Origin of the sequence: Verrucomicrobium sp. BvORR106 (genome assembly GCF_000739655.1) — a bacterium.
Classification (GTDB): Bacteria; Verrucomicrobiota; Verrucomicrobiia; order Verrucomicrobiales; family Verrucomicrobiaceae; genus Verrucomicrobium.
Map to the genome: position 1 here is coordinate 1 of NZ_BATR01000181.1, position 57671 is coordinate 57671.

General features: G+C 59.9%; 41 protein-coding genes (1 of these 41 running past the window's edge). 16 read left to right on the forward strand and 25 right to left on the reverse strand.

Translation table 11 applies throughout. The annotated features are described in order from the left end of the window. Positions 1-334 precede the first annotated feature (334 nt). The 5 genes from BV106_RS31845 to BV106_RS31865 all read right to left on the reverse strand — a co-directional run bounded on the left by BV106_RS31845 (position 335) and on the right by BV106_RS31865 (position 5671). Entirely contained in the window at positions 335-1564 is a 1230-nt protein-coding gene (locus BV106_RS31845) for a porin (protein WP_038171694.1), read from the reverse strand. A gap of 180 nt (positions 1565-1744) precedes the next feature. After that, positions 1745-2227 carry a hypothetical protein gene (locus BV106_RS31850; protein ID WP_051946670.1) on the reverse strand — a complete coding sequence of 161 codons (483 nt, stop codon included), beginning with the start codon at positions 2225-2227 and terminating at the stop codon, positions 1745-1747. A 99-nt stretch (positions 2228-2326) separates the two neighbouring features. Next, on the reverse strand, positions 2327-2752 hold the full coding sequence (locus tag BV106_RS31855) for a hypothetical protein (RefSeq protein ID WP_038171697.1): 426 nt from the start codon (positions 2750-2752) through the stop codon (positions 2327-2329). Between the two features lie 52 nt (positions 2753-2804). Further along, positions 2805-4880, reverse strand: a complete 2076-nt coding sequence (gene mrdA / locus BV106_RS31860; protein WP_265596285.1) for a penicillin-binding protein 2 — start codon at positions 4878-4880, stop codon at positions 2805-2807. 98 nt (positions 4881-4978) lie between these two features. Then, positions 4979-5671, reverse strand: coding sequence for a PEP-CTERM sorting domain-containing protein (locus BV106_RS31865; RefSeq protein ID WP_038171702.1), 693 nt, complete (start codon positions 5669-5671; stop codon positions 4979-4981). Between the two features lie 321 nt (positions 5672-5992). Between BV106_RS31865 and BV106_RS31870 the strand changes: the two genes are divergently transcribed. From BV106_RS31870 to BV106_RS31895, 6 genes are all read left to right on the forward strand, one after another. Beyond that, positions 5993-6799, forward strand: a complete 807-nt coding sequence (locus tag BV106_RS31870) for a phosphate ABC transporter substrate-binding protein (protein WP_038171703.1) — start codon at positions 5993-5995, stop codon at positions 6797-6799. A 138-nt stretch (positions 6800-6937) separates the two neighbouring features. Further along, positions 6938-8869 carry a phosphate ABC transporter permease subunit PstC gene (gene pstC, locus BV106_RS36565; RefSeq protein ID WP_051946672.1) on the forward strand — a complete coding sequence of 644 codons (1932 nt, stop codon included), beginning with the start codon at positions 6938-6940 and terminating at the stop codon, positions 8867-8869. A gap of 60 nt (positions 8870-8929) precedes the next feature. Beyond that, a complete protein-coding gene (pstA, locus tag BV106_RS31880; protein WP_038171705.1) occupies positions 8930-10066 on the forward strand; it encodes a phosphate ABC transporter permease PstA in 1137 nt (378 codons plus the stop codon). 92 nt (positions 10067-10158) lie between these two features. Next, positions 10159-10908 (forward strand): phosphate ABC transporter ATP-binding protein PstB, encoded by a 750-nt coding sequence (gene pstB / locus BV106_RS31885; protein WP_265596335.1) that lies wholly within the window; start codon positions 10159-10161, stop codon positions 10906-10908. Between the two features lie 57 nt (positions 10909-10965). Then, positions 10966-11796: a phosphate ABC transporter ATP-binding protein PstB gene (gene pstB, locus BV106_RS31890; RefSeq protein ID WP_081892505.1), complete on the forward strand. Its 831-nt coding sequence runs from the start codon at positions 10966-10968 to the stop codon at positions 11794-11796. 183 nt (positions 11797-11979) lie between these two features. Further along, on the forward strand, positions 11980-13206 hold the full coding sequence (locus BV106_RS31895; RefSeq protein ID WP_051946674.1) for a DUF418 domain-containing protein: 1227 nt from the start codon (positions 11980-11982) through the stop codon (positions 13204-13206). Between the two features lie 622 nt (positions 13207-13828). Here BV106_RS31895 and BV106_RS31900 read toward each other — a convergent pair. The 10 genes from BV106_RS31900 to BV106_RS31945 all read right to left on the reverse strand — a co-directional run bounded on the left by BV106_RS31900 (position 13829) and on the right by BV106_RS31945 (position 26789). Next, positions 13829-14716 (reverse strand): alpha/beta hydrolase, encoded by an 888-nt coding sequence (locus BV106_RS31900; protein ID WP_081892506.1) that lies wholly within the window; start codon positions 14714-14716, stop codon positions 13829-13831. A gap of 30 nt (positions 14717-14746) precedes the next feature. Further along, complete coding sequence (locus tag BV106_RS31905; protein WP_038171711.1) at positions 14747-15865, reverse strand: iron-containing alcohol dehydrogenase; 1119 nt, start codon at positions 15863-15865, stop codon at positions 14747-14749. 117 nt (positions 15866-15982) lie between these two features. Beyond that, a complete protein-coding gene (locus BV106_RS31910; protein ID WP_038171713.1) occupies positions 15983-17413 on the reverse strand; it encodes an aldehyde dehydrogenase family protein in 1431 nt (476 codons plus the stop codon). A gap of 8 nt (positions 17414-17421) precedes the next feature. Further along, the gene (locus tag BV106_RS31915) at positions 17422-18471 is read right to left on the reverse strand and encodes a hypothetical protein (RefSeq protein ID WP_038171715.1); all 1050 of its coding nucleotides are present in this window, start codon (positions 18469-18471) and stop codon (positions 17422-17424) included. A gap of 104 nt (positions 18472-18575) precedes the next feature. Continuing rightward, positions 18576-20204 carry a PQQ-binding-like beta-propeller repeat protein gene (locus BV106_RS31920; RefSeq protein WP_038171717.1) on the reverse strand — a complete coding sequence of 543 codons (1629 nt, stop codon included), beginning with the start codon at positions 20202-20204 and terminating at the stop codon, positions 18576-18578. Positions 20205-20250: 46 nt separating this feature from the next. After that, on the reverse strand, positions 20251-22536 hold the full coding sequence (locus BV106_RS31925) for a PQQ-binding-like beta-propeller repeat protein (RefSeq protein WP_038171719.1): 2286 nt from the start codon (positions 22534-22536) through the stop codon (positions 20251-20253). Positions 22537-23160: 624 nt separating this feature from the next. After that, a complete protein-coding gene (locus BV106_RS31930) occupies positions 23161-24657 on the reverse strand; it encodes a DUF3482 domain-containing protein (RefSeq protein WP_051946677.1) in 1497 nt (498 codons plus the stop codon). Then, positions 24657-26030 carry a DUF2868 domain-containing protein gene (locus tag BV106_RS31935; protein WP_038171722.1) on the reverse strand — a complete coding sequence of 458 codons (1374 nt, stop codon included), beginning with the start codon at positions 26028-26030 and terminating at the stop codon, positions 24657-24659. Before BV106_RS31935 ends, BV106_RS31930 begins: the two co-directional genes overlap by 1 nt. A 37-nt stretch (positions 26031-26067) precedes the next feature. Then, positions 26068-26439 carry a DUF721 domain-containing protein gene (locus BV106_RS31940; RefSeq protein ID WP_038171724.1) on the reverse strand — a complete coding sequence of 124 codons (372 nt, stop codon included), beginning with the start codon at positions 26437-26439 and terminating at the stop codon, positions 26068-26070. 116 nt (positions 26440-26555) lie between these two features. Further along, complete coding sequence (locus BV106_RS31945) at positions 26556-26789, reverse strand: ferredoxin (RefSeq protein WP_038171726.1); 234 nt, start codon at positions 26787-26789, stop codon at positions 26556-26558. 138 nt (positions 26790-26927) lie between these two features. On the opposite strand from BV106_RS31945, the gene hemQ reads away from it, so the two are divergent. The 3 genes from hemQ to BV106_RS31960 all read left to right on the forward strand — a co-directional run bounded on the left by hemQ (position 26928) and on the right by BV106_RS31960 (position 30718). After that, positions 26928-27824, forward strand: coding sequence for a hydrogen peroxide-dependent heme synthase (gene hemQ / locus BV106_RS31950; RefSeq protein ID WP_038171728.1), 897 nt, complete (start codon positions 26928-26930; stop codon positions 27822-27824). A 59-nt stretch (positions 27825-27883) separates the two neighbouring features. Then, positions 27884-28681 (forward strand): thiazole synthase, encoded by a 798-nt coding sequence (locus BV106_RS31955; protein ID WP_038171731.1) that lies wholly within the window; start codon positions 27884-27886, stop codon positions 28679-28681. Positions 28682-29608: 927 nt separating this feature from the next. Next, positions 29609-30718 carry a hypothetical protein gene (locus BV106_RS31960; RefSeq protein ID WP_038171734.1) on the forward strand — a complete coding sequence of 370 codons (1110 nt, stop codon included), beginning with the start codon at positions 29609-29611 and terminating at the stop codon, positions 30716-30718. 667 nt (positions 30719-31385) lie between these two features. Here the strand turns inward: BV106_RS31960 and BV106_RS31970 are convergent. Beyond that, on the reverse strand, positions 31386-31814 hold the full coding sequence (locus BV106_RS31970; protein WP_051946680.1) for an SMI1/KNR4 family protein: 429 nt from the start codon (positions 31812-31814) through the stop codon (positions 31386-31388). A 168-nt stretch (positions 31815-31982) separates the two neighbouring features. Further along, positions 31983-32399 carry a hypothetical protein gene (locus BV106_RS31975; RefSeq protein WP_038171740.1) on the reverse strand — a complete coding sequence of 139 codons (417 nt, stop codon included), beginning with the start codon at positions 32397-32399 and terminating at the stop codon, positions 31983-31985. A 216-nt stretch (positions 32400-32615) separates the two neighbouring features. On the opposite strand from BV106_RS31975, the gene BV106_RS36570 reads away from it, so the two are divergent. Both BV106_RS36570 and BV106_RS36575 read left to right on the forward strand, forming a co-directional pair. Beyond that, positions 32616-34322 (forward strand): methyltransferase, TIGR04325 family, encoded by a 1707-nt coding sequence (locus BV106_RS36570; RefSeq protein WP_051946682.1) that lies wholly within the window; start codon positions 32616-32618, stop codon positions 34320-34322. 11 nt (positions 34323-34333) lie between these two features. Next, entirely contained in the window at positions 34334-35530 is a 1197-nt protein-coding gene (locus BV106_RS36575; protein WP_051946685.1) for a hypothetical protein, read from the forward strand. Positions 35531-35547: 17 nt separating this feature from the next. Here BV106_RS36575 and BV106_RS39090 read toward each other — a convergent pair whose 3' ends face one another. The 3 genes from BV106_RS39090 to BV106_RS31995 are packed head-to-tail and all read right to left on the reverse strand — an operon-like array spanning position 35548 to position 38137. Further along, positions 35548-35715, reverse strand: a complete 168-nt coding sequence (locus tag BV106_RS39090; RefSeq protein ID WP_265596286.1) for a FeoB-associated Cys-rich membrane protein — start codon at positions 35713-35715, stop codon at positions 35548-35550. A gap of 53 nt (positions 35716-35768) precedes the next feature. Continuing rightward, complete coding sequence (gene feoB, locus BV106_RS31990; protein ID WP_038171742.1) at positions 35769-37877, reverse strand: ferrous iron transport protein B; 2109 nt, start codon at positions 37875-37877, stop codon at positions 35769-35771. Positions 37878-37894: 17 nt separating this feature from the next. Further along, complete coding sequence (locus tag BV106_RS31995) at positions 37895-38137, reverse strand: FeoA family protein (protein ID WP_009959875.1); 243 nt, start codon at positions 38135-38137, stop codon at positions 37895-37897. 184 nt (positions 38138-38321) lie between these two features. Here BV106_RS31995 and BV106_RS32000 point away from each other — a divergent pair, with 184 nt between their 5' ends. From BV106_RS32000 to BV106_RS32020, 5 genes are all read left to right on the forward strand, one after another. Then, positions 38322-39356 (forward strand): imelysin family protein, encoded by a 1035-nt coding sequence (locus BV106_RS32000; RefSeq protein ID WP_038171744.1) that lies wholly within the window; start codon positions 38322-38324, stop codon positions 39354-39356. A 21-nt stretch (positions 39357-39377) separates the two neighbouring features. After that, the gene (locus BV106_RS36580) at positions 39378-41711 is read left to right on the forward strand and encodes an FTR1 family protein (RefSeq protein ID WP_051946688.1); all 2334 of its coding nucleotides are present in this window, start codon (positions 39378-39380) and stop codon (positions 41709-41711) included. An 88-nt stretch (positions 41712-41799) separates the two neighbouring features. Further along, entirely contained in the window at positions 41800-43464 is a 1665-nt protein-coding gene (locus tag BV106_RS32010) for an altronate dehydratase family protein (protein WP_051946692.1), read from the forward strand. A 27-nt stretch (positions 43465-43491) separates the two neighbouring features. Then, positions 43492-44088, forward strand: a complete 597-nt coding sequence (locus tag BV106_RS37845; RefSeq protein ID WP_081892509.1) for a DUF3592 domain-containing protein — start codon at positions 43492-43494, stop codon at positions 44086-44088. A gap of 28 nt (positions 44089-44116) precedes the next feature. Next, positions 44117-44629 carry a DUF3592 domain-containing protein gene (locus BV106_RS32020; protein WP_265596287.1) on the forward strand — a complete coding sequence of 171 codons (513 nt, stop codon included), beginning with the start codon at positions 44117-44119 and terminating at the stop codon, positions 44627-44629. A gap of 1022 nt (positions 44630-45651) precedes the next feature. Here BV106_RS32020 and BV106_RS32025 read toward each other — a convergent pair. The 5 genes from BV106_RS32025 to BV106_RS32045 all read right to left on the reverse strand — a co-directional run. Then, entirely contained in the window at positions 45652-48216 is a 2565-nt protein-coding gene (locus tag BV106_RS32025; RefSeq protein WP_038171748.1) for a phospholipase C, phosphocholine-specific, read from the reverse strand. 255 nt (positions 48217-48471) lie between these two features. Continuing rightward, positions 48472-48912: a hypothetical protein gene (locus BV106_RS32030; RefSeq protein ID WP_265596288.1), complete on the reverse strand. Its 441-nt coding sequence runs from the start codon at positions 48910-48912 to the stop codon at positions 48472-48474. Further along, the gene (locus tag BV106_RS39095; RefSeq protein WP_265596289.1) at positions 48899-49885 is read right to left on the reverse strand and encodes a hypothetical protein; all 987 of its coding nucleotides are present in this window, start codon (positions 49883-49885) and stop codon (positions 48899-48901) included. The genes BV106_RS32030 and BV106_RS39095 overlap by 14 nt, the downstream gene beginning before the upstream one ends. 79 nt (positions 49886-49964) lie before the next feature. Continuing rightward, positions 49965-55847, reverse strand: coding sequence for an RHS repeat protein (locus BV106_RS32040; RefSeq protein ID WP_038171751.1), 5883 nt, complete (start codon positions 55845-55847; stop codon positions 49965-49967). A gap of 131 nt (positions 55848-55978) precedes the next feature. Further along, positions 55979-57671, reverse strand: the 3' portion of a protein-coding gene (locus tag BV106_RS32045) for a hypothetical protein (protein WP_265596290.1). It continues 176 nt past the right edge of the window; the window shows 1693 of its 1869 coding nt (coding positions 177-1869); its start codon lies off the right edge, out of view — the gene reads right to left on this strand; its stop codon occupies positions 55979-55981.

Below are 57671 nucleotides of genomic sequence, written 5' to 3' on the forward strand. Positions count from 1 at the left end.
GCCAGCCTGTCTCCGGGGAGTAAACCAGGCGCTGGAACTTCAGGTCCGCCCCAGTTAGGTTCATGACATAACTGCCGGCCACCAGCACCAGGGCGGGCAGGGCCAGTTCCAGGGTCCAGGCGGGGATGGTGCGGGCCTGCCCCTCGCGGGGCCCTTCCAGGGTGGCGGATGAGGTCACAGCCCTGCGCTATCACCTCCCGCAGCCCCGTCCAAGCAACGCTTTCGTCAACGTCATAACCGGAAAATACGAAAGGCGTGGTGTTGCCACCACGCCTTTGTTTTTTAAGCCCAGTTGGAAACAACCAAACCCAACGTGACCCTAGAATTATACAGCTTAGAAGAACATGCGGAGGCCCACCAGGGTGGTCCAGCCGTCATAGTCGCCACCGTCGCCACCGCCGGTCATGGTGTTGTATTCAACACCGCCCATGAGCTTCAGCTTGTGGCCGTACAGGTAGTAGTTGAGGCCCATGTAAACGGCCTGGTATTCGTCGCCACGACCACCGTCGGTGAGGTCAGGAGCAAGGCGCTCATAACGGCTCTGAAGGCGAAGGCCATCATTGTCACCGTGGGCGTACTGGTAGCGAACCACCAACTGGAGGCTGTCAGCCACATACACGGAGGGAGTCACGATCACGCCCCAGACATCGCCGATTTCACCGAATCCGGTGGCGCCAAGCACATCGGTGTAGAGACCGAAGCGGCCCTGCTCGATGTTGGTGTTGAGGGAGAAGGCGTGCTCATAGCTGGCAGGACCTTCGGTGTTCGAGTTGTCCGAGCTCCACTGGTAGTCGAGCTTGGTGATGGCTTTCTCAAGACCAAGGGCAGGGCCCAGGTCATAACCAACGCTGGCCTGAACCACAGCACCTTCTTCAAGGCCACCGAACTCAGGATTGTACTGGCCACCAAACGCCGCGAGAGCGTAGATGAAGTTGTCGATCTTGCCGTTGACCCACACGCCGGTGAGCTCAGCAGGGCGGATCTGGTTCACGAGCAGGCTGCGCTCGAACACGATGATTTCCTTGGAGGAAGTGAAATACTCGTGGGAGAAGAACTTGGCCTTGGTCTTACCAACGCTGAGGTTGAACTTGTCGTTCGGAGCCCAGGTCAGGTAGAGGTCATAGATGTCACGGTAGAAACCGTCGCCCAACTCAGGATTGGCACCCTGTTCGAGTTCGAAGTTCGGGTTGACGTCGATCTGACCTTCGAGCTTGAATTGACGAAGGATCTTCGACTTGAAGCCAAGGCGCCAGCGGCGCACTTCGATGTCACCCCAGCGGGTTTCTTCGGGGCGGTCACCGGAGCTGAAGTCGCCCTGGTCGGAGTCACCATCAGCCCACTGAAGCTGGATACGGCCCTGAAGCGCGAACTCCTGGATGAAGTCGTTCTCGTCGTTCTTGTAGAGCGTGGCCAGTCCCCAGATCTTGTCGTAGATGGACTTTTCGGATCCGGCGGGTTGCACCGCGGGCTCAACGCCCTTTCCGGAGGCGACCATCACCTCACCAGCGTGGGCGCTGGAAAGGAGACCTGCCGTGAGCAGGAACAGAGATGTTTTCAATTTCATGCGTGTCTTGTCGGAGTTGTGTGTGTTGATCGCCGAGGGGGCTCGGCGCGCCAATACTGGCGTTGACACATAAAATCGTCGAGACAGGCTGTGTTACGATTGCGTCACGTGTTGAGCAATTCCCACTTACTGGAGACTCATAGAATAACGTGCACCAAATGCACCTCCACGAAGCCGTGACTAACGGCTGAGATCCCCCTGGGAGAGCACCACAAAACCGCTCTTGTTGAGCGATTCCGCCCCCACCTCCGGGTCATCCAGATACAAGGCGAGCAAAGGCTTGCCATGGGTTCTAGCCAACAACGGATAGGTGTGGTGAATGTTAATCTCCGCACCCAGCAGCGCGGCCAGGGCGTGCCCGAGGTCGTGCACCCCCTCCTTGAGCTCCACCACCACGATGGTCCGGGAGGTGCAGGAGTGCCCGTGCTGTGTAAGCGTGTTGTGCGCACCGTCAGGATCGGTGACCACCAGGCGGACCAACGTCAGTTCGACGGAGTCCTGCACCGAGAAGCCGAGCACCTCGATCTGGTGATCGTTGAGCAGTTTCACCAGTGAGAGCAGCGCCCCCACCTGGTTGTGCAGGAACACGGATATCTGGCGAACCGGCGACTGGGCCTGGGTGACGTCCAGAGTGAGGGGCGGAATCTCGATGGAAGAGGACATGATGGGAATCGTGACGCAGGAATCAGGCAAGGCTTTGGCGCATCCTGCAACAATTTTACGCGACAGAGCCCGGCTCAGGCCGTGAGAATCCCCACGACCTCAACCCGCCGGTCCGCTGGAGGCCCGCATTTCTTCAAAACGGGTCACACGGAACGGAAGATTGATGAGCAATTGTTCATCCAGGCGGATCACGAAACGGTACACGCCCGTCGTTTCAAAACGCAGCCGCTGAAGATTGAGGACGATGTTGCGCGTGACAAAGGGCACCGCACCGGGCGGGAAGGCCACGTCCACCGTGGGTGGATAGGGTGGCATCACTTCCGCCCCGCTTTCATCCTGCAAAACGATGACCATCTGGTGACGCCCCACGTCACGCGGCTCAAACAGAAGCCTGACAGCGAGGGAGCATTGAGGATGCACCACTGGAAACTCCGGGGCGCACAGGGTGTCAAACGCCCCCGTGATGCAGAGTTTGCCCTGATAGTCTGCGGCAAAGTCACAGAGGGTTGCGAGCAGGAGTTGCATGCGGTCTGGGTGAATCGTGACGGAACCCAGCTTGGGCCTGCCCTTTTCTCGACTAACGACCGAACAGCTTCCGCAAGAATCCACCGAAGCCTTTGCGCTCCTCCTGAGGCGGCGGCGGAGGCGGAGGCGCGCCACCAGCTGCAGGACCTGAACCGGAATCGTAGCTGCGCCCCCCTTCGACTTCCTCATCGTCGCTGGAAACAGGGATACCCTTGGCCGTGCCTTCCGCCTGGACCGCCAGCAGGAGCGGCTCCTCGGGATTGCCATCCTTCAGAATGCGCTCGAACACGTCATGCACGATGGGGGCCGCTTTGCGCCCACCGCTGACGTCTTCACCCGGCTGACCTTCATAGATCACTGCGTAGGCATACACAGGATTGTCAGCAGGAAGGAAGCCCGTGAACCAGGCGAGGTTGCGGTCTTCCGCCGGCTTCCACTGCGCGGTACCGGTCTTGCCAGCGATCTGGCACTGCTCAAGAGCTGCGGCACGCCCCGTGCCACCGGAACCATTGACCACGGCCACCATGCCTTTAACCACCGTCTCACGCACATCCTGACGGAGGTTCACGTGGCGGCGGGTGGCGGGAGAAAAAGCCTGTACGACCCGGTCGTTGGGGTCTTGGATCTGTTTCACCAGACGGGCCTGCGGCATATTCACCCCATCGGCAAGGGCGGCCATGGCCTGCACTGTCTGAAGAGGCGTCACCAGGGTGGCCCCCTGGCCAATGGAGAAGTTGGCGATGTCGCCACTCATCATCTTGGAACCGTAGCGCCCCATCCACCACGCGTCGGTGGGGACGAATCCAGCCGACTCCGCCGCGAGAGGGATGCCCGTGCGCTCGCCAAAGCCGAGGCGCATGGCTGTATCCGAAATGGCCGGGGCACCGATCGCCATGCCCGCCTGGTAGAACCACGTGTTGCAGGATCGCTTGATGGCGCTCACCACGTTCATGTAGCCTTCACCATCGCGGTTCCAGTTTTTGAAATAACGATCGCCAATCCAGAGGCTGGGGCTGCAGTCATAGCCTGTGCGGGCCGTCACTACGCCGCTGTCCAGGGCCGCCAGGGACACCACCACCTTGAAGGTGGATGCGGGAGGGTACTCACCGCGGAAGGCACGCGCCAACATCGGCAGACGCTTGTCTTCGTTCAAGCGCTGGAAGTTCTCCGAAGTGATCCCGGGGATGAAAAGATTGGGGTCAAACAGTGGATAGGAGGCCAGCGCCATCACGTCGCCCGACTTCACGTCCATAATGACCATGGCACCACCTTTGGTGTTCTGCGCCAGGGCTTCCTCCGCGTACTTCTGGAAGTTGTAGTCCAGCGTGGTGACGACATTGTTGCCAGGCACTGGACGGCGCACCGTTTCCTCAGTGGCCTTTGAACCGTCAGCATTGAAGAGGACGTTCACCACCCCGGGTTTGCCTTCCAGGTCCTTGTCGAAAGACTTTTCCAGGCCATCCCGGCCTTCCGTCTCTTCGAAAATGGGATCGCCATCCTGAGCAGGTGTGGTCGGCAGTGCCCGCTTGCGCCCCACAAAGCCGATGACGTGCGGCGCGCTCGCCCCCTTGGGATACACCCGCAAATAGGCCGCCTGTAGCAGGACCCCGCTGCCCGGTTTCAGTAGCGGAGTCAGTTTCCGCTGCTGATCAGCCGTCACTTCCTCGTTCAAGCCATCAAAGGCGGAAAAGACCAGCGGCAGCCAACGACGATTCTTATAGTGGGAGAGCAACTTGTCAGGTGCCAGATCCCAGCGCTTGCCCAGCAGGGAATTGGCCTGCATGATGCGAGACCGACCGTAGCCGACGATCTCCGCGTCCGTCGCATCCTTGCCTAGAAAAGGATAGTTCAGCGCCAGGTACATCACCACTCGCGACTGGGCCAGCGGAACGCCGTTGCGGTCCACAATCTGGCCTCGGGGTGCCGGAATGTTGAGGTTGAGGGCGCGGGCCTCGCGTTCCGTCTTCCAGCCAGCGGTGAGCTCCTTCTTCGCTGGCGCGTCCCCCGGATTCTCATTGACCGGCACGGCCTTCATGGCCACGGGTGACTGGGCTCCAAGCATGCCGGCTCCCAAAACTGGGGTGACCGTCAAAGCGAGCAGAGAAATGGGGTTCCGAAGTCGGGACATGAGCGGGCAGGAAGGCCGTGGGAGAGTCAAACCCAGCACGTTCGAGTCGAAGACGCGGCTCGTCAAGAACTCCCACGCAACTCGCCCGACCCCATCCCTCATGGAAGCTGACGCCTGCGACGCACGAGAAGGATCACCCCCACTGCGCCCAACAGGAGCGCTCCACCGGGCTCCGGCACCGCCTGTACGTTCACAAAACTGGCAGAAGTCCCCTGCGGCCCAATCTCCTGCACATGGAGGCCGATCCGGAGATCCCCACTATTGATTGCTCCCAGCAGGCTGGAGTAGGTTCCCAGGCTCTGAAAAGCAACCGTCAGCGATTCACCGGGATCCAGGCCGTTCTTGGAGGGCGGAGGATTGGTCTGGAAGAGGTAGTCCGAATCGAAACCCACGTTCTGCCCGGCGGGCAGATTTCCCCCGCTAGTCGCCGAGTAGGACACCGCATTGTCAGGCGCAACCGCCGTCCAGGTGATGATGGAAGGAGAGCTGAGCAGATCCAGCGAGTCCTCGAAGTAGATGTTTGTGATGGTGGGCTGGGTGCCACTGACCCACGACGACTGCGAATTGTTGGAGGTGTTCGCGATCGTGAAGTAGAACGTGTTGGCATTAGGTCCTTGGCTAAGCGTGTACTGGAATGACACGCTCTGGAGGAGACTCACGTCGAAGTTCGGCGTGATCAGGCTGAATGAGCCGGTGGATTGCGCCAGCGTCGACCGGGAGAATCCCAGGAGAGCAATGGCAAGAACCAGGACGGCTTTGGCTGCCGTTGTGAGCGATGATTGAGATTTCATAAATATGCGCCTCAAAATTGTGGAGCAAATCAACTGTGAGGATTGTTATACGCAAATGTTCTCAAAATTGCACGCATAACTTACGACAAATTCTCATTTTCATTCCTCTGTAGCGGTCAATTATCATAATTGCGACTACTTGAAGCTGAAAATGGGAAACTTTCGCAGCGATCAGCCGCCAGCGGAGGGCCCCAAGCCTACCTGCCTTGCTCCTGTGACGTTTTGTTCACCCACACCACCTTGCTGGAGGTGGGGCTGTTCCCGAAGGTGGAGAAGCCGGTTCCAAGCCGGTGAGTGAAACACAATCGAACACACCAACACATGAAATCCACCATCATCACCTCGCTGCTGGCCCTCGCGTTCACGGCCGGATTGAACGCCCAGAGCGTGCTGCGCGTGCGCGGCTCCGATACGCTGGGTGCGAAGCTTGTCCCCCAGTGGGCAGAACAGTTTAAGAAGCAGGGCGGCGCCGTCAGCTTTGATATCGCGGCTGAAGGTTCCTCCACCGCTTTCACCAACCTCGCCGCCGGCACCGCCGAGATCGGCATGTCCTCCCGCAAGGTGAAGGACGACGAGCGCACCTTCGCCAAGACGAAGGGTGTGTTCCTTACCGAGCATGAAGTGGCTTGGGACATGATCGCCGTGGTCGTGAACAAGAACAACCCGGTGGCCAACCTGACCAAGAAGCAGATCGCTGGCATCTTCACCGGCGCGATCAAAGACTGGAGCGAAGTGGGCGGCACCGCCGGCCCGATCTCCGTGTACACCCGCAACACCTCCTCCGGCACCTACAAAGACTGGCAGACGCTGGCCATGAAGGGCAAAGACTACGCCTCCAGCAGCCAGAAGATGGCTGGCAACGAGCAGATCGTGGCTGAAACGGCCGGCAACGCCGGTGGCATTGGTTACGTGGGCCTCGCCTACGCTCATGGCAAAGGCATCAAGGCTGTCTCCGTGGACGGCACCGCCCCCACCCCTGAGAACGTGAAGGCATACGCCTACAGTCGCCCCACCTACTTCTACACGAACGGCGCCCCTCAGGGCAAAGTTAAGGAGTTCATCGACTTCGTGCACAGCGACGCTGGCAAAAAGGTCTCCCAGCTGGTGGGCTTCATCCCCGCCAAGTAAGACTCCGAAACACACTCATCCCGTGAATCTCGCCCGATGGGAGACAGCATCTGCCGCCTCCCATCGGGCTTTTTGTCTCACCAGACTCCGATCCCCCTTTCAGTCCCAGCTTCGATCAAGTTTTGCCCGTAACATCGCATGAACGAGGACAAGCCCAGCCCCAGCAGTGACTTTCAAGGTCTCATCAAGCCGCCCAGTTTCTTCGGGCTGCGGGTGGACCGCCAAAGCTTGATCAAACACTTTTTCACAGGAAGCGCCGCCGTCACGATCCTGACGCTCTTCCTGATCATGTACTCCCTCCTCAAAGAGGGCACCGGGTTCCTTCCCACCTACCAGTTTGAACTGAAGGTGTATCGCCAGGCCGGTTTGGAGTTCTGCGACTTCATCCAGAAGCCCCTCACGGAAAACACCGCGCTCCTGAGCAAGCTGAACCGCGCCGTCAACGCGGACACCGCGACCCTCACCCAGAAGGCCCAAGCCCGCCGTGATGCCCTGTTCTTGGCCAAGGGACGGATTGAGGAAAAAACGGCCCGTCTGCGTGAGGCTGTGACCGAGGCCCTCGAAACGGCAGGCACCCCGCCGGAGAAACTCGCCCAAGCCCGCCAGGCCCTCACTGAGGCCAACGCAACAGCGGTGGCGGAAGAGGCCTTCCCGGATGTCTATAACGCCGAAGAGCGCCGCCAGATCGCCACCGATCTCACCGCGATGCAGCCGGATGCCGCTGAACCTCCAGCGATCCTCAAGACCCTGAGCGCCGAGTTCACCGAGCAGGACCGCATCGCGAAGGAGAAGTATGCAGGTTTCCTCGAAGCCGTTGAAGCCTTTGAAGAGGCCACCGAACCGATCGTGGAGCTCCATGACGGGATCGCTGAGCTGGCCAAGGCTACGAAGGAAGCCGCTGTGCAGCAGCACATGGCAGAAGACGCCAAGGCCCAGTTGCTGGCCGCCGCCGAGTCCGCCAAGACTCCTGAAGCCAAGGCCAACTTCCTGAAAGAGGCTGAGGCCACTTCTCTTGAAGCCATCGACTATAAGGGCAAGATCGAGCCCATCGTGGCCAAGCTGCCCGAGTACGAAGCCATGATTCCGCCCTATGTGGCCGCCATCAAGGCCGCGATGGAGAAGGTCCCCCAGAAGGGTGACACGAAGGAAGCCACCGCACTGATCAATGAAGTGCGCAAGCAGCTCCCCAAGCACCTCACTCATGCTGAGCAGTCTCCGGCCCTGATGAAGGCCTGGCAGTGGGACAAGCCGATCCCGCTGATTCAAGCCCTCACGGCATTCCTGTTTGGCGGCGACTGGATCACCAACAGCTCCTGGCAGGATTTCTACGGAGTGGTCCCCCTTCTCACCGGCTCCCTCCTGATTGCGGTGATCGCCCTGGTGATCGCCCTGCCCCTGAGCGTGGCTGCTGCGATCTACACGAACCAGTTTGCCACCCCGCGCGAACAGGAGCTCATCAAGCCCTTCATTGAGTTCATCCAGGCCATCCCTTCCGTGGTGCTCGGTTTCATCGGCATCTCGGTGGTGGGAGATCTCATCAAGGAAACGAGCAACATCCCCTGGCTCCAGTGGATCCCCGGCTTCCCCGTTCAGGAGCGTCTGAACATGTTCAACGCCGGCCTGCTGCTCGCCCTCATGGCCATCCCCACCATGTTCAGCCTCGCTGAGGATGCCATCCAGAACGTGCCCCGCGCCTTCAGTGAAGCGAGTGAGGCCCTGGGTGCCACCAAGCTCCAGACGGTCTTCCGCGTGATCTTCCCCGCCTCCCTCTCCGGCGTGTTCGCCGCCATGCTGCTCGGCCTGGGCCGTATCGTGGGTGAAACGATGGTGGTGCTCCTGGTCGCAGGCAACCGCATCGCCATCCCGGACTTCTCAGACGGCATCGGCACGGTCTTCCAGCCAGCCCACACCCTCACGGGCATCATTGCCCAGGAGCTGGGTGAGGTGTCCAAAGGCAGCTCCCACTGGCAGGCGCTCTTCATGGTGGGCATCCTTCTGTTCTCCATCTCGCTGTTCATCAACTTCGTCTCCCGCAAAGTCGTGAAGCGCTTCCAGCTTCCCAAGATCTGACCCCTGCCGCGATTGGTTCTTTCCTAAAACCAGAGATCGAGACCACCCTCTTCCGCTCCCATGCACGCACCCGCCAATTCAGCCCTGCTGGAAAACCCCTTTGCGAAGCGCAGGTCGCATCGCGAGACTTACGAGTTCCTCGTCAAGTCCGTGTTGCGCGGCGCCACCTACGTCATCCTGTTCGCCACTGCGGCGATCTTCCTCCACATCATTGTCAAAGGCTCGCCCATCCTGTTCCAGGCCAAGGCCCCTTTCATCAATACGGAGTTCCTCACGAAGCTGCCTGAAACCCTCCACGTGCTGGAGGACAAGCAGGGCCACATCTACAAGACCGACCCGAAAGGGGCGGACGCCATCAAGCACCAGCTGGGCGACAACCTCCGCCAGGAAAAGACCATCTCCTACTCTGGCGGCGGTATCCTCGGTCCCATCGTGGGCACCTTCCTGCTGGTTCTGGTCTGCATCGTGGTGGCCCTGTTCCTGGGCATCTCGTCTGCGATTTACCTCAGTGAGTACGCCAAGCCTGGCAAGTTCATCGAGTGGGTGCGACTGGCCATCCTGAACCTCGCCGGTGTGCCCTCCGTGGTGTTCGGCCTTTTTGGTCTTGGGGTCTTCGTGCTGGCAGCTCCCGTCTTCACCAATACGCCAATGGACCGCGCACTGCTGGTGATCCCGCTGGGCTTCACTCAGATGAGCTTCCAGGGCTGGGACACGAGCGTGCTGAGCGGTGCCTTCACCCTCGCCTTCGTCATCCTTCCAGTCATCATCACCGCAAGTGAGGAGTGCCTTCGCGCGGTGCCCATGGGTTTCCGCGAAACCTCCCTCGCCCTGGGTGCCACCCGCTGGCAGACGATCTGGCGCAGCGTGCTGCCCTTTGCTATGCCCGGCATCCTGACCTCCAGCATCCTGGGTATCGCCCGCGCCGCTGGTGAGACCGCACCGATCATGTTCACCGCAGCCCTGGCCTTCAAGGACAAGCTGCCCTGGCAGGGTGAAGCAGGTCTCGGCGGCGTCTTCACAGAGTCCGTGCAGGCCCTTCCCTATCACATCTACACCCTGGCTGCCCGTATCCCGCAGAATGAATACTCGGAGCGCGCCCAGTATGGTTCCGTGTTCGTCTTCCTCGTTCTCGTCATGACCCTTGCCACTGCTTCGGTCTTGCTCCGTCGTAAACTCCGCGCCAAATACAAATGGTAACCGCCGAACCACCCCAAAAAGCCGTGGAAGTTCTTAAAACCACCGAAACGAAATCGGTCGAGGCGCCCGAGGCTGCCCCCACCGGGGAGACCATGATTTCCGTCCGGAACATGGACTTCAACTACGGAACCAAGCGAGCCCTCCATGGCATCAATATGGAGATCCCCAGCCGCCAGGTCACCGCGTTCATCGGTCCCTCCGGTTGTGGCAAGTCCACCCTGCTGCGCTGCTTCAACCGCATCAATGACCGCATCGCTGGAGCTCACATCTCCGGTGGCCAGGTGGTCATCAAGGGCAAGAACATCTATGATGCCGATGTGGACACGACCCAGCTCCGCCGTCAGGTGGGCATGGTCTTCCAGAAGTACAACCCGTTCCCCAAGAGCATCTACGAGAACGTCGTGTACGGTCTGCGCATCAACGGTGTGAAGAAGAAGTCCGAGCTGGATGAAGCCTGCGAGTACGCTCTCAAGGCCGCTGCCCTCTGGGATGAATGCAAAGACCGTCTGAAGGCCAACGCCTTCGGCCTCTCCGGTGGCCAGATGCAGCGCCTCTGCATCGCCCGCGCCGTGGCGGTAAAGCCGGACGTCCTGCTCATGGATGAGCCCTGCTCCGCCCTGGACCCCATCGCCACCCTCAAGGTGGAAGAACTCATCGTGGATCTGAAGAAGGACTACACCGTGGTCATCGTCACCCACAACATGCAGCAGGCCCGCCGCGTGGCAGAACTCACCGCCTTCATGTATCTGGGAGAACTCATTGAGTTCGCTGAAACAGACCAGATCTTCGGCAACCCCCAGCAGAAGAAAACGGAAGACTACGTGCGTGGCCAGTTCAGCTGATCATTCCGCAGCCCTCTCTCCTATTTCCGGCAAAAGAGTGCGAACCCTCCCTGCCCCATGACTCAAACAGTCGCCCCTCCTTCCGTGTCCAGCTCCTCCTCCAGCAGTGTTGCAGCGTCGTCCGCGACCACGCAGCCGCTGCTGAAGATCAACGAAGTGGACTTTGCCTACGGTGCCCGCCAGACGCTCTTCGGAGTCAACATGGGCATCGCCCAGCGTGAGGTCACCGCTTTCATCGGCCCCTCCGGCTGCGGCAAGTCCACCCTGCTGCGCTGCATCAACCGCATCAACGACATGATCGAAGGTGCCCGCATCACCAAGGGCAACATCACCCTCGGCAACGTGGACATTAACCATCCGGACCTCGACGTCATCGCGTTGCGCCGCAAGGTCGGCATGGTGTTCCAAAAGTACAACCCCTTCCCCCGCAGCATCTTTGAGAACGTGGCCTACGGTCTCGAGGTGGCGGGCATGAAGAACAAGAAAGTCATCGCTGAGACCGTGGAGCGCAGCCTGCGTTCCGCGACCCTCTGGGAGGAAGTGAAGGACCGTCTTCATGAAAGCGCCCTGGGTCTTTCCGGCGGGCAACAGCAACGCCTCTGCATCGCCCGCACCCTTTCCGTGAGACCGGAAGTGGTGCTCATGGACGAGCCCTGCGCCGCGCTGGACCCGATCGCCACGGCCAAAATCGAGGAACTCATCCATCAGCTCAAGAAGGACTACACCATCGTCATCGTGACCCACAACATGGAGCAGGCTGTCCGCGTCTCTGACAAGACTGCCTTCTTCTACTTGGGCAAACTGATCGAGTTTAACAACACCATGACCCTCTTCTCCACCCCGGAGAACGAGCAAACCGAACGCTACCTGAGCGGTCGCATGGGTTGATCGAATACGGACCAAGATCGAATTGGAAAAGGGAGTCTCGCGACTCCCTTTTTTCATGCCTCCGTCGCATCACCGGCTCCGGCGGACAAGCCGCAGCCCACCGCAAATCCGCAACGCATCGCCCGCCGTGACCGATGGACATAATTTCAATGCAGTCGCGCCCCGGTCCCCGGAGATTGCCCCATGCTCCCTAGTCAGCTCCGGCAGGCTCTCCCACCAGTCCCGCTGCCACCCCATCGGCAGGTCTCGACCCGCATCGAGGAGCTCGACGCCCTGCGCGGCCTGGCTCTGGCGGGCATCCTGCTGGTGAACATCATGGCCTTTGCATCGCCTTACTATGGGAGCGGTGTGATCGATCCCCAGTTTGCCGATGTGTGGAGCCAAGGGGCGAGGTGGCTCGTCGCCCTGTTGTTCGAGACCAAGTTCTACCTCTGGTTCGCTTTCCTGTTCGGCTACAGCTTCACGCTGCAGTCTGACTCGCTGGAACGCAGCGACAAGGCGGTTGCCCCGGCTCTTTTGCGCCGGATGGCAGCCTTGCTGATCATCGGGGTTTTGCATGGGACTCTGCTATTTCCGGGAGATATCCTGACGCTGTACGCCCTCTGCGGCGTGATCTTGATCTGCTTGAGAAACGTTGCAGACCGAACCGCCCTCCGGACTGCCGGATGGCTCGTGGCCATCACCGCCTTCCTCTGGGCGGCAGTGGGCATGCTTCTTCTCGCTGCTGAAGAAGTCACCGATGCCGCTACCGTGCACGCGGAAGCCCAAGCAGCCCTGAATGCCTGGCAGGGATCGGCCACCAGTGTCCTGGCCCGACGTCTGCAAGAGTGGTCCACCACTTGGGCCGGGCTCTTCTTGATCCAGGGGCCAACCTCCCTGGCCATGTTCCTCCTCGGCATGGTGGCAGGACGTCACCACCTGCTGCGCCGCCGGGCGGCCAGCGAGCTGTTCTGGTGGAAGATCGTCCGGCAGGGCGTCGTCATCGCCCTCCCTTGCGCCGCCTTGTACGCCACCTCGACAGTCATGGCAGGCGGCACCGGGTGGGAGATCTTGGGGCTGGCCTTCGGGTTGCTCACTGCGCCATTTCTTACCGGCACCTTTATCTTCGCCTCCATGACCGCAATGGGCTCTCGTTGGGACCAGCGTATCATGGACTGCCTGGCACCGGCAGGCAGCATGGCATTGTCTAACCACCTCCTTCAGTCAGCCGTGTGCGCATGGCTTTTCACGGGCTATGGCCTGGGGCTGATGGGTAAAGTGTCCCCCCTCCAGGCTGCCGCCTTGGCCGTGTCCATCTATCTCGCCCAGCTCGCTCTGAGCATCGCCTGGCGCAATCGGTTCCGTCAGGGCCCGATGGAGATGGTGTTGCGGGCAATCACGTATCTAGAGTGGAAGGTCCGGAAGGGATAGAGGGATTGGCGCAAGGCGTGACACCTCGAAAGGATTAACGAGATGATGTCCACAAGCTGCCAGCGCGTCACGCCATTCGCCCGCCGGATGCCCACTGTAGAAGAACCGTCTCGGTTCTTGTTCTTGCTAGACGCTGTGCCGCCAAGAGCCGGGACGGCTCTTCTACATTACCAGGCACTCCCGCCGATTGTCCGCATGCTCTGTTGGCCAATCGCATGAATGCCACGCGCTTCCAGCCCCCCCGAACCCGGAGGGTTTATGAGATAACCTGACCATAGACCAGCAACATTCTGCGATTTGCAATCACTCGCCTCACACAACTGATCACCGCATTGCGCTCACCACAACGCCTACCCCGAACCCGGAGGGTTCACCATGAATAGCCACAGGTCGACCGAGCGTAGCGAGGGCTACCTGTGGTTGCATCGCCCCCGGCGCTCTACCGCGGAGCGGTAGGCCCATCGAGTTGCCGACCCCGGAAGACCATCGCGTGATTCGCGCCACCAGTCATTTGGACCCCATTGGCGTACCGCTCCGCGGTACAATGTGCACACCCACACACCATGGCTATTCATGGCGAACCCTTCGGGTTCATGAGATAACGCGCAAAAGAACCACGAGCCTACTTCAAATACTTGTCAAACCAGTCCCCCATTGCCTTGGCGGTCTCATCGAGCCACGGCTGGCTCATCCAGAAGGGATGGGGCGCGTCTTTCAGCGTCACCAACTCGGTGGGCACGCCGGCGGCACGCAGCTTGTCCTGCATCTCGGCACGTCCGACTTTCAAGGTGTCTTTCTCCCCTTCAATGTACAAGGTGGGCGGGCTGCCATTGCCTGCATGGGAGATCGGCGAAGCCTCCACATAGGTGGCTTTCTTCTCGGCAAACGGCCCAAAGAAGAGCACGGCGCTCTCCGCATTTTTCTCTTTGTTCGCTTCGACCAGGTCCATCGTGGCCGCCATGACCACACAGGCCTTGATGGCGGTGGACTGCTCCGGATTCCCACCCGGGCCTTCCAGCGCGTTCACCCCGCCAGTCATGCCCGTGAGACCGCTCAAATGTCCGCCAGCCGAGCCGCCTGCGCAGCCGATGCGCGCAGCATCAATCTTGTACTCCGCCGCATGAGCCCGCAAAAATCGCAGAGCCGCCTTGCAGTCGTGCAACGCGGCCGGATAAGGCGCGTCCGTAGACAAGCGATAAGCCACCTGAGCCACCACGTAACCGCGCGCCGCTAGACGCTCTGCCAGAGGTTTGTCTGCCTCCACCTGGCGCTTCTGCCAGCCGCCGCCGTGAATCAGCAACACCGCCGGATATTTGCCCTCAGCCTTGGGCACATAGATGTCCAGCAAGACCGGGTATCCACCGGGCTGGGAGCACTCCACCTTCTCATGCAGCGACAGCGTTTCCGGCAGCGCAGGCGACACCTTCTTCCACTTGGGTTTCGTGTCGGTTTGCGAGTAAGCAGCCGAGGCTGCGGCCAGAGCAAGAAAGGCAACGAGGGCGAGCTTCATAACTAGAAAACAACAAGATGGAAAGTCTGCTTACAACGCCGCTCGATAGATCGCAGCAAAGTCCGCTTCGGAAACTGGACGGGGATTGAAATTGGCCGTCCACTGTTTGGCCGCCCCTGCTGCCAGGCCAGGCACATCCGCCTCAGTCACGCCGAGCTCGGACAGCCGAGTACTCAAGCCAGCGGCACGCAGCCAGTGCTGCACCTGCTCCGGCAGATGCTCCCCATAGGCGGCATAGATGCCCGCAATCTCAGGACGCTCCGAGTTGAAACGAATGACGTGCGGCAGCATCAACCCCACCGCCTGACCATGCACCGTGCCAAACTTGGCTGTGAGCGGATTGGCGCAGGAATGCGCCGCTCCCAGCATCGAGTTTTCAATGGCCGTCCCGGCAAAGGCAGAGCCCAACAACATAAACGAGCGAGCCTCCTGATCCATGGGCGACTCCAGCACGCGGTCAAACCCCGCGCGTAGGTAGCGGAAGGACTCCAGGGAATACAACGCAGAAACCGGGTTGCGCTTGGTGGTCACCGCGGTTTCCAGGGCATGCGCGATCGCATCGATCCCCGTGACGGCGGTGACCTTGTGCGGTTGGGAAATGGTAAGTTCCGGATCCAGGATGGCCACCCGGGCAGCAGCTTTGGGATCGCCGCAGGCCATCTTGACGTGCGTTTCCTCGTCCGAGATCAAGGCGAAACTCTGGCACTCGCTGCCCGTGCCGGAGGTGGTGGGAATCGCAATCAAGGGCAGCATGGGCTTGGTGGCCTTGCCCACGCCCCAGTAGTCCTGCATGCGTCCGCCGTTGGTGAAGATGAAATTGCAGCCCTTCGCAGTGTCCATGCTGCTGCCTCCACCCAGACCTACCAGAATGTCGGCCCGGAACTCCCGGGCAGCGTCCACACACTCGTCCACATCCCGTGTCGAGGGGTTCTCATGCACCCGGTCAAAGAGCTCCGTCTCCAGCCCGGCGGCCTGAAGCGACTGGATCGCCCGTGCCGCGTGGCCCGCCTTCACAATGCCAGCATCTGAAACCACCAACACCCGGCTCCCCCCCAGATCTGCGGCCAGGGCACCAAGCTTCTGCAGGGTGCCCGCACCAAACACCAGGCGGGTGCGGGGATGATGATCAAACGCGTTCAAATCGGTCACGGTGGGTAATTTTTATGCTTGGGGTTGCAATGTCACGCGGGCAGGCCGGAGGCTGCGCCCGCCCCGGTGGAGCAGGGCGGGCGGCTCAATTCAATCAATAGACTCAGGGGGCCTGGATCAGGCCACCTCGATGGAACGGCGCTTGTACAGGAACTCGAACATGTTCCCCTCATGCGGCTGGTTCCATGAAATTCTCATCGTGGAAATGGGGCCGATGTTGAGACGTTCGATGAGCGGCGACTCCAGAAGTTCTTCCTTGAACTTCGGATCCTTCGTGATGGCGGTGACCACCAGGGAGGGCCCGATCTGGGCGAGCATGTCCGCCTGGGGCACCTGCACGACGCTGGCGAAGGGGCACATGTACTCCCGGTTGCTCAGGGGGTGCTGGAACGAGTTGCAGTGCACGATGGTGGGGCGCATGTACACACCACCGTTGAGCTCGGCCTTGCGCGGGCCATTGCGATACTTCGCCGTGACGTCCTCCGCACCGGGCTCCTTGAGCCCCTGCTCGATCGCGCCATCAATGAATTCCGCCATCTTGGGATTGGCGAATCCAGAGAGCTTCGCGTTGGGATCGTCCGACGCCAGCGGTGCCAACGGTCCCAGCCTCTGGGCCAGCGCATCTGCGATCTCGGCCGCGTACTTGGGCACCACCACCGCAGAGGCGTTGATGCAGGAACGTCCGCCGTTCTCGGAAATGGAACCAGCAATGATGTCCAGGAACTCCGGCCAGCGCTCGATCTCATCTTCACCGATGAGGATCTTGCTGAAGCCAGGGCCATGGCACTCGAACTTGGGATTGTCCTTGTACTGCGCCACCGTGTTGGCATCGCCGAAGATGAGGGCGCGTCCGCAAATCTTCATCACCTCACCGGAACCTTCATGGTCGGTGGGATAGAAGCCAAAGGCCAGCGCAGGAGCACCGGCGGCAATGAAGGACTGGATGAGACGGTACGGGGTCCAGGGCTCCTCACGGCCCGGCTTGATGATGACCGGGGTCTTCAGCGCGATGGCGGGCAGCCACAGGGAGTTCACCGCCGGGGAGTTGCTGGGCATGACCAGTCCCAGGGCGTTTGTGGTGGGGTAGTAGCTGACGGGGCAGCCCGCCTGCTCACCATAGCCCACGTCGATCACCTTGGTGTCGAGACCACGGGTCAGGCCGTTCAGCACGGTCCGCATGTTGGTGAGGGAGTCGGCCACCTTGGCCATGTTCCGCTTCACCATCACGTGAGGCAGGCCGCTGGTGCGGCTGAGCGTCTCCATGTACTGCTCGGGCGTCTGGGTGTGTCCCTGGTCGCCCAACGGCAGTTCGCCATTGAGGAAATAATCGGCCGCCTTGGCGCAGATGGCGATGAGCTCATCCACGGTGAATTTGCGCAGGGCCTCGCGGGCCTCACCAATGCGGTTGAGGTCCCGGCGGAGGATGCCGGCGTTCACCTGGCTGACGGTGGCCAGCACTTCGCCCGTGCGGTGGTCTTTGACCTCCACTTTGTCCAGGCTCTCATAAGCTGCGCCTTTGCGCAGCGCGGGAAGATGGGGAATGCTCATCTCAATAATTAATACACGCCTTCCACGATCTTGTTTTCCATGGCGCCGAACGGACGCACTTCGGCCACCCCATCCCATTCATACGGGCCACGCGGCTTGCGGCGCAGGGCCTCATCACGCTCCAGGAAGCGCGGCATGAAGAATTCCTTGGTCAGGGTGGTCAGCTCCACGCGGCCCCAGGTGTCATACTCCACGGTTTCATCCGTGTTGGTGGGGTTCACCACGCGCAGCACAGCACGGGGCTGGGGGGCGTAGTAGGTGATGGAATACTTGTCTTCCTGCAGCAACGGCACGCTGGCAGCCAGGCCCATGAGGGTGTTTCCGTAGGTGGGGTAGAAGCCGACGCGGTTTTCCAGCACCTCTTCCACAATGAAGCGCACGTACTGGGGCAGCATGGTGGTGCCGCCGCAGAAGACGCCGCGGATGCCGGCGGCAAAGATGTCCACCTTCTCCGCCAGGGCTTCGAGCAGCTTCGGCGTGGTGAAAAGGCCGCTCACCTTGCGGTGCTTGAGAATCGTCGCCGCCTGGTCCACCACGTGGTCCATGTACTGGCGCGCCACGTCGAACTGCTTGTTCGAGATGAGCTTCTTCACGAAGCGCGGGTCGAGATCGATGAAATAGCAGGAGGAGCCGCGCACGTTGGCGAGGTGCTCAATCGCGAGGCGCAGACGGCGGGGGCCGGTGGGGCCCATCATGAGCCAGGCACCGCCGCGGGGGAAGTGCTCGTCGCTGATCTTCTCAGAGAACTCGCTGTAGTCCGTCTTGTAGTCCTCCCAGCCGATGCGCTGCTTGGGCATGCCCGTGGTGCCACCGGTCTCGAAAATGTTGAAAGGGCGCCCCTTGAAGGCTGCGGGCACCCAGACTTCTGGCTGCAGGTCACGGAGCCATTCATCCTGGAAGTGGGGGAACTTCTTCATGTCCCCGATGGTCTGGATCTCCTGGCGGGGGTCAAAGTTCTTGGAGGCCCACTCCAGCCAGAAAGGGCTGCCAGTTTCCGGCGAAAAGTGCCACTGGATGATTTCGCGGAGGTGGGAGTCGAGTCGTTCTTGAGCGGTCATGGTCGTCTGTCTGAAAATGAAGGATCGGTCAGCGCACGTAAATCAAAAAACGGACAGGCCGGGGGATGCCAGCCTGTCCGCGTGTAAGCCTGACAGGTGCTGAATTAGTTCTTGGCCACGCCCTGAGCGCCCTGCTTGAAGGCGTAGAGGTGCGTGTGGGTGGTGACGTAGAGGACGCCGTTGGCGGCCACTGGCGTGCCCATCACTGGGGACGGGAACTCAACGGAGCCGAGTTCCTTCATCTCCTTGCCTTCGGCGAGGATGAAGAGTTCCCCCTCTTCGTTGCCGATGTACACCTTGCCGTCTGCCACGAGCGGGCTGCCCCAGATGTGGCCCTTGGTATCGAACTTCCACTGCTCCTTGCCCGTCTTGGCATCGAGGCAGAAGAGGCGTCCAGTATAGTCGCCCACATAGATGAGGCCGTCCTTGATGGCCGGGGTGCTGATGGAACGCTCGATGCCCTTGAAGGTCCACACCGGCTTGCCGGAGATGTCACCGGTCTTGGTAGGGTCAATACAGCTGAACATGCCCAAGCCTTCGCCGTGCTCGGGGTCCTGGCCGATCGGCACATAGACCAGACCGTCGTAGTACACCGGGGTGGAGATGATCTCGCTGGGGCCGTCAAACTCCGCGTATTTGCGGGGCTTGCCGCTTTCATCCTTCCGGTACTCCGGCGGGTTGGCGTCATAGCGCCAGTATTCCTTGAGCAGGTTCAGCCCTTCTTCATTGGGCTTGGTCTCAGGAGCCAGGCCGTAGATCCAGCCATCACCGGCGGCGAAGACGATCTGCTGCTGGCCTTTGACGTCAGCTTCAATGGCGGAGGACCAGGAGGCGTGCAGCACGCGGGCGCTCGTCTCAGCGCTCTGCTCGCCGAGCAGTTCACCGGTGTTGGCGTCCAGCATGATGAAGCTCGGTGCATTCGGTGCGGGGATGTTGGTATGCGTCCAGTCCACCCCGTTGCAGGTGGCGACGAACACCTTGTCACCCACCACGAGCGGATAACCGGAGGTCGCGTTGTGCTGGAACACGCCCAGCTCTTTGTACATGTCGTACACCCAGAGGATGTCCATGTCCTGGGCACCCGGGGGCACTTCCACGGGCTTGCCATCAGGTCCGGGGGAAGCCATGAACGCGGCCTCGTCCTGCATGCCCTGGTTGCCGTTGGCCATGCCATCCACATCGAAGCAGATGATCTGGCAGCGGTTGCCGGGAACGTAGCCCTTTTTGCCGACGATGGTAGGCGAGGCACACACGCCCAGGTACTCCCAATCGTTCACCTTGCCGGTGCCCATCTTCGGGCTGACCATCTGATAGAGGAACTTGCCGGTCTTCTCTTCGAAGACCATGACGATGCCCCTGTCGCCGATGTGGGCAGGATTGCGAGGGCTCTCGTTGTTCGTGCCGACGAACACCTTGCCATCTGCCACCACTGGCGTGCCGTAGGTCTGGGAGCCCAGCTTGGCCACCCAGAGACAGTTCTTGGTGGTGCTGATATCAATGTCCTCCGCGCCCGGGGCCGTGTTGGCCTCTTGAGCATCGGGACGGAGACGGCCAGCGATCTTGGGGGCCGCCTTGGGACCGAGCTTCTTGCCTGGTGCCATCTCCACCGGAAGACCGGTCTCAGGGGACACCATGTTGCGCGAGTTCACACCGCCCCACTGGGGCCAGTCAGCAGCGTGCAGCCCCGCCACTGCAAAGGCAGCGGTAAGGAGGGTCAGAGTTTGCTTCTTCATAGTAGGCTAAATCAAGTTGGATCAACGTCCGGCGTACAGCCCGGGGTTATTTGTTGGAGGTGACGGAGATGTTGTCCAGATAGGCGCGCTTCTGGTTGAGCGGGGTGAAGCTGAAGATCCCAGGGGCACCTTCCTTGTGTGCCATGGAGACCGGCACTTCGATCGTCCAAGCTTCTGGCTCTGGTTGGCCTTTTTCCCAAGCTTTGGCTTTGACCACACCACTGCCATCGGGGTTCGAATCCACACGCGTCTTCAGCGTGTACCACTTGTTGGCGATGATCTTGTAAGGCACCACTTCCTTCAGACGCTCCAGGTTGGAGCTCACCTCCAGCTGGCCGGCGTTGCCGCGCAACACGATGGAGTAGCGCTGGTTGATGAGACCGATATCCGATTTCACACGGGCGCTGCCGTCCGTGAGCACATCCGCCTGCAGGGTGTAGTTGGACAGGTTGCTGGGCGCGATGAAAGTCGTCGCCCGCTGGAAGAGGATGCGGTCAAAGGTCTTCGCGAACACCTTCTCGCCATTCAGTTCGCGCACGTCGAACTTGAAGCGAGCACCGATCCAGGGGAGCGGAGGGTACGAGAACTTAATATGTTCAGCGGGCTGCTCTTCATGCAGTTCCACATCGTTGAAGGTCATGTTGATGGGCAGACCCTGGAGCACACGGCCGCGGATGGTGCCGAAGATGCCGCCTTCACCCGTGGCCTTGAAGGCACCAGCGGAGAGCTTGGCTTCAGGAGTTGCCACCAATTCACCCGCTTCATTGAAGCTCGCATCCATGGTGCTTTTCACCTTGGCGGTCGGGGGGATGAAGCTCTCCCACTTCACGTTCTTCACGTCACCCACCACGAAGCCGTTGGCGTCCGTGCTGCGCACGCGGAAGCTCTGCTTGTGGCCGGGGGTGAGCACCACTTCTGTCGGGATGATCTGCAACGCCTTGGCCGGACCGGCCTTGGGCACCTCCACCACCGGAGCCTTGTCCCAAGTGATGCCTTTGTTCTCAATCTGGAAGCAGTAGAACTTGGCGGTGGTATGGACGTACACGTGACCGTCGAACACGATCGGCGTACCGAGGCACTGGCCTTCCAGCTTCACTTCTGAGATGATCTCAGCATCTTTGGCACCGGGCTTGAGCACCACCAGACGGCCATCAAGCAGGGCGGCGAAGATCCAGCCATTGGCATAGGAAAGGGACGCGTGAATGTTGGCGGTGGCCATCTTCTTGGTCCACTCGATCTCACCGGTATCGGCGTTTACTGCGTTCAGCACCCCGGTGTCATCCACCTGATAAACCTGGTTCCCCACGATGATGGGTGAGCCGTTGCTGGACCCGATGTGGTTGCGCCAGTTTTCAACCTTGGCCGTTTCCAGCACCGTGGTTTCAGCGCCAGGGGCGGCAGGAGCCAGGGTTTCAGGAAGCTTGATGGAGGCGAGGCGCCCCTTGTCCGTGGAGTCCACGTTTTCATCCCCGTGTACGGAGATGAGGTTGCCCTTGTAGAGAAGCACTGAGGCGTTCACCCCGTTCTTGCATGCCTGCCAGCGCCAGAGGGGTTTGCCGTTGCGGGCATTCACACACACGATGTTGCCGCAGCCCGTGCCGCTGTAGAAGACGCGCTTGCCGTCGCGAGTTTCAAAAACCGGCGTCGAGAAGGAGCTGTCCACCGGGGGGCTCACGCCGGGCATGGACCACCAGACCAGTTCCCCGGTGATCTTGTCATAGGCGTAGAAGCGGTCTGCAGCAGGACCATCTGCACCCCAGTTGGAGGTGATGCCGTGAATGATCACCAGATCGCCTTCGATCACCGGCGTGCCCACGCGGGAGTTCGGGAAGCTCATGCGACCGAAGTCCTCCATGGTGGAGATGCGCCACTGTTCTTTCCCCTCGAAATCGAAACAGACGAAAATACCGTAGTGCGTGATGAGATAAACGCGCTTCGTCACAGGATCCACCGCTGGTGCCCCGATGGAATAACGGTCATACACGGTGTCGCTCAGGAAATCCTTGAACTCATGCTCCCAGAGAGCCTTGCCCGTCTTGGCATCCATGCAGGTGAGGGTCTCCACCAACTCCTTGTCCTTGCCCTTGTAGCCCCAGGAGAAAACTTTGCCATCCGCCACCACTGGAGATCCACGGCCAGCGGAATCATGCACCCAGAGCGGGGTGGGACTCAGCTTGCCTCCTTTGTAGTGCTCAAGGGAAACACCGGTCTGCAAAGGACCGCGCCAGACGGACCATTGATGAGCGTCCTTCGTTTCGGCAGCCTGGGAGGTGCCTCCTTGTACCAGAGCTGCAACGGCCAGCAGGCCGTAAAGGCGTGTGAGAGTAAGCATGGGAAGTTGTGGGATGGGCAGAGGGCGAATCGACTAAGACTTCTGCAGACTGCAAGTCGGTACGAAGTGCCTGTCTCCTGCTCGATGATGCCAGCACGGGCGGGGCGATTGAACGCCTCCCAGAGCTGAAATCTATCAGGCAGAGACGTGGCCGTGAGCACCAAATTGAGCCTTGGAAATCAGTGCGTTCACACCGTCTCCACAGGCCAGTTTGGACACTTTTTGGACGGAATCATTAGGTTTTCATTACTTGCCACAGATGGCATATATCTATGTCAATCCGAAAAATAATAAAATATACATGCTTCACTCTCGACACTCGGTTCGCATAAATGATAAACAGAACCTGTTTTTGAAAAAGTGACCTGTTAGGATTGACGCCCCCTCAAAAGATTTTAAGATTCCCTTGTTCTGCGGACTCTAAGTTTGGCAGGCCGATTGGGCGCAGCCTGGTTTGCTGTTTCCTTTCGTTCCGATCCTCGTATTGGTTGCTGGATCGCTGGCTCTCCGGTCGAAAGGCCGGAGAGCCTCTCTTTTTCTGGGCCCTGGGAGGGCAGCAGAAGCCCGTCGCTGGACCGCAGGTCCACGGGCGCCCACATGGACTGCCGCTCCTCGGATAAGCTCTTACAGTGATTGCAACCCCGCCTTGGGATACAGGTGCGCCAGGACCACGGTCCCCAGTTCCACTACCATGGTCTCCATCTCCTCATTCAGGCTACCCACGCCCACTTCCTTCTTGGAGGAGCGCATCCACACGGAGTCCACCTTGTCCTTGAGAGCCTCGACGATGACGGACACCTCCTGCTGCCAGTGCGCGGGCCGGGGGTCACGCTTCCAGGCCCCGCGCCCCCTGCCGAAGTGCGCCACCGCCAGGTAGCTCAGCAGGGCCAGCTTCACTTGCTCCCGGAAATGTTCCTTGGACCAATGCAGCTTGTTGTCGTCTCCCCGGACGAGGTGGTAGCTCTTGATGAGCGCATAAGCCCCCAGGCCGCCGCTGATGCCTCCGATCAAGGCTCCACCACCAAAGGTAAGCCCGCCAGCCTTAAGATCCACCACAAGCCCCGCGAGGGCCCCAGAGGCGATACCGCTCAGAGCACCCCAAACTGCAGCCTCCACGTGCTGAGGGGTCGAAAAGTCCTGCCGGGCCGCCTTGAGCATCTCCCCTTCCTCGTCGGCCCCTTCCAGATCGTGGAGGGCGATGAGTTCGTTCATCGTCTGCTCTGCCCGGGCCGCCAGGGACTGGCTGAGCTTCTGGCGGGCCTCGCTCCACTCGGACTCGATCTGCCCCCTCTGGAAGCCCAGCTTTTGCAAGAAACTCTCTGGCTTGACGCTCACGCCATCCAGGGCATTGGCCGTCAGTTGATGAGCCAGGGCACGCATCGACCGGTGGAACACTTCCTCGTTGCGCCGGGTCCAGGCTTTCTCGATTTTGGCAAAGATCTCCTTACGTTCTGCTGGCAACACCTCGTCCAGTGTGTCCAGAAGCTCGCCCTCCTGCACCCAGCAACGGGAGAAGGCGTCCATGTTCAGCACCGCCTTCACGATCGGAAACTTTTCCAGGTGGGATTTCCACACCTTCTCCTCCGCCGCCTCCTCTTCTGAAGGGCGTGGGGCTCCCGTCTGGTTCAGCAGCACCAGGACGGGCTTGCCCAGCCACCCCAGGATTTCCATCTCCGGCTCCACAAAGGTGCCGCCGGCCAGGCTCTCGCTGGCATTCACGAGGTAGAGCACCACATCGGCATCCTCCCGCACGTTCCGCAGGGCCTGCTGGCTGCACCAGAGCGGCATGTCGGTGAAGCGGTCCCACATCTGCGTGAAGAACCACGCCAGGGGCCGCTCCATGCGCTGGAGCCGCTTGAGCAGGCGGGACGAGTCCCCGAAGCCAGGCGTGTCCCAGAGGACCAGCGTGGCATCCTCTGCCTCCATCAGGGTGTAGGAGGTGTTGTACAGCGTGACGTGGGCAGCATCCCGCACCTCCCCCACATCCCGACGCAGGAGGGTGCGAGCCAGCGTGGTCTTGCCGGCGTTGGTATGGGAGATAAGGCTGAGGGTGATCGTTTTCGGCACGGCGCGTGTGGCTTTGTCCAAAGTCGGGATTCGGTCTGCGGCAAGGGGATTCATCAGACCCAGTTCACATTAAGGCCCTGCATCACGGCCCGCCAGGACTGGGCCTTGTCCGCGAGACGCTTCTCTCCATCGGCGAACCCGGACCAGCGCTTCCTCAGATCGGCGTCGTCCAGGGCCACAGAAAGAAACACCGCAGATGATTTGTCGTTCTTCATGCGATTGAGAAGTGCCTCCACGAGCCAGCGCTGAATCTCCTCCTCTGGGACGGAGGCCATGTTAAACACGAGCAGGCATCGTGCCCCGGTGGATGGAAGGGTGGCGACAAAATCCGCCTCCGCCCCGACGGGCACGCTGTGGTAATCGATCTCCCCGACGTCCCGCCACTGCTGGTGGGCGAGCTGCCGCCAGCGATTGCGGGAACTCGCATCGTGGGCCAACCCATGGGTCAGCACCATCGCCCCCGCTCCCGCCCCCGGCACCACAGATCGCAGTCGGTGGGCATAGGCCTGCCAGTCTGAGGAGTTGATTTCCGCATCCGAAATGCGCGTGGTGCGAAATCTCTCCAGCAGCACCAGCAGGGCACGGGGAACAACCACGAGTAGCCCCAAGGTCGCAGCGTAGAGATGAATCCATGGCAGGGCCTCCCCCGGAGCGGGAGCGGCGGTATCTGCCCGACGATGCATCTGCGGCAGTTGGTCCAGAGGGATCGGTTTCCCCGTCACGGCCGAGGCCGGGGTAAAGAGCAGTGAGAAAAACTCTTGTGCCCCCCGCTCGTTCAGCAAGGTGCTCTCCCACACCGCCCGGTACTCCTTGGACCAGCCGCGGGCATACATCCCGGAAACGCTGCCCAGCGCCAAAATCGCCGCCCCGATGTGAAACCAGGCCCGGAACCGCAAATAAAAACGGCGCAACGCCGCCGCTGAGGTCAGCGCCATAAAGCGCTGCAATCCAATGCCCGCCGGAGTGCTGGCGGGATCCGCCTCCACGGGCAGACGGTCGATCTTGGACACCAGCTTTTGCGTCCAGGCCGGAGCCGCTCCCTTCGAAACCGGGAGCAGGCTAAGCAGCACCACGACAAGGTTCCACACGATGATGCCGATCAGCGGGAGGGAGAGCAGATTGATCTCACTCTCCTGCCCGAGAGCCGCCAGCCACCAGCCCACGAGGAAGGCGATGATCCAGCCTGTGGTCACGAGCCAGCGCGGCAGGGAGGGCGGGGTCAGACGCGATCCCCACCCTGGCTGGAGCGCCCGCCCGGCCAGGAGCCTGGCGCGACGGACCAGGAGTTGGTCCACGCTCACGTCCCCTTTTCGCACCACTTCCTGAGTGACCGCCCGCAGCGCGTCATCACTCCAGATCTGACCGTCGCGATCCGTCTCTTCGACGGCACGCACCCGGGCAACTTGAACGAACTCTTTCCAGGTCATGTTTTAGTCATTCACCCCCAATGCAGCATTCCAACACTCAGCCATGCCGGAATCGGATGTCCCGGATGGTCCCGCTGCCAAACCTTTCCTGCAGTTTCCGCAAAATCGCCCCTTTTTCCATCATGAGAGTGTGATGAATGGCTGGCTGGAGCACTCGCAGCGTCAAAACGCCGCGCTTGATGCCATCGGGCGCGGTGTGGCGGGAGATGAACTCACCCACAATCACCTGCCAGGCAGCCGCCACATCATCTTCGCGAAGCTGTTCGTCCAGCTTCCACTCCTTTAAGATGGAGGGAATGAGATGCCCCACGTCCAGAGTGGGGAGTTCATTCAACGGCTCCCCTTCGAGTCCTCGCCACTTCGTGATGAGGTCGTGTCGGAGCCGCTGCTGTCGCGTCGCATAGCGCATGGCAGAACATACCCGCAGACCAAACCTTTTGCGCAATAAAAATCACGCCCCCTTTGCGAAGGCGTGATGGGGAAATTCAAGCTCTGGCGAGGAGTCTGCCAGCAAGCGATGGGCGATTATTCGCCGTCGTCGCCGATGGCTTCGACCGGGCATCCGGCCATTGCTTCCTCGCAAAGGCGGAACTCTTCGTCGTTCTCGGGCTGCTTGTGCACGAAGCTGTGACCGCCGTCGTCATCACGGGTGAAATTAGCAGGTGCCGTTTCACGGCAGAGATCGCAGTCAATGCACTGGTCATCCACGTAGTATTTGCCCGTGGTGTTCTGCTGATACTTGTTGCCAACGTCTGCCATGTTTGATGAGAAGTTTAGGTCGGCCGCAAAATACCGTCCCCCGCCCCCCTTTCAAACCTTTTTTTGAAAATCGGGGGAAACCGCGCTTTGTTGCACCCCCGGAACGTTCTGTCTTCCAGACTTCCCTTACTCCACATCATGTCCACGACACCCTTTCCCGCCGCCGCACCCGCCTCTGTAGTGAAACCTCTCGTCCCCGTGGAGGGTCTGCACGTGCTGCACCTGTTCTACACGATCGACCACGGCCTCTGGCGCATGATGAGCGACGACGAGCAACGCGAAGCCAAGACGCGCTTCACGGAGCTGATCCAGACGATCCGCTCCCATCCCCGTACCCAGCTCCTCACCTTCAGTGTCGCCACCCCCAAGGCGGACCTCGGGTTCATGCTGCTCACGCCCGACCTCCAGGATGCGAACCGCTTTGAGAAAGAACTCACGCTCTCCCTCGGCGCGGATGTCCTCCAGCCCACCTACAGCTACCTTTCCATGACGGAGCTCAGCGAGTACGCCACCTCAGAGGAGGAGTACAAACAGCAGCTCGTGAAGGAACTCCAGGCTCAGCAGGAACACGGCACGGAGATGGTGCTGAACCCCAACGATTTGGACAGCACCAACACCCTGGACCTCCGCCTGGGTGAGTGGCGCGCCCGCATGGCCAAGTACAACGAGGACCGCCTCTACCCGAACATGGCCGACTGGCCGGTGGTCTGCTTCTACCCCATGAGCAAGCGTCGCAATGACGTGAACAACTGGTACGACCTCTCCAGCGACGCCCGCAAGGAACTCATGCTGGGCCACGCCCGGATCGGCCGCCAGTGGCATGGCAAGGTGCGCCAGCTCATCACGGGCTCCACCGGGCTGGACCTCATGGAGTGGGGCGTCACCCTGCTGGCCCACGACACCTACCACATCAAGGGCATCGTGTATCAGATGCGGTTCGATGAGGTAAGCTCCAAGTACGCCGAGTTCGGCGACTTCTACATCGGCATGCAGCTGCCCCTGGACGAACTGCTCCGCCGCGTGCAGCTCGCCTGATCCCTTCCGCTCCCCTTCCCCAGTCTTCTGTCTCCTTCCCTCAGTATCCGCACGATTCAATGAGCCTCACCACGACCTCTCTCACCATTGCCGGCCGCACCTTCCGCTCCCGGCTCATGCTTGGCACCGGCAAGTTCTCCTCTGGCGAACTCATGCGGGATGCCCTGGCCTCCAGCGGGTGTGAGATCGTCACCGTGGCCCTGCGTCGTGCGGACCTGACCGGGAAGAAAGACCCCTTTGCCAACATCCTGGACTACATCCCCCAGGATCGTTATCTCCTGCTACCCAACACCAGCGGTGCCCTGAACGCGGAGGAGGCCGTCCGCCTTGCCCGTCTCGCTGTCGCCGCCGGCCTGCCCAACTGGGTGAAGCTGGAGATCCACCCGGATCCCCGCTACCTCCTCCCTGATCCCGTGGAGACATTCAAGGCGGCGGAGATCCTCGTCAAAGAAGGCTTCACCGTCCTGCCCTATATCAATGCCGACCCCGTCCTGGCCAAGCGCCTGCAGGACATCGGCACCGCCACCGTGATGCCCCTGGGCTCCCCCATCGGCTCCCACCAGGGCATCACCACCCGCCGCCAGATCGAGATCATCATCGAGCAGGCCACCGTTCCCGTGGTGGTGGACGCCGGCATCGGCGTGCCCAGCCACGCTGCCGAAGCCATGGAAATGGGTGCCGACGCCGTCCTGGTGAACACCGCCATCGCCGTCGCCTCTGATCCCGTCCGCATGGGTCAGGCCTTCCACGCCGCGGTCGAAGCCGGCCGCGCCGCCTATGAGATTGGCATCGCCAATGCCACTGAGAACGCCTCAGCTACGAGTCCGCTGGCAGCCTTCTTGGGCACAGCGGGATGAGGAAGCGACCGTAGCGCAGGCTGGCAGTCTGCTGTACCGCCGATTGGCAAGCGCCAATCGGCAGACTGGACTTGTTTGCTCCAGCGCTGACGAACGTCGCGAAGCGTCTTGGAGTGCGTGCGGCTCGACGCCGCTTTGGCGACCCTTGTGATTTCCTGCAATCGCTAGACGGGAACAGAGTTATTGGCGACTCAGCCTGCGACACAGCCATTGGACCGCCGCAACTCCTTCGGAGTAGAAGCTCTCAACATCCCCCACCCAACGTAGACTCGCTGGAAGCTCGTCAACGTGGGGCTTGTAGCCATTTCCTCTTCGAGGAAGAACTTCGACGGACCATCTGCATTTATCAGCCTCAGTCGAAGTTAATCCCTCATCGAGAAGTTGGCTTGTCGACTTTGACGATCTGATGGTGGCCCCGCCCGAATTGCCCGATGCCGGAGGCATCAAAGCCATTAGCCGGACGGTTGAAGGAGCGTAGCGACTGAAACCTCCGGAAGATCAGATTCAGTATTGCATCCCGGAGCGGATGCCAGCGACGTCGCCTCCGGCATCCCAACTTCCCTGGAACACTGTTCCGATTTTAATCGGTTATTGACGCTGAAGGGGATTTGTAGCCCAGCCCAAGGTTGACGGGCCTCGATCGAGTCTACCTTGGGGCACCCCATCACGATTCGATCAGGTGCGATACGGGGCATAGCGGCCTTCACACCTTGAATGCCCTAAGGATCCCACGACTTCCGGCAAGGTTGCACCGGTACATGTCAAAAACCGCGGGACCTGCTACACACTCCCTCAACGTCTCTACTGGACAACCACCGACGGAAAATGGGATTCTTGCTGCCGCGAATTCCCCCGATCCATTTCAAGACTCGAGTTATTCGCCGCAAGCATCCCGAGGTACATTGACGTCCCCATTGCTGTCCGTCCATGCCAAAAAAATACACCCTCGATCCCCTGCCGGGAAGACTGGCAAAACTCGCCCGTGAAGCAAAGAAAGGCGACCAATTGGCTGCCTGCGAGCTGGCAACTCTGGGAAGCAGCGCCGCCGTGACCGCCTTGATCGAAGCCCTGGCACAGCCTTCGTGGCAGGTGCGGTCCGATGTCTTGTCAGGGATTCGCAGTGCCTTTCGCGGAAAAAGAGCGACGGTCGAATTCAGCGACTCTCTGGGGGACGCCATTGCAGAGGTTCTAAAGCACAGTTTTCGCCGCCAAAAAAAGAAGGATCAGCCCCAGCAGTCTGAGTTTGCATCCCAGACTGCCATTGAAATTCTTCCCCTGTTGAATCGCGAACGGACTATTCTCCACCTCACCCACCCGAATGTGCTGCGGCTGAACAACCCAGACTTACCCTTGGTGCTGCGCGCCTTGAACGATCTTGGGCATCCACTCAAGATGGATCTGGTACCATGGATTGAAGAGATTCAGCCTCTTGCGTTGGCCGACAGCTACATAGACAACAGCCTTTGCAGCGAGATTCTCTGCAACATGGCATTGCAGCATCATCCCTCAGTTCCACTGTGGATCGAAGAGGTCGAGAAGAACTTCCCCTACTATGGTGAGGCTCAAATTGGAGCCGCCAAAGCACGCTGTTACCACCTCGACCTTCCTCCCAACTTTCATTGGAAAATCCTCGATCTGTCCTACCCCAAGGACGGCCGCGTGCGCCTGCCGAAGGTCGTGCAGCACTTTGTCAGAGCCATCGAGATGATGACGTGGAGCAATCTCGGATTCGAGCAATACCTGGAGCACGAAGGAGATGAAGTGGCGAACGACATTGAAGTTCTGACCGCCATCGGTGACGAAGTCCAGGTTTGGCGTCTGCGCAAATGTGTAGAACTATTTGGCCCCGCTGGGGTACCCGGAACTTTCGAGGAGCGTGTCGAGCGCATCCACGCTGATGACGGCCACATTTGGGATGCCATCATCGATTTGGGTTTTCCAGAAGACGTCAAATCGCCGGAATTGCAGGTCTTATACTTCCAATTTGCAGCAAAGCATGCGGAGGAGTTTCGTCGCTTTCTCGCGGAGCATGTCTGATGTCTTGGAACAGCCAGTCTTCCGCTTTTGCCGAGCAAAGGAGGAAACACCTTGTCGCCATCCGCAACGTCAGAGGCATCTCAGCCTGGCGTTCCCGGCAAGATGCGTACGCTCCCCGAGCCCGCCTCAATATCCAACCCTGGACGGCCGGCAGTTATTGCTCATCGAGGCGTGCGATCACGCCTCACCCATTCCTCACTCCACAATGCATGCACACTTGAAGGGCTCTTACCCTCAACACTCACAGTGCAGTCCACCCGCAAACCACGTCCAAAGAAGACTGAAAACTTGCTACCGAGTTCGTTCTGCTTCTCGATTCTTGCCGAGTACAGGCTCTCATCAGGAAAATAATATCTCCAGGTGGCAGGCTTCCTCGATCCGCTCCCTGCTTCGATCTGATAGCGCTAATTTACAGCATCAACGCTTACCAAGCTGGTCAAAAAGTTAAAAAGCCCGTCCAATTTTGGCACCTTCCTCACTTCGACTTCCCCCCACGCAAATTCCTCTCTGTCTAGCACCACACCACGAGTGACCCGCACAACGCGATAACAGATTACGGTCATCGCAATCACGACCGCAGTGCCTATTCCAACATATGCAGATCGCGACAGCATCTTGGGAAGGCTCTTCAACAGCTCGTCTTCAGGGATTCCCCCGTCCCCACCATCTACCGCCCCGTCAACCCGCTGATGAAACTTCCAAAATCATCAGCGACCCAACAGGTGTTCACTTCGTCGGTTGAATCGTCAAAGTAGCGGCCGCTGTCCCAATAATAGATCTTTCCGGATTCGATCTCCAGGAGCAACAGATTCCCTTCTGAGTCGAGACCGATGGGCAGAAACCTCCCTCGGTGTTCCTCCAACTCATCCATCCAAATATCGATGGCTGCCTCTTCCCTATAGACGCCCATAAGGTCATCGACCAGCGCATAGCTCTCGCAATCGGGAATGTAAAACCGGGGGAGGGACGGACGTCCGCCATTGTGATGGAGGAGGAACTCGCGATATGAGGGTGGCAACGCGAAGCCGAGCTCGGCTTCGAAGGTAGCCAACTGAGTCACTGTTACGGGAGGACGATTGTCGTGTTTGAATTTCATCGTTGCAGGTATCAGTCCGGGTGCCACCAACGAAGCGACGCTCAAAGGCTCCTGAACTCGACAGCAAGTGGAGCACACAAACAACTGAAATTCTTCACGCGGTCCAACTGAATAAAGCACAGAGTTGCCCACCGTCACCGCCATCAGGCAGCGGCCAGCCCCCTCTGCCTACTTGCGAATGAAGTGCCACCAGGTGCCGAAGAGGCCAAGGGCCAGCACCCCAATGCCGACATACGTGAGCTCTGGCTTGCCCAGCGGTTCGCCCAGCACGATCACCTGCGTGGGCTTCTTCTCCAGGTACTTGACCTTCAGGACTGGGCGGGACTCGATGTTCTCGTAGAGCTCCTTGGAGACCTCTACCTGTGCCGTCTGCACCCCGTCGCTCTTCGTGGGGAACTCAACCTCCAGCTTGTACGTACGTCCGCCTTTGCGCCCCCGGCGTTCCAGCTTCGAGACGGGGATGGCCGTGGCCTCGATCCCCTCCCGGTCAATGACCTTCTTCTCGTTGATCTCAAGCAGGTTCATAACGATGATAAACGGTCCAATGAGGAGGGCGAGGATGGAGCCAATCTTAAGGCGATTCATAGCGGTTCTGTTTTGATTTCAATGGAAAAACCTCTCCACCTTTTCCAGATTGCCGACCAACGTCAATCACATCGTATGAGGTTTTTGTGCTCATGCAGCCCAGACTTGCCATTCGCACCCGGATACAAGCCTTTCGAGCTTCGATATTGGCCGTCGAATGGGTTTCTGATTGCAGTAGGCTCTGCCTGTGGAGAATGATAGCCAGCTCTCCACCCCATGACTCCACCGGTTCCGGTCGCCGTATTCGCTCACAATCGCCCCGATCTCTTCCACAGAGTCATCGAATGCCTGCGCCGCGATCAGGCACCTCTGGTGCACGTCTTCCTGGATGGCCCCGCCAAGGCTGAGGATGTCTCGGCCGGGGAGTCAATTCGCCAGGTCCTCGCCCAGATGGACTGGTGCCAGACGAAGCTCACAGAGCGGAAGGCGCATTTGGGCATCAGCAAATCCATCATTCTGGGGATGGCGGAGTTGTTCGAGACGCATGAGTCCGCCATCGTGTATGAGGACCACCTCGCTACGGTGCCTGGTACCTACGCCTACCTGGCCCAGGCACTGCACGAGTATCGCGACCACGCGGAAGTCATGAGCGTCACGGGATGGACCCACCCGCGGATCACGCCGCCCGATGACAAAGAACAACCCTACTTCGACGGCCGGGCCGAGTATCGAAGCTGGGGCACCTGGCGTCGGGCCTGGCAGGGCATGGAGCTGGCCGAGCCCTCGTCCCTGCTTCGCCAGTGCCACCAGAATGGCATCTGGTCCCGTAAGTACGGCGATGACCTCCCCAATCTGCTGCATTCCCGAGAGGACGGTACCTTCTGGGTTGGCTGCTGGCTCTACTGGCACATGGTTCATCAGGGCCTCTGCCTGCGCCCTCCCCACAGCATGGTGGACTATGAGGTGGCGGGTACGGCCGCCCAGATCACCAGCAGTGACCACGGCAGCTGGCGCAATCCCCCGCTCCAGGCCAGCCCGCCTCTCCCGACTGTCTGGCCCAAGCCCGAAGAGCATCCCGCCTGCGTTAAACTCTGGCGGAAGGCGTGCAAGCAGCAGCCGTCCGCAGGTAAAACCTCCGGCGTGTTCTCCCGGCTGAAATCGACGGTGACTGCGGCATTCAGCAAGCCCGAGCCTCCCCCCGTGGTACAGACTCCGATGCCCCGCCATGAGGTGATCTTCACCGGCCCTCATGCCTCCTGGTCCGAGGCCGCAGCCCTCTGCGGCGAGGGTTACGCCTCCCCTCAAATCGTAGAGCAGGTACGCAGTGCCGCTCTCCGGGTGAAGGAGGGGAAAGCCGCGTATGAGCGGGACAGCATCACGTTCGACGTGCTGGAGCCCCCCTGGCCGGTGCTCTCCGCCATCTATCGGGCGGCACGACTCAAAGGCAGGCCGGTGCGAATCCTGGACTTTGGCGGAGCCTTGGGCAGCACTTACTTTCAAACCCGGTCCATGCTGGGTGCGGATTGGGTGGCGCAATGGTGTGTGGTCGAGCAGCCAGCGTTCGTCAGAGCAGGGCGGGAAGACTTCGAAGACGGCACCTTGCGCTTCGCCGCTGAGGGGCATGATTGCTTTGAAGGTCAGTGCGCGGATATCCTGCTTTTGTCGGGTGTGCTTCAGTTCCTGGATGATCCCGATGCCTGGCTGGACCACATGATCTCCTGGGGAGCATCCCATGTGCTGGTGGATCGCACGCCAGTATGGCTGAATGACGCCAAGCCGGACACGATCGCCGTCCAGACGGTGTCAGGCGTGATCTACCCGGTGAAGTACCCCATGCGCTTCCTGTCCCGGCCGAAGTTCCTGGCGCATTTCAAGCCACGCTACCGGCTGGTCACCCAGTTCGACGCCATGGACACCTTCCAGTACCTGGGCAGCACGGTCCCGTGCCAGGGCTTCCTCTTTGACCTGAACGAAGGTGCCTGATTCCCCCGGAGATGAAGCACCACTACTGTACCTGCTTCGACAAGGGCTACGCGCCCCGCGGACTGGCGCTTCATCGCTCCCTCCTGCGTCACGCCGGAGACTTTCATTTCTGGATCCTGTGCCTGGATGAGGCGACCTATGCGCTGCTCAAGAAGCTGCGCCTCAGGCACGTCACGCTCGTGCCCCTCTCCGAGCTGGAGCAGCACGATCCCGCCCTGCTGGCCGTGAAGCCGCAACGCAGCACCGTGGAGTACTACTTCACCACTTCTCCGTGTTTCCCCAGTTATCTCCTGGATACCCGGCCGGAGATCGGGAACATCACCTACCTTGATGCGGACCTGTTCTTCTTCCGCTCACCCGAGCCCCTCTGGGCTGAGGCGGGGAATGCCGATGTGGTGATCATCCCCCACCGCTTCCCTCCCGCCAAGAAGGACTGCGAAAAATACGGCATCTACAACGTGGGCTGGGTGGGATTCCGCCGGTCCGCAAACGGGCTGCAATGCCTGCGCTGGTGGCGGGAGCGCTGTCTGGAGTGGTGCCATGACCGGCTGGATGAGCAGGGCCGCTATGCCGACCAGAAGTACCTGGACCAGTTCCCCTCCCTCTTCGCCGGCGTACACGTGATCCTGCACCCGGGTGCCGACCTCGCCCCCTGGAACATCGCGTCACATACGTTGCGGGCCGGGTCCGATGGTGTCTTGGTGGATGGCCGGCCCTTGCTCTTCTATCACTTTCACAACCTCACCCAGGTGGGCGACCACACTTATGATATCGGGCTGAGACGCTACGAGATCGACTGCACTCCAGTGATCGAGGTGTCCCTCTATCGGCCTTATTTGAAGACACTGGAGAAATGCCAGATCTTCCCGCTGGGCAACATCCGCCCAGCCCCGGACCAGGTGTCAGGACCCGTGATTCAAGTTCCTCGAACCGACCTCCTTTCCCAAATCAGACGCCTCTGGAACCGCGGCACTTTTGGAGGGGCAGCCACCGCCCCTGCAAACTATCCATCCCCAGTTGCACCTGTCCCTGTACCTGCGCTTCCCGCGAGGTCGGCTGTCCTGGCCATCGCAGCGCTTGAGAAGGCACTGCGGAAACGCCGTGAGTCAGGCTGGTGGTTTCTCTCACCCCGCGCGTGGGCGCTGCGCGTGGCCAGAGATGAGTTGAAGCGGCAACTGCCGCTGCCCCCGCCCGAAAAACCGCTCTGATATGATCGCAGGGCTGGCTACCCCTTGACGGCCTTGCTCTTGGCAGGCGCGCCGCTACAGCCACAACTGCTGCCGCAACTCCCCGCCGCCTTCCGCTTGCGCCCCTTCAGGACACGAGTCAGAAAGATCGCCACCGTGGCCAGGACAATCGCCCCGGCCGCCCAGGATTGGAGTTCTGCATTCATGGTCTGTGCTTGGAATACGCAGCCGGGGTCAACGTGGCGTCAGTTTCAATGCTTTAGAACCCCAGTAATCGCCCGCCCTGGTAGACAATCAAACTGGCGATGTAGGCGGCTGCCGTCATATAGGCGATCTGGAAAAGCGGCCACTTCCAGCCGTTGGTCTCACGCTTCACCACGGCCACGGTGCTCAGGCACTGCATGGCAAAGACGAAGAAGACCATGACGCTCACGCACACCAGCGGGGTGTACACAGGTGCACCATCCGGCCAGGTCTCGGCCTGCATGTGTTCACGCAGTGGGGTGATGTCCTCCTCATCGGAGTTCTCCACCGCATAGATCACTCCCATGGTGCTGTTGAACACTTCACGAGCGGCGAAGCTAGCGATCAAACCAATGCCAATCTTCCAGTCAAAGCCCAGCGGCTTGATCACGGGCTCGATGGCATGTCCGGCCATACCGGCGACGCTGTGCGCCACCTGGGAGGAGGGATCTCCTTCCGTCTTCGGGTAGTTCATGGCCGCCCAGAGGATGATGGTGAGGCCCAGGATCACGGTACCCGCACGACGGATGAAAATGCGCGCACGCTCAAGCACGTAGATCACCAGATGCTTCAGTGAAGGACGCTTGTAGCTCGGCATTTCCAGCACCATGAGGCTGGTCTCACCACGCATGATGGTACGGTTGAACAGCCAGCCGAAGCAGAATGCACCCAGCGTACCGAGCGCGTACATGGAGACCAGGACCAGCGCCTTCTGCCAGGCGGCCACCTGCCCGGCCGGGAACATGGCCGCAATCATCAACATGTATACTGGGAGACGCGCAGAGCAGCTGGCCAGCGGGGTCACCAAGATGGTCACAATGCGATCCTTCAGGCTCGCAATGGTACGGGTGGCCATGATGCCCGGCACCGCACAAGCATAGGCGCTCAAGAAAGGCACGAAGGCCTTTCCATTGAGCCCTGCCCATCCCATGATCCGGTCCATCATGAAGGCCACGCGCGCCATGTAGCCCGTGTCTTCCATCAGACCGATGAAGAAGAACAAGATCATGATCTGCGGCAGGAAGATGACCACGCCGCCGACTCCGGCAATGACGCCATCCACCAGCAGATCCCGCAGATCCCCTTCAGCCATGTGGCCCTTCACCCAGTCTCCCGCCCAACCAAAGGCACCCTCGATCCAACCCATCGGTGCCTCGGACAGGGCAAAGATGGTGTAGAGCAGCAGCACCATCGCCGACAGCATGATCGCAAAACCGAAGATGGGATTCAGCAGCACCGCATCGATGCGGTCTGTGAAGGTCGCCTCATCCTTCTCCGGACGGCGCAGCACGTCCTTCAGGATGGATTCCACCGCATCATAGCGGGCACCGGCCAGCCGGTCCTCCCAGCCGGGGAATTTCTTCTCCAGCCCATCGTGACAGGCGGAGATGCGGCTGATATGCGCATCGGCGATGCCGTAGTGCTGCGGATCGTGATCCGAGATGAGATAGAGCGACTCCAGCAAGGAAGCGGTATCGTGCAGGGCTCCCGCGTTGGTCAGATCCTGCCGGATGCCATCCAGTGCCGCGGAGATCTCCGCTGGCATGGGGGGCGTGTGCTTGGGCACGGGCAGCTGTCGGCTCATAGCCGCCTTCAGCTCCACCAGCCCTTTACCGCTGGTGGCCTGCATGGGCACCACGGGCACGCCGAGCCGCTGCTCCAGTTCTTTGAGGTCGATGCGCCACTTCTTGGCCTCGGCCACATCCATCATGTTCAACACGAGCATGGCGGGCAGGCCCAGTTCCAGAACCTGCGTGGTGAGATACAGATTGCGCTCCAAGTTGGAGGCATCCGCCACCAGCACCACGGCATCCGGCCGCGGCGTGTCCTTGCGCCGTCCCATCAGTACGTCCCGCACCACGGCCTCATCAGGAGAGCGGGCGTTCAGACTGTAGGCCCCGGGCAGATCCAGCAGGCGCAGACGTTTCCCATGCTGGGAGAAACACGAGCCCTCCCGCTTTTCCACGGTCACACCCGGGTAGTTCGCCACCTTCTGCTTCAGACCCGTCAGGGCGTTGAAGATGGTGGACTTCCCGCAGTTGGGATTGCCAACGATGGCAATCACAGGCTCACGGATGGCGGAGGAAGGCCCTGCCTCAGGCAGAGCGGCAGATGAAACGGGCATGGAAAGATGACGGCGGACTATTCCTGAACGGGAAGGATTTCGATGTGGCGGGCCTCGCTACGACGCATGGCAATGCGGGAGCCCCGCACGGCCACTTCAATTGGGTCTCCCAAAGGCGCGCGCCTCACCACGCGGATCTTTGTCCCGGGCACCAGCCCCAGTTCCCGCAGGCGGGTGATGTGCTCATCATGCCCTACCGGGATGTCCTTGATGATGGCGGAGGAGCCATCCTTGAGCTGGGTGAGCGGGATCGCTTGCATGGGCAGGGCGTGAGGAGGGGAATGGACAACTTTTGTTCGGGATTGCTACTCTTACTTGAGATTGAAACGCATCGGCAAATCGAATCTACAGATTTCCATCTGATCAAGGGCGGGTCAGTTCTTGAGCTTGCACAGAGACGTACCAGAGCCTATGCATTTGATACTCAATCTCATCTATTCCCCTATGAACCGCTACGCCGCTTCTGTCATTCTGGCCGCCTCTTCTGTGCTTGCCCCCACCCTCTCCCATGGGGCTGAGGTGGGTGAGGTGAAATCCTACCTCGTGGACACTCTGGTGAAGGTGAAGGCCGCCTCTGAGGAGTTCGTGAAGAACTCCAGCGAGTACGCCGCCATCCTCAGCGCTGCCGGTGGTCCGGAGAAGGCCTGGGCGACCAAGAAGCCGGAAGTGGCCGCACTGGTGGCAAAAATGCAGGAGAACTACAAAGCGATGGACAGCTTTGGCTATGAGACGGTGGAAGGCATCGTCGCTGGCGTGGACAAGTTCGCCCACTATGATGTGTACCTTGATGCGGGCCTGCCCAAGGACGAAGGGCAGCCGGAGGAGATCTCCCCGCTGAAGCTGACGCTGAGCACCGGTGACGTGATCGACCGTGAAGGCGCCGGGTTCACTTATATCATCGAACCCGCCCTCTGGGGCGGCAACAAGAAGTGGGTGGTGGCCTTTGACCTGGACGGCGACGGCAAGGTGGGCGCACGCGAATCCCTCCCCCGCCCTGAGGTGCTCACCACCGTGGCCGTGGATACCAATGCGAAGATCGGCGAGCTGCTGGCCGATGCCCGCTCCTGGGTGCCGACCGTGGAAGACTGCTACCAGGCCATGGTGGCGATGACGCCCACGCTCTCCGACTACTTTGAGGACTGGAAGGAGTCCCGCTACAGCGAGGAGGCCTCCGGCCGGTTCTTCGCCGTGAGCCGCATCTCAGACATGCAGGGCATCATGAAGAGCTGCGCGGTCATGTACCAGGCAGTGCAGAGCGGGGTGACCGCCAAGGACAAGGCCCTGGGCAAGGCCGTGGACTCCGGGTTCAAAGATATCTTCGCCTTCCTGGACGCGCTGGAGAAGCTTGAGGAGAAGAAGGTGGTCTTCAAGACCGCACAGATCGACGAGCTGGCCGCCCAGGCCAAGGCCAAGACCGACAAGTTGGTGCCCCAGATCAAGCAGGCAGCGGCGCTCGTGGGCGTGCAGGTGGCCGGCTAATTCCTCATTGGTTTGAGTTTCATGAAATATCGCTTCCATGCCGGCTTGATGCGCCGGCTTCTTCCCGCCATGGCCGTGCTGGCCATGGCCCTTCTCCCCCGCGTGCAGGCAGATGTCCTGGACGCTGCGGCGGAGGTCCAGCGCGGCATTGAGTCCGCCATCGTCGAGCTCTACGGCGGTGAAGTCACTCCTGAAACCTGGTCCAGCACCCGCCAGGCGGTGGCAGGTTTTACCTCCAACCTGCAATCTCCCTCCTCCCAGCAGCTCTGGACGGAGGCCAGCCTTCCTGAGGTAGCCCCGGCCACCGCTGAAGCCGGTCAGTTGCTGGGCCAGAGGCAGGCCCTGCTCCAGCATGTGTATGCCCTGGAGATGCTGGACCGCCAGCAGAAGGAACAACTGGAGGCCGCCCGTGAATGGCGGGCCCTCATCCAACTGCCCAAATACGCGGACGCCGTTCAGGGTGTGCTGGCCCTCCAACATGGAAAAGGCGCCCAGCGTGACGCCGTTTCTGCACTGCTCGCCCGTGAGTATCTGGTGTGGCAGACCACGCTGATCCGCGAGAAAACCGACGCCCTGCAGCGGCTCATTCAGCAGAAGCGCAGCACGCCGGAGATGATCGCCACCCGCACCGGTGAGATCCAGACCCTCGCCGCCTTCCCTGCGCCCCTGCTGAAAATTGTTTTACCTGATACCGCCCCGCCCGTGCCGAACATGGCCACATGGCAGGCCCTCACCAAGGCAGACGAGGCCGGGCTGCCCCCCGCCTTTGAAGCCTGGTCCTCCCAGATTCGCCGGGATCTGCCCAATCTACTCACCCCTGAAGACGTCACCCGTCGCGAGCGTCTCCTCATCAAGCTGCTCAAGCTGGTTCCCGTGGAGTACTCCGCTGGTGTGCGTGATGGGGAGATCGTCATCCCCATTGAGTACCGGGAAGCGGAGACCTTCACGATCCAGAGCCGCCAGATTCTGGATGAACTGCGCGCCCCGTGGGAACGCCAACGCGGTGACATCTTCACCCAATACGAACCGGCGCTGCGCGCCTCCATTGAGAAGATGGAAGCCGCCATTCAGGCCAAGTCAGACTCCTCTGTCGTGGACCGCGAGTCGGCCAAGGCCGTGGAGATCCTGGCCGATCATTTCGGCATCAGCCTCCGCCGTCAAGGCAAGGCCTCAGAGGTGATCGCGGAAACAATGCTCGACATTCGCACGCTGCTCTCCGAGTCCCACGCCGCCGCCCGCGCTGGCAAGTGGTCTGACGCGGAGTCCCTCCGCCTCGAGGCCTACACGACCTTCGACCTGGAGATCGAGGCCCGCACCATGCCCCGCGATCCGGATCTGGCGCTGCGTACGGAGAAGCTCTTCCTGGACGGCTCCAAAGGCCAGCCCGGCATCAAGGCCGCGCTCGATGCCCGCGCCAGCGGCCCCGCCCTGGCAGCAGCCTATGAAGCCGCCCTCGCCGGCATGAATGACTGCGGGGCCCTGTTGCAGATGTCCATCTCACCCCTCACCGCCATTTACACCACCATCTCCGTCGTCACTCGCGAGGGCCTGGAGGCGGTCGTCATTCTGGCGGCACTCGTCGCTGGCCTGCGTGGTGGGGAGAACCGCCGCATCCGTCGGAACATCGGTATCGGCGTCTTCGCCGCGCTGCTGGCTTCCGTCGCCACCTTCATCGTGTCCCGGATGATCATCACCTCCCTGAGCCGCTACGGCGAGTCCCTGGAGGCCGTGGTCTCCGTGCTGGCGGTGTTCGTGCTGCTCATCGTCACGAACTGGGTCTTCCACAAGATGTACTGGGTGGAATGGAACGCAAAGCTGCGCAGCCTGACCCGCGCCGTGAACACGGGGGGCGAGACCGCCAGCGCCAACATGGCCATGATCGGCGTCGGCTTCCTCACCATCTACCGCGAGGGGTTTGAGACCGTGTTGTTTCTCCAGTCCCTCCTGCTGGAGGCAGGCCTCCGCCCTGTGCTCATCGGCCTGAGCATCGGTCTGGCCATCGTCAGCGGCATGGGACTTGGCGTGTTTTACATCGGGGCCAAGCTCCCCTACCGCCGCCTGCTGGTCATCACCGGCGTGCTGGTCATCACCGTGCTGGTCACCTTCCTCGGGTCCACCGTCCGCCTGTTCCAGACCGTCGGCTGGCTGCCCATCCACCCCATCACGTGGCTGGACATCCCCACCTGGATGGGCACCTGGCTGGGGCTCTACCCCTCGTTGGAAGGCATGCTGATCCCGCCGCTGGGCCTGGTCTATGTGGGCGGTGCCTGGCTCTGGGTGAAGTGGCGCAGCGCACGCACGCAGGCCGCCCTGGCCAACACCCTCGCCCGCCCTGCCACAGCCGCGGCCCCGTAGCGTCCGCTTCAGACAACACTGCTCCTCGTCGAAGGGAGGGAAACAATGCCTTGGCATTTTCCCTCCCTTCATTTCATCTTGGGGGATCGTGACGACCACCGCCGCCCCTGCCATCCTGCGCATCCACCCTGCTGACGATCTCATCGTCGCCCTCCGCCCGCTTCAGGCCGGGGAGCAAGTCTCCCTGGACGGCCAGGCCTGGACGCTGCGTCATCAGGTCGGTGCCAAGCACAAGTTCGCTGCCCGGGACTTCGCCAAGGATGCGCTGGTCACGATGTACGGCGTGACCGTGGGCCGCACCAAGGTCGCCATCGCCGCCGGGGAACTGGTGCACACGCACAACCTCCAGCACGCCACTGCCGGATTCTCCGGGAAACAACGCGACACGGTCTGGACACCTCCCAGCTTGTCTGACTGGAGCCGTACCACTTTCAACGGATACAAACGCCCTGGGACCCGCGCCGGCACTGCGAACTACTGGCTGGTCATCCCTCTTGTCTTTTGTGAGAACCGCAACCTCGCCTTCATGAAGGAGGCGTTGCAGAGAGCACTGGGCTATGCCCACACCGGACCCTACGAACAATTCGCCCGGGAACTGACGGCACTGCACCAGGGAGGGGCCACCCGGCTGGAAATCGAGGAATCAACGGTTGCCCTGGGATCCCGTCCCCATGCGACTGCGCCTCTCTTTCCTCATGTGGATGGCGTGAAGTTCCTGGAGCACGACATGGGCTGCGGCGGCACACGCCAGGATGCGGAGGCGCTTTGCAACCTGCTCGCGGGCTACGTTGCGCATCCCAATGTCGCCGGAGCCACCGTGCTCAGCCTCGGCTGCCAGCACGCCCAGGTCAGTATGCTGGAGCAGGCGCTGGAGAAGTTCCACCCCGGCCACTCCCGGCCTCTGCATATCTTTGAGCAACAGAAGGCCCTCTCCGAGCAGGACATGATGGCCAGCGCCATCAAGACCACCTTCCTGGGCATGCGGGATGCCAATGAACTCCAGCGCGAACCCTGCCCGGTGAGTGATCTGGTGGTGGGCGTGGAGTGCGGCGGCAGCGACGGGTTCTCCGGCATTTCCGCGAACCCTGCCATTGGCCACACCGCCGACCTCCTGGTAGCCCTGGGCGCCTCCGTGGCCCTCTCCGAGTTTCCGGAGCTCTGCGGCATCGAGCAGGAGCTGAGCGACCGCTGCATCAATGCCGCCCTAGCGGATCGCTTTGTCCACCTCATGCGCACCTATGAGCGCGCCGCTGAAGCGTGCGGCAGCGGCTTCGATGCCAACCCCTCGCCCGGCAACATTCGCGACGGCCTCATCACCGACGCCATCAAGTCTGCCGGGGCCGCGAAGAAAGGCGGCACCTCCCCGATCACCGATGTGCTGGACTATGCCGAGCCCATCACCAAGCCCGGGCTCTCCCTCGTCTGCACCCCGGGCAACGATGTGGAATCCACCACCGCCATCGCCGGAGCCGGTTGCACCGTCATCCTCTTCTCCACCGGCCTCGGTACCCCCACGGGCAATCCCATCTGCCCCACCCTCAAGATCGCCACCAACACCGAGCTGGCCCAGCGCATGGGTGACGTCATCGACTTCGACACCGGCCCCATCATCCGCGGCGAGAAGAGCGTCCTCACCATGGGTGAGGAGTTACTGACCTTGACCCTCGACACCGCCAGCGGCATCACCGTGCCCAAGGCCGTGTCACTGGGCCAGGATGATTTCATTCCCTGGAAGCGCGGGGTGTCGTTGTAAGGAATAGCGCCCCCCAAAAGAGGAAGCATGAAACAACAGTCTCCTACTTCTTCAAGCAAGAGCCCGAGCTGGCTGCCCTTTGCGCTGTTCGGCGTTTTTGCCTGCGCAGTATTCGGCCTAGGCTCTTACAAGATCGTGCGCTCAGCCCATGGCATGCTCCAGGCCGTACGCGCTCAGTCTTGGCAGGAAGGTTCTGCCCGCGTGCTGGAAGCGAAAATGGTTCCCAAAAAGAAAACACGAAGAAAAGGAAGTTGGCGCATCAACGACACCGTTCAGGTGCACTACCAATTTCAAGCCCTTGGTAGGACCTATCACGGAAACACCATCCATATTGAATACGATGGCTACCAGCCCAAGGAAAAGCATTCCCAGATTTTTGCCAGACTTAAAGCCGCGCGACAGGTCCGGGTATTCTACAATCCCGAGCACCCAGATCAAAACGCGCTCTCCAGGGGAGTGAATGAGGTCTTGATTCAGCAATTTTGCATCGGGCTCATCTTGATCCTGTTTGCAGGTTTGATATCACTTGTATTGATCGGACCCTTTACGCGACGGTGGTACTTTGCACCCCGTATGGTGGTGATCCCGAGCAATGGTGCTTCTCGAAGATCCAGGGACCGATAAGTTCAACGAGCAAAATCAACCCGCCTTGATGACCTCCCTGTCCACTGCTTCCATTGTCTTCGCCCTGCTGAGCTTCGCTTTGGCTGGGTTTGGCGTGCGAATCCTCGCACGTCACGGTCAGAGAATCCTCCTCAGCATCCGGGCAAAACGCTGGCCTCACACTCACGCCACTATCGAGGAATCGCAGATCGTGCGGGTCTCTCAAACCCAAGATCGAGGACATTTCGTGCAAGTGCGCTATCTCTATGAAGTGGGTGGCATCAGCCACGAGGGAAACAGCATTCATCCCTGCTATGGACGAATGGACTACACCCCCTCCAGCACATTGTACGAGCTCAAGCGTGGCAATACGGTTCGCGTTTACCATGACCCCAATTGTCCCTCACGCAGCACGCTCAGCGTGGGTTTCCATCTGGCCTCTCTGCTCCCTGTCCTGGGTGGGTTGTTTGCGATTGTCCCAGCCTTGGGATTTGCCGCATGGGGCTGCATCATGCTTGCCGGGTTGTCCATGAACATCGAAGTATTGGTCGTCGAGTGGTGAATGAAGCGGGTTGGTCCGTGGATTGCGCGCTATTGTGCGACGCGCTGACTGACGTTCCGGGGACGGGAAACTCAGGGGCATGGGGGAGCGTACGCTTCCAGCGTGCCGTCTACTGCATCTTGCAGAAGCCCTCAGTCAAACGTCCCATGGTCCCCTCACGCTCCAAGACGCCCTCCACTCCCCAGCACTGCCAACACCTGGCGGCGCAGCCGCTTTGGGACTGCGGTGAGCATCACCGCTTTCGGGACGGCTGGTGAGGTGTTCTCACCGTGAGACAGTCAGCGGAGGCTTGTTTGCTTCGGTCGGGATCTCTCATTGTTCGACTGACGTTCCCGGCAGGCACGCAAGATGCGTGCGCCCCCCCAAACTTCCCGGCACAGACTGCTCAAAGGCAACTGGGGAGCGAACGCTTCCAACGTGCCATCTTCTGCATCTTGCAGAAGACTCAGGATTGCGACATGGAAAAACTCTAAGCTTCCAGTCCGACATCGCGACGCCGTCAATGTCCCATTCGTCGCATTCCACCGCCGCCAACATCCCCCTTCCACACTCAACCTCTCCCCTCCGCACGCCCAAGAGCCGGGACGGCTCTTCTACCTTCTCTGTGGCGGATCTTCGTACACACTTGGATGCCTCGATCCCTCATCGGGAAGTTGGCATATCGACTTTGACGATCTGATGGTGGCCCAGGCCAGATTGCCCGATGCCGGAGGCATCAAAGCCATTAGCCGGACGGTTGAAGGAGCGTGGCGACTGATACCTCCGGAAGCGCAGATTCAGTATTGCATCCCGGAGCGGATGCCAGCGACATGCCCTCCGGCATCCAACTTCCCCGCTTCACTGCTCCGATTTCGATCGATTGTCGATGCCGAAAGGGATATGTACCACAGCCCAAGGTTGCCGAGCTTCGAGCGAGGCTACCTTGGGTACACCGGGCGGATCCGGTCAGGTGGGGAGGCCGTAGCCGCGCACTCCCCCCATCATACCCTCCACCCCCACGACGCACTCCTCGAACCACGCTGTCACACCACATTCGATGCCTCGCCACCTCTCCCCCGACCGATCGCAGGATCACTCAAGCCTGGCTCGCCGTTCTCAATCCGGCCAGCGTACCGTCTGCTGAATCCCTCAACACCCTCCACCGTCACGCTGAAGTCATACCAACGATCACTCGCCGCAAAGTCCAACACCATGCGAACGCCCTGCCCGGGAGCCAGGGCATACTCACTCGCCGCCTCCGCCCCCACGTGATGGGTCAACCTCACTTTCATTTCGCGGGAGGACTCGCGGTTGACCGCTTGCAACACTCCCCTTCCCGTCGGCTTGCCCGCCTGCCTGCCACCGTCGCCGCCACTCCGTTCCGCATCAAACCCAACCTCCACCGCGGGGCCATCCAACGCACCACGAAACTCGCGATAGAACCCATTCGGGCCATAGGCTCGGAGGTGGTATTGCTCGAATTCAAACGCGCTCAATTTCCACGCATAAGACACCCGGTCCCCCGCGCTCACCGCGAACGACCAGCGGCGGCCTTTTTCAAACGGAGGCTCGGTTTCCCCAAGAGCCGGGTCCTCTTCCGGGCCATAGTTCCCAGGTGCGAACACTTGAAACGCCGCCCCGGCGGCCTTCGGGCCAAAGGTCTGATTCCCGGCCTCAAATGTTACTTCAAAGGTGCCCGCCTTTCGATCCACACGCCCGTCCGCCTTCAATTCATAAGGGAGCGCACAGGATGCCCGCTGCCCCTTCTCCTGTCTCGCGAGCAGGAGTGACTCCGTCGGCTTGCTCCGAACCTCCTCGATCTCCTCGGCACTCAGGCTGCGGAAAGATTCCGGCAATCCCTTGTACTGGCTTCGATGAATCTGCTCCACCACCCCATCCCGCTTCAGTGCCTCGGGGTTCGCCGCGCCGTCCTCGGGTAATTTCCTAAACGCCGAGGTGAGGTCGCCACAGATCGCGCGCCGCCATGGGCTGATGTTGGTCTCCGTGATCGTCTTTCCGGACATGTTGTGCACGAACACCTCCAGAAACTGGAGGACGGATGTGTGGTCAAACACTTGGGAGCAGACGTTCCCGCCCCGCGACCAAGGTGAGGCAATCACCATCGGCACCCGGTAGCCCAGCCCAATGGCATGCCCCAGGTCATCGAACTCCAGGGTCGTGTCCATCCCCTTCGACGCCGCCCCCGTAGCAGGCTGCTCTGTGTGCGGGGGGACAAAGGTTGGGACGTGATCGTAGTACCCGTCGTTCTCGTCATAGGTGAGGATGAACACCGTCTTCTTCCACACTTCCGGATTCTGCGTCAGGATGTCCAGCACCTCCGAGACATACCAAGCCCCATACCATGGCGCTGAGGGGTGATCTGAAAACACCTCAGGAGCCGCCAGCCAGGACACCGCGGGCAGCTTGCCCTCCGTCACGTCTTTGCGGAACTGGAACAACACATCCCCGGCTGGCACCTTCACCTCACGCTCTTCCTCGCCTTCGCGGTAGCGCAGCGTTTCCATCTCCCGATGCTGCGGGTCCGCCGTATTCGTGACGAACGCGCGCTCATGGAGGCTCCGTTGCTTCGGCGTCAGCGCGGCGTAGCCCTCTGGCGTGTATTGCGCGATCTCCGCCTCCAGTTTGGCCAGTTCCGCACGCCGCCGCGCAGCCAGTTTCTCCGCCTTGGCCGCTTCTTCTGGTGAAGGGGGCGGAGGCATCTCCATGGCGGCAGCCAGCAGCCCTCGCAGTTCTTCCGCACGTTTCCTGACAAACGTCATGCGCGCCGGATGAAAGCGCAGATGATACTGGGAGAAGTATTCCAGGGGATTGTCCCCAAAGTTGCACAACCAGGGCTCCGCCTCATGATCCAGCCCGGTGGGGATGTAGAGTTCGTTTTGGTAGAACTTCCACGAGATCCCCTGTTCCTCCAGCCGCTCCGGAAAGGTGGGCCAGTCCGCAGATGAGTCGTGGTCGATTTGATAGTTCTCCACCCGGACCTCTGCGGAGGGATCCCGTGGATCGCGATTGGTCCCCGTCCAGAGGAACAACCGGTTGGGAGTGGTGCACGACTGGATCGAAGAGAAGTGCTGATCGCAGACCGTGAAGGCATCCGCAAAGGCATAATAAAAGGGCACATCCCGCCGGTCATAGTATCCCAGCGTTAGCGGCATGTCCGCGTAATCCTTCACCCGTGACCGCTTCTCGTACAGCCACTGGTCATGCTTGCCCTTGTTGGTCGCCGCCACCTGGGACATGCGATCATGCGGCAGATCCCTCATCCAGGTGGACTTGGTCTCATGAATGTTCAGTCCAAACGGCGCATACGTCTTGCCCTGCCTGTCCGTCTGCAGCCACACCGGATTCCCTCCCGGCGTCTCCACCGCCCGGGGGTCGTCAAAGCCCCGCACCCCGCGCAGCGTCCCATAGACATGGTCAAAGGAGCGGTTCTCCTGCATGAGAATCACCACATGCTCTGCATCCGCGAACGTGCTCCCCTCAGCCGGTTCAATGCTCAGCGCCTTCAGAAGCGAGTCCGGAAGAGAAAACGAGCCCAGCCCACCCGCAAGGGTAGCCGCCCGCTGAATAAACGCCCGTCGTGTCTGCATTAAGAGCAAATGTCGTCGAATCGAGAAGTGTGACGCGGAGACCTCACTTACAACGGGCAAGGGCAAATTCTTAGCCTGGCTGGAGAATCCCCAGATCACCGACTACATATGCCCGACCCCGATTCACACCAAACCGAGCCTCGGTGCCGGAAGACGTGTTCAAATCCTTTCTTTCCTAATAGCCTGTACAATTGTACTTCAGCCTGTCTCGTTGCACCCCAATCCGTTGCCACGGCCTGCTATGGGTTGTCACGTTTAGTCGAGACAAGCTGCTTCCTCCACGTGAACAGCTCCGCTGCTGCGAATAAGGTATTCTAGCGCTCCCCAAGCGAACGGAGCACCCTCGACTTCGACCAGAATCTCGAACGATTGATCATTTAGAACTCGACCGTCGAGCCAATACCAAGTTCGATTTTTTGGCTCAAACCAGTAAAGCCAACCGTCCAAGTCCCAATCATCGTCCTCTGTAACAGGACTCGAAAAGCTCTGGATAAAGATACCAGGCAGCGTTGCGGTCCACTCTTCTACCGTAGGCCACTGATCTCCGCCAAACTTCAGCACGCAAGTCAACACATCTTTACAATAAGCCAATTTTTCTTCTGATTCGGAATCGCAATAAGCAATAAATTTTGCAGAAAGACCGTCAACCGTTTCAGGGGGGTGATCAAACCGTTCAAGCTCTTCAAGGGTAGTCATATCGTCCAGAGTTTTGCCTCACGTACTTCATCATCTCCTCAATGTGGCTAGCTCTAAGGCCATATTGGTCCGGAAATGCTCGGTCAACTTTTAGGGGACTCAAAGGAAATTGTTTTACCTGGCTTTCTTTAACCGCATCCCTTCTCAAGATGTCCAAAAATCTCCGGTTTACCTCAAATGACTTTATTGCAGGTGCATATTCTCCATCTGCCACCTTCCTCAGCCAATATGTGACGGCTCTAGATTTGTCACCAAAATTCAAAAATAACATCCTTTCTGGACTCAGAACTGAGACTGTCCCACCCGCCCCAAGGCCATCGACTCCACTTAAGACAATACGGGTATTGGCTGGACTGTCCAAAGACTCCACCCGATAGACACGAACCCAGTCACTTCCTTCTTGGGCTGTCTTGAGTGCATTCGCGATTGGCGGACGGCTATAAGGACCAATATTCCCGAACTCATCCATCGGGGCCAACAATGGTCCCGGGCGACCAGGATATCCGTTGCCAGGCGCAATTTGCCCCGTGAACCCGCCAGGAAGCGAGGGCTCACGTGCCGCCACCGCCCTCACTGCGTCATCGACTATGCCCGCCACCTTGGATTCGACCTTGACAACCGTGAATGGCTTGGTCTCGCCGGCGCCAATAAAGAAACTACCAACATTTAGGGTCGTATAAGTAATGCGATACGCCAAAGTATTTCCCTCCCCGCCACTAAAGTCATTGAGAAATCTCTTCTCAAACTCAGCTTGCCCGGGGACGACGTAATGCGGCGTCGGTGTAGGTGACAACATCATTCCGGTTCTAAAAAGCCCCTCCAATCGCTGCCGATGACGATCATTGGAGACCCTAAGATCCTTTGCTGATAGAAATGGAATAATCGAGCTATCGAGGGTCAGATAACCAACGGACGTACACAAGTCGCGCGTGAAATTCCAAATTGCATCGATCACCGGACCGTTTGAATCCATCCCCAAATAATCCCACCGATTCACCGGATCATTCCCGCAATACCCGTACAAGTTAAACCCACCCTCTTCCCCAAGCGGATCACGGCTGATCCAGCGTCCCAGCTTCGCGCTGTAATACCTGAACCCAAAATAACTCAGCCCTGTCTCGGCATCGTGGTACTTGCTCTGATAGCGGAACGGGCAGGCGTTGACGTCGCCTGACGAGGCCTTCAGCTCCCCCAAAGGGGGTGTAGTCGAACTTCGCCACCGTATCTCCATTGGCCTGGTTGATCAGCGCAGTGATGTTGCCCAGTCCGTCATCCACCACAAGCAGGCGGCGGCCGCCTTCTTCTTCAATGGCCACCAGACCACCGATGCCACCCGCACCGTCCCAGGTCCCGCTGACATCCCGGCCCCAGACGAACCAGCGCCGGCTGGCCGTGCCGCCGTTCACTGACAACTCCTCACAGGCGGGAAGCCAGCCACTCCAGATCATCTTGCTGGTCTCCACCCGCGTAGGCGTGCTGTCAGAGTAGGTCAAGGTCCGCTCCTTCTTGATCCGACGTCGGTCGGCATCGTACTTGAAGGTGATCACCTCACTGGCGAGGTTGGATTCCGCACCAGTGTCGGCCTTGCGCTCCATCTTCACCAGACAACCCATGCCGTTCCATGTGTAAGCCCAGGTGGCATCCCCCACCATGCGACCCGCACCGTCATACTCGTAGGTTTCCTGGCTGGGCGGCAGCAGCACCCACATCTGTTTGTCCGCCACGGCAGGCGTCCCGGCGATTCCCGCCCCAGCCTTCGAACCACGTACCAGCAGCTCCACCCGGGTCACTCCGGTGCCCGCCCAATCCCCCGACACAGTCCAGTAAGCACCGTAAGTGCCAGTCTCCGGGTTCACATAGATTTCCTCCCCATCCACCCCGGCCTGCGGATGAAACACCCGCACCGTGCTGCCCGGGGCCACGGCCCCATGCACGCCGTACCCCCGATAGGACAGCTCCCGTCCCGTCACCTGATCCACCCCGTTGGAGGCAAAGGTCACCGGCCCGCCTGTGCCATGCCGGTTGTTGCGCCCGTCATAGGCATACGCCAGAGATTGCGAACCACCCACAACCAAGTCGCTGATGTCAGCACTTTTGAACTGCCCGCGATCATCGTACTGAATGTTGTACCAGGACACACCATTGCTCGCGACCCGGGAGGTCCGTTGGTTGCGCTGGTTGTAGGTGTATTCGTAGTGAAAGTCCTCCCCCTGGCTGTTGGTCGTGTTGTACCCCGTCACACGGCCCAAGCCGTCTCGCTCCACCACGGTGGTAAGCCGGGCACCGGCGGAGCTCCCCAGCAACTGCTTGACCATCCCATCCCACTCTCCTGTGATCTCGTCATAGGTGTAGATGGCACCGACGGTTTGGCTCCCGGCACCCGCTGGCCGTCCCGACTCGTCCCACGAACGCCCAAAGCCCCGCGCCGATGATCCAGGGAGATTCACGCCGTAGCCGCCATTCCTCGCCTGCGCGTCCTGGCTCCAGGTCAAGATGGCCCCGTTCCAAAAGCTGCCAGCCACGTGTTTTTCCTCGGAGAGCTGCAACCGCTCATATTTGAAGTCGCGACGGTCATCCGACCCACGCACCGTTTTCAACAGCCCAACCTTGTAAAAGGTCCGGTCAACCGTACCCGCGTCGCCATAGTAGGTTTCCGTCAGGGCATCCTCTCCTGCCGTAAGGGTGACCGGCTCGGAACCCGTGCCTGAGGTCTGAAGCAGGTTCTCCTCGTCATAGGTGTTGACGGTGGATTCCATGGTCCCGCCCGCATAGTCTTTGCGCAGCAGTGAACCATCCGCCGCCCACTTCATGGTGAGGGAGCTGTTGTAGGTGGCTTCACGCAGACCATTGGAAAGGTCATTCGTCTGGACCGCCAGGGGCTCGCTCACATCCCCACTGCGCTCCGTCAGATCTCCCACAGAGCTCGCTTTTAACGTTTGGTTGGTTCCCTGAACCGAGTCTGCAATCTGCAGATTGAATCCTGGTGCCCCATTCAGCTGGAAGGTCTTGTCATAGCCAGGCCCTTTGGCCCGGGAGACCTCGCCTTTGGCATTGAAGTGCAGTTCCGCGGCACGCCCCCCCATCGTGCCCGAGATCTTGATCAGGCGGTCATGTTCATAGTTCAGACTAAGGTCGTAGTCCACGCCTTGACGCTTCCCGTACACACGAGTTGGACGCCCTTTGGTAGAGACCACTTCATGCTTGTCATCGGTACCATTCGCGGTGCTTTCAATGGAACTGCTCACTGCGGGAGCGCCCGCTGTGGAGGTTACGGAGGCCGCTTCAATTCCCCATGGCAGGGTCTTGGTGACCCCAGTTGCGGGATCAGTCTCTGTACGGATGACCGGGACCAAGGCGGCAGCGCCCGTGCTGCTGTCGTCGTACAACTCCTGGATGGAGACCAGCTTGCCCCCCTCCACCTTGTTGGTGGAGCTGGCCTTGACCAGCCCCCCTTCTGCCACATCCATCTTGATGCCGCCATTCAACGGGACCAAGGTGCGGGTCACCGGCTTGAGGCTCGCGCCTTCTCCGGGAGGTGTGTATTTCACCCACCTCCCGGCATCGTGATACTCCCACTTCCCCACCAACACGCCACCGGAGGCGGCGGGCGTTTCGCGACGTATTAGACGACCTCGTGGATCGTAGAACTCCTTTACAAGGGCTCCCGGAGTGTTGTCCTGGCTCAACCCTCTGGTCGTGATGCACAGCCCTCCGTTTACCGCACTGACATCCTGTCGATGCCCTCGGGATCCGATACCGCTTCGCACCCCCTGAAATTCCCCCGCATCGCTGAGCTCAAGGGCTGCGGAACGCCCATCAACGGTGAGGGAGGCTGATCCCGGTGTGAGGTTCATCTCCATTCCACCACCTCGTGTATCCTTGAGCTTGAGCACATCCCCGAAAGGGGAGTACTGGGTGGAGACCGCCCCATCCGCCCCGGAAACCGCAGGTTGCAGCGGATTGCTGTAGTTCATCGTCAACGAGTCAAAGCCGGAACCGACCGCGGTAGGTCTTCCCAGCCAATCCCGCGCGGTCACTTCCCGAGTCACCCCCCAGGGATCCACCAGCTTGTCAACTGCGCCATAGGCAGCCCCTGGAGCAGTGCGATACGTCAGGGTGTCCACTGTCACGTCTCCGGTACCGCCCCGATACGTTTTAAGCTGCCTTGGCTGCCCCCAGGCACTGTGATCATCTCCTAGAACCCGACTCAACAGCTGTGGAGTAGAAGTGGTGGTGGAGACTTTCTGCTCTTTGAGACCACCCAGAGCGTTAAGCTTTGTGATTGTTGCAGTGCCGCCGAGCAAGGCGGAGGTCCAGCCTTGCTCCTCCGTGAAGACTTGATCTCCATTGTCCCAGGACCGGCTGAATTTCTGGTGGTAGTCTCCCGGGCTGACCACCTCGGTCAACTCCCAGGGCGTGTCACTTGCCGGTCCAGCAAATGTGTAGCTTGTCGTAGCGCCGTCCACCACCACGCTCAATCCCAGCAGACCGGAGGCATAGGTCGCCGTATGTGAAGAATACTGCTGCCCTCCCAGAGTAGACACAGTCGCGCGCGCGCCAGAAGCCCAGGTGTGGGTGCGTTGATGTTGTTTCCCAAAGACCAGGGACTTTTCCACCGCAGGCAGGCCGAATGAGTCAAAGGTGACCTCCGAGCCGCTGGCACTCCAGTCATCAGGCCCTGTCCATGTCACCTTGCTGGGTTTCCATTTCCATGGCTCTGACGACGTGTCCGTCCACTGACAAGCGATGCTCCGGCTCACTCCTCCGGAGGTCATCACCGTGCTCACTGACACGGGATTATCCGTGGTATGCGGGCTGAAGCCATTGGGACACACCATGGTGACAGATGACGTCACACCGGCAACTTCACTCTCCATTTGCCAGGTGGTCATCCCTACAGGCATGTCTGCAGCCATCGAAATTGCACGCGTCAAGTAAGCCGGGGCAGAGGCACCACTTTTCGTCATGCTCTGGAAGGAGAGAGGATACAGGTCTCCGAGAAAGAACACTCCATCCACTTCGAAGTCATGAAACACAGCATTGTCTTCCACCACTCTGAGTTTGCCCTTTTCCGAAGGCAGCCCCGGTGCCCCGGAAGGAGCTTGAGGATTAGAGACGACCACCGTCTTGAACGGCGTCTTTTCACTCATGTCAAAAAAGCCATCTTCCCCTTTGGCAGGCACATCCGCCAGCCAATAAAACTTAACCTCCTTGTGATAGCTCCGGAGATAGGCAACCTCCACCAGCACATCCCCCCCGCGAACTTGACGCAGACGAGGCTCCTGCCACTTTTCCAAATACCCTGCCCGACTCTCCCAGCCAGACTTCTCCAGTTGGGAGGAACTGAATTCATCTCCCTCATCGTAGTCAAAAGAACCTTTGGGAGTGCCCGCAGGATCAATCACTTGATCCTGATATTTGGGCGGACTCATCTCGTAGAGCAACTCGAACGCAAAGGGGGAACCGATGAATTCCACACTACCGAATCCGTCTCGCCGGGAGATGAGCGAAGCAACTTGGTTTTTGTCGGAATGGCCCTTACCCAGGTGAATCCGGAAGAGATCCATTCCAGGCAACAATTCCACCTCACTTGCACTGGCCACTTGGGTGTGCGCAGTCTTCCGTGCGGCTTCACTGGTGAGGGCCGTGAACTTGGGGGCGTAGAAAAAGCTGGCCTCAAGAGTAAGATACTGGGTTTGTGAGGGTGGAAGTAGTCGACTGGTATCAGGCACCACCATCCCCTTATTGCGCTTCTCGGGTGAATATTCTTCAATATTAAGTACGGGATAGGATTCAGCTACATTCTCCGGATCAGTGTTGTCTATGTTATAGATATTAACAATCCAAGGCTCACTTTCAGGCACCATCTGGCCATTCACCGTGAGCGCTGGCACCCCCATCCAATTCGCCATGGCGTTGTATTCTGCGTCGATGCCAGCACCCGCGCCCACTGCGAACGAGCCGACTGAGTACTGACCGTCCGTTGCGATCTCGATGAGACTTTTCCGCTGGAGTTGATTGATTTCAAACAGTGGCCATGCTTTCCGCATGCGGTCATTCAGGCTGCCAATTTCAGGCCCCGGTCGGGTGTAGTCTGCTCCACCGAATCCTCCACGATAGAATCCCAATCGCCCTTTGATCTCCGACGTTGTCGGAGCATGCGCCACTTGAGTCCATAGTTCCGGATGACAATGGGTCTTAATGCCCGATGCGAACTCCAAATTAGATCTTATCCCACCCTCCACCCAATTGGTGAATTGGAGCCCCCAAACTTCCGGCATCCATTTGAAGACCGGCATGGGATACATATACGATATCTCCCGAGCAATCCCCATTGAGCAATACTCTTCTTGATCGCCACTGGTACTCTCGATGACCACCGGCGAAGTTAGAGTTGCATCGAGCGGCAGATCCCTCACCCACTCGCCTTCGGGCGACCCGGGTGCCTCACTATTATACCATCGCCTATTCCCCGTGGTAACGCTTTTCTGAACCGGCCATTGCAGTGTCTTCAACTGCTCCACATCGGACGCAAACTTGACCAACTTTGTCCGCCAGTTTTCCTCGGTAAATCTTCCGATGGGAGGAAGCGCCATTTGAGGCGGATTGGCCGGGATCTTGGTGGATTCCACATCCACCTGTTGATAATTGCGTTGCAGATTGTGGTAAAACTCCCCGGCAGCCACATTCAGGGCCTTGACGATCTTTGGCACTGAATCGAGAGCACCCGCTTGAGGAAAGGACTCCATACCATCAGGCCATACAATCAGATCTGCTGCCTCGATGGCGGGAACATCATCGCTAGTTTCGTAGTAAACTTCATTTTCCATCTCCGATATCACCCGGTCCCTCACCTCCACCATCAAACGCCGCTCCTGCACCGCGCAGAGCACCGCCTCTGGCGTTTGTGCCGAACAGTTGCTGGCGAGAAGCATGGCACCAGCAAACAAAACAGACAGCGTCCAACCAAAATTAGAAAACACTCGTCGGATCATGAAAGGCATGGGAGTAGAATGAGGGGCAAGATTATTGCACAGATACAGATAGGGCACGTCGACGATCGGCTCTAAGGGAAGGTCACTGCGGAAGAGCTCAGCCCCACAGCCGGATGGTCTTTCCATTGCAGATTCCTTCCCAATACCGTCTCCTGGGCATTTGAGAGGCCGTCGCGATCAGTGTCGTTAGGAGGAACTGAATAGCCGTCTTGAATCCCATCCTGGTCAGAATCCACCAGCGTCGGGTCGAAACCCAGCTCCAATTCAGCCCGGTTGGTCAACCCATCACCATCGGCGTCTTCGTCACCATCCTCTATGCCATCCTGATCACTGTCAGCAATCAGAGGATGTGTGCCCATGAGGTACTCGTATAGGTTGGGAACCCCATCTTGGTCCGCATCCACTGCTCCATCATTGATGCGTAGATCCAGACCGTTTGATGGATACTTCCAGCGTCCGTGCACAAACTCCCAGTCATCGGGCATACCATCTCCGTCCAGGTCCCCCGGCTCCACGGCCACAAAGCGGACACTCGAGCCAGTCAGGGCGGCCTCCGCCCAGTCAGGACAGTTGTTGGCGTTGAGATCCTCACTGGGAGCGTTGCCGGCGGGATACAGATAAGCGGCCATCAGAAGCTGAAGATCCCCGTAAATCCCAGCCCCGCGTGAATTGGCATTATGCGGGGAGGTGCTCAGCCTCTTCTCCTCAAAGTTCAACACGCCGTCTCCATCCGGGTCGGCAAGCGCGTCCGACGGATCCTGAGGATTGAGCTCGTGGAAAATTTCAAACACATCTGACATGCCGTCCCCATCCGCGTCATAAGCCAGGAGATCTCCATTTAGGAGCATTCCCAAATCGTACTGGTCCAGGTTGGTCAAACCGTTGCCATCCAGGTCACCCAGGGCATCCAGGGCATTTGCAGGGTTCAATCCGTAGTGCGACTCCACCCTGTCCGGCAGGCCATCGCTGTCTGTGTCCGTCAGATCAACCAGCACGTAGTCCAGATAGAGCTCCCCCCACCCCAAGTTCCTGCTCAGCGCATAGGGATCGGTAGGCGAGGTGTAGTAGATGCGCAGTTCTTCGTAGTCAGTCAGACCGTCGTCATCCGAGTCCACGTCAGAATCACTGGTGCCGAAGAGGTTCTCCTCGTAGAGGGAAATGCCATCTCCATCGACATCGATACTTCCATCGCCATTGGTAGTGTCGTAGGGCCAGGCGTCGTACCAATTGGCAATGCCGTCAGAATCAAAGTGATTCAAGGCGTCACCGTACCAGGCCACACCGTTGATCGCACTGTAGTTGGTGGCGTCTTCCGGAGCAGGATCCACGGCATTGGCAAGTCCATCGCTGTCCAGATCGCCAGTGCTTTCATGGTCATAAGGATGCGAATCCTGATAGTTGAGGATGCCATCGAAATCCCAGTCCTCAAATACATAGTACTCCCACGCAACACCGTTTACGGGACTGTAGTTGCTCCAATCATTGGGAAACGGATCCTCTGAATCGTCTATACCGTCTTCGTCCGCATCGTAGGGGCGTGGGTCTTCATAGTTCAGCCTGCCGTCACCATCCGCGTCCCCCACTACGTCGCCCCCCCAAGTGATTTCATTAACACTACTGTAGTTTGTTGGATCAGATACAAATGGATCGTCGGGATTTTTCACCCCATCTCCATCATAGTCAGAATAAGAGCTTCCCGGGATCGATGGCAGCACTCCGCCTGGATAGGTGACACCACTGAATCCGCGAAAATCGTCGTAGTCG

Bases quoted from the DNA above. Each gene is read 5' to 3' on its own strand.
- BV106_RS31855 (WP_038171697.1), bottom strand. From the start codon at position 2,752: ATGCAACTCCTGCTCGCAACCCTCTGTGACTTTGCCGCAGACTATCAG.
- BV106_RS31935 (WP_038171722.1), bottom strand. From the start codon at position 26,030: ATGACCTGGAAAGAGTTCGTTCAAGTTGCCCGGGTGCGTGCCGTCGAA.
- pstC (WP_051946672.1), top strand. From the start codon at position 6,938: ATGAACGAGGACAAGCCCAGCCCCAGCAGTGACTTTCAAGGTCTCATC.
- BV106_RS32020 (WP_265596287.1), top strand. From the start codon at position 44,117: ATGACCTCCCTGTCCACTGCTTCCATTGTCTTCGCCCTGCTGAGCTTC.
- BV106_RS31960 (WP_038171734.1), top strand. From the start codon at position 29,609: ATGCCAAAAAAATACACCCTCGATCCCCTGCCGGGAAGACTGGCAAAA.
- BV106_RS31915 (WP_038171715.1), bottom strand. From the start codon at position 18,471: ATGACCGCTCAAGAACGACTCGACTCCCACCTCCGCGAAATCATCCAG.
- hemQ (WP_038171728.1), top strand. From the start codon at position 26,928: ATGTCCACGACACCCTTTCCCGCCGCCGCACCCGCCTCTGTAGTGAAA.
- feoB (WP_038171742.1), bottom strand. From the start codon at position 37,877: ATGCCCGTTTCATCTGCCGCTCTGCCTGAGGCAGGGCCTTCCTCCGCC.
- BV106_RS31975 (WP_038171740.1), bottom strand. From the start codon at position 32,399: ATGAATCGCCTTAAGATTGGCTCCATCCTCGCCCTCCTCATTGGACCG.
- BV106_RS31930 (WP_051946677.1), bottom strand. From the start codon at position 24,657: ATGAATCCCCTTGCCGCAGACCGAATCCCGACTTTGGACAAAGCCACA.
- BV106_RS31945 (WP_038171726.1), bottom strand. From the start codon at position 26,789: ATGGCAGACGTTGGCAACAAGTATCAGCAGAACACCACGGGCAAATAC.
- BV106_RS32025 (WP_038171748.1), bottom strand. From the start codon at position 48,216: ATGCAGACACGACGGGCGTTTATTCAGCGGGCGGCTACCCTTGCGGGT.
- BV106_RS31970 (WP_051946680.1), bottom strand. From the start codon at position 31,814: ATGAAATTCAAACACGACAATCGTCCTCCCGTAACAGTGACTCAGTTG.
- BV106_RS32040 (WP_038171751.1), bottom strand. From the start codon at position 55,847: ATGCTTCTCGCCAGCAACTGTTCGGCACAAACGCCAGAGGCGGTGCTC.
- BV106_RS37845 (WP_081892509.1), top strand. From the start codon at position 43,492: ATGAAACAACAGTCTCCTACTTCTTCAAGCAAGAGCCCGAGCTGGCTG.
- BV106_RS36575 (WP_051946685.1), top strand. From the start codon at position 34,334: ATGAAGCACCACTACTGTACCTGCTTCGACAAGGGCTACGCGCCCCGC.
- BV106_RS31910 (WP_038171713.1), bottom strand. From the start codon at position 17,413: ATGAGCATTCCCCATCTTCCCGCGCTGCGCAAAGGCGCAGCTTATGAG.
- pstB (WP_265596335.1), top strand. From the start codon at position 10,159: ATGATTTCCGTCCGGAACATGGACTTCAACTACGGAACCAAGCGAGCC.
- BV106_RS39090 (WP_265596286.1), bottom strand. From the start codon at position 35,715: ATGAATGCAGAACTCCAATCCTGGGCGGCCGGGGCGATTGTCCTGGCC.
- BV106_RS31845 (WP_038171694.1), bottom strand. From the start codon at position 1,564: ATGAAATTGAAAACATCTCTGTTCCTGCTCACGGCAGGTCTCCTTTCC.
- BV106_RS31865 (WP_038171702.1), bottom strand. From the start codon at position 5,671: ATGAAATCTCAATCATCGCTCACAACGGCAGCCAAAGCCGTCCTGGTT.
- BV106_RS31925 (WP_038171719.1), bottom strand. From the start codon at position 22,536: ATGCTTACTCTCACACGCCTTTACGGCCTGCTGGCCGTTGCAGCTCTG.
- BV106_RS31955 (WP_038171731.1), top strand. From the start codon at position 27,884: ATGAGCCTCACCACGACCTCTCTCACCATTGCCGGCCGCACCTTCCGC.
- pstB (WP_081892505.1), top strand. From the start codon at position 10,966: ATGACTCAAACAGTCGCCCCTCCTTCCGTGTCCAGCTCCTCCTCCAGC.
- BV106_RS32030 (WP_265596288.1), bottom strand. From the start codon at position 48,912: ATGACTACCCTTGAAGAGCTTGAACGGTTTGATCACCCCCCTGAAACG.
- BV106_RS32000 (WP_038171744.1), top strand. From the start codon at position 38,322: ATGAACCGCTACGCCGCTTCTGTCATTCTGGCCGCCTCTTCTGTGCTT.
- BV106_RS31870 (WP_038171703.1), top strand. From the start codon at position 5,993: ATGAAATCCACCATCATCACCTCGCTGCTGGCCCTCGCGTTCACGGCC.
- BV106_RS36570 (WP_051946682.1), top strand. From the start codon at position 32,616: ATGACTCCACCGGTTCCGGTCGCCGTATTCGCTCACAATCGCCCCGAT.
- pstA (WP_038171705.1), top strand. From the start codon at position 8,930: ATGCACGCACCCGCCAATTCAGCCCTGCTGGAAAACCCCTTTGCGAAG.
- BV106_RS31850 (WP_051946670.1), bottom strand. From the start codon at position 2,227: ATGTCCTCTTCCATCGAGATTCCGCCCCTCACTCTGGACGTCACCCAG.
- BV106_RS31900 (WP_081892506.1), bottom strand. From the start codon at position 14,716: ATGAAGCTCGCCCTCGTTGCCTTTCTTGCTCTGGCCGCAGCCTCGGCT.
- BV106_RS39095 (WP_265596289.1), bottom strand. From the start codon at position 49,885: ATGGATTCAAACGGTCCGGTGATCGATGCAATTTGGAATTTCACGCGC.
- BV106_RS31895 (WP_051946674.1), top strand. From the start codon at position 11,980: ATGCTCCCTAGTCAGCTCCGGCAGGCTCTCCCACCAGTCCCGCTGCCA.
- BV106_RS31995 (WP_009959875.1), bottom strand. From the start codon at position 38,137: ATGCAAGCGATCCCGCTCACCCAGCTCAAGGATGGCTCCTCCGCCATC.
- BV106_RS36580 (WP_051946688.1), top strand. From the start codon at position 39,378: ATGAAATATCGCTTCCATGCCGGCTTGATGCGCCGGCTTCTTCCCGCC.
- BV106_RS31920 (WP_038171717.1), bottom strand. From the start codon at position 20,204: ATGAAGAAGCAAACTCTGACCCTCCTTACCGCTGCCTTTGCAGTGGCG.
- BV106_RS31940 (WP_038171724.1), bottom strand. From the start codon at position 26,439: ATGCGCTATGCGACGCGACAGCAGCGGCTCCGACACGACCTCATCACG.
- mrdA (WP_265596285.1), bottom strand. From the start codon at position 4,880: ATGTCCCGACTTCGGAACCCCATTTCTCTGCTCGCTTTGACGGTCACC.